The organism is Microbacterium sp. NPDC055903 (genome assembly GCF_053615555.1).
On the sequence record NZ_JBSHCA010000003.1, the window covers coordinates 57168 to 114838 of the forward strand.

Genomic DNA, 57671 nt, shown 5'->3' on the forward strand with positions numbered 1-57671 from the left:
TGTCGGCGACGAACGCGCCCTTCTCCCCCGTCACGACGGTGAGGCGCTCCTTCATCGGGCTAAGCCAGTTCACGATGTTGTTGACGATGACGCCCGAGGCGGTGCGTCCGGTGATCGTGATCATGTCCTCGTGCTCGCGCCCGCTCTTGAACGCGGTCTGCGCGAACACGCGCTCGTAGTCGCTCTGCACGACCCACGCGGTGAGGTCGACATCGTGGGACGCGAGGTCCTTGGCGACGCCCACGTCAGCGATCCGCGACGGGAACGGCCCCTGGCGGCGCGTGGCGACCTGGTACACGGCGCCGAGCTCGCCCGCCTCGATCCGGCGGCGCAGCTCCTGCAGGGCAGGGTTGAAGCGCTCGATGTGACCGACGGCCCCGACGAGGCCCGCGCCTTCGAAGGCGTCGACCATGCGCTGGCCTGCCTCGATGCTGTGCGCGATCGGCTTCTCGACCAAGGTGTGCACCCCGGCCGCGGCGAGCTTGAGCGCGGCGTCCTCGTGGAATCGGGTGGGGACGGCGACCACGGCGATGTCGATGCCCTCGGCGATCAGCGCCTCGATGTCGGGAAGCACCTGGAGCTCGCCCGCGACTCCGTGAGGGTCACCCCCTGGGTCAGCGATGGCGACGAGGTCGACGCCGTCGAGCTCACGAAGAACCCGAGCGTGGTGCCGGCCCATCATGCCGACGCCGAGAAGGCCCGCGCGCAGCGCCATCAGGCGCCCGCCCCCGCCACCGCGTTCACCGCGGCGACGATACGGTCGAGATCGCCCTGGCTGAGCGAGGGATGCACGGGCAGCGAGACGACCTCGCGCGCAGCGCGCTCGGTCTCCGGGAGATCCAGCCCTGGCGCGTATGGCGCGAGCGAAGGAAGGCGGTGGTTCGGGATCGGGTAGTAGACCCCGGCGCCGACGTTGTGCTCCTCCTTGAGCGCCTTCACGAAGCCGTCGCGGTCGTCCGTGACGCGCACCGTGTACTGGTGGTACACGTGCACGGCGCCATCTGCGACCGGCGGCACGATGACGCCGCGGAGGTTGGCGTCCAGGAAGGCGGCGTTCTGCTGGCGCGTCTGCGTCCAGGCATCCACCTTGGTCAGCTGGACGCGTCCGATCGCCGCGTGGATGTCGGTCATACGCGCGTTGAAGCCGACGATCTCGTTCTCGTACTGACGCTCCATGCCCTGGTTGCGCAGGAGCTTGACGCGCCGGGCGATCTCGTCCGTCGCGGTGGTGACCATGCCGCCTTCGCCGCTGGTCATGTTCTTCGTCGGGTACAGGCTGAACATCGCGAACTCGCCGAAGGACCCGACCGGTCGCCCGTCGAGCGCGGCTCCGTGCGCCTGAGCAGCATCCTCGTAGAGGGCGACGCCGCGGTCGGCGGCGATCTTCTCGAGCTCGCGCATGCGCGCAGGGTGTCCGTAGAGGTGGACGGGCAGGATGCCCTTGGTCTTCGGGGTGATCGCCGCGGCGACCGCAGCGGGGTCGAGCGTGAACGTCTCCGGCTCGATGTCGACGAACACGGGCGTGCCACCGGTCAGCGCGACCGAGTTCCCCGTCGCGGCGAAGGTGAACGAGGGCACGATGACCTCGTCACCGGCGCCGACGCCCGCGGCGAGGAGTCCGAGGTGGAGACCTGCGGTGCCGGAGTTGACGGCGACCGAGGGACGACCAGGTACGAAGTGCTCCGAGAACTCCTGCTCGAAAGCGGCGACCTCAGGGCCCTGCGCGACCATGCCGCTGCGGAGGACCCGGTCGACCGCCTCGCGCTCCTCGTCGCCGATGATCGGCTTCGCCGGGGGAATGAACTCGCTCACACTTTCTCCTTGCTCAGAGTGCCGTCGTTCTCGATGTAGCGTGCGCCCGTGGACGGGCACACCCAGACGCCGTCGGCGTCCGCCGGGGTCAGCGGTACGCCTGCCTCCCCCACCCAGCCCAGGCGCCGGGCAGGAACGCCTGCCACCAGCGCATAGGCGGGAACGTCCTTGACGACGACGGCTCCCGCAGCGACCGTCGCCCACTCGCCGATCGTCACCGGTGCGACGCACGTCGCGCGAGCGCCGATGGCCGCGCCCCGACCGATCGTGACGCCAACGGGCTCCCAGTCGTGCGCGCTCTTCTGCGAGCCGTCCGGGTTGATCGCGCGCGGGTACGTGTCGTTGGTGAGCACGACGGCCGGGCCGATGAAGACACCGTCGCCCAGCTTCGCCGGCTCGTAGACGAGTGCGTAGTTCTGGACCTTGCAGTTGTCGCCCATGACGACGCCGGTGCCGATGTATGCGCCGCGTCCGACGATGCAGTTCTCGCCCATCCGGACGTCTTCGCGGACCTGCGCGAGATGCCAGATCGAGGATCCGTCTCCGATCACGGCGCCCGGTGAGACGTCGGCGGAATCGACGATCCGCACAGAAGGGGATGAAGTCACAAAATGCTCCTTGCGCCGGCTGCTCTGGTCCGCTGCACGACGGTGTGCAAGTCTACCGGCCCGTTTCCGAGAGCCTGCTCGACAACGGACCAGTGGGCTGCATGCCTGACGCCCTCCCGCCTCCGACCGCTATCGTTCATCCCCGCCGCACGTCTCATGCACGACATCAGCGACCCGCCCGGCGACCGCATCGAGTGACACGTGCTCACGCGCCCACGTCGAGCGAACGCGACGCAGCTCGTCTGTCGTGCCATCATCCGCGGCAGCCAACAACGCACGCATGGCGTCCGCAACCGCATCCACCGTGAACGCCGCGCTCAGCCCCAGGCCCGCATCATTCACCAGAGCGGCGCCCGTGCTCGGTCCGGCGAACAGGACGGGTGTCCCCGTCGCGGCCGCAGCGTAGGTCTTCGTCGGACGAGCGAAGTCATACCCGATGCCGGGCACGATGCTCACGAGTGCACCTACCGCGCCGCGGATCCACGACGCCGACTCCGCGGGGCTCACGACACCCCCGAAGTCGACACGCCCCGGAGCGAGCTGAGCCGCCAGTTCCTTGAGTGTCGCCTCAACGCTGCCCTGCCCGAAGAACTTCAAACGAAGATCGGGGAACTCTGCGGCGATCTCAGCGAACGCTCGCACGAAGATGTCCGGCTGCTGCCACTCGGACATCGTCCCCGTGTAGACGAAGTATGGGACCGACGCATCGGCAGGAGCGACATCCGGAGAGAACACACTCGTATCGATGCCGTTGCCGACCGTGACGATTCGCGAAGCATCCGCTCCGAGGAGCACAAGCCGTTCGGTGACCTCATCGGAGACCGAGATGATGCGACGCGCACGACGGAGAACGCTTCGCTCCATCATCCGCATCACTGCGATGACGGGCTTCGGCGCCCCCATCGAGATGACGCCGTCCGTCCACACATCGGCCGCATAGTAGACCAGGGGTTTCCGACGCAACCAGGCCACGAGCGCAGCGACGAGCCCGGTCGTCGGCGGGGACTCCGCGACCACGACATCGAATCGCGAGAACAACAGGCGCGGTAACAGCGGTACGTCGTAGCTCATGTACTGCACGTAGCCGCGCACGTTTCCGCCCGCGTCACGAAGGACAGGCCAGCGACGGATGTCGACCTGAGCGGGATCCGGGGTCCGAGGTGCGTGCCCCGGAGGCCTCGTCGTCAACACGAGGACGTCGGTGCCACGTCCGACCAGCGATCGCGCCAGCGCTCCGAGCCGGAAGGCGCCGGCGCTGACCTCCGGGGGGAAGAGCCGCGAGGCGATGACGACGCGAGAATCCCGGATCACGTGTTTTCCCCGTGACCGTCGTCCGTTACGACATCGAGTCGCCGTTCCAACTCCTCGATGCGATGCTCATGGAACGCCGCGCGCTCGGCGAGTGCGCGCATCTTCGCCTCGATGCGTGTCAGTTCTGCACCGTACTGGAGGCTCACGAGGAACAGCAGGCCGATCGCGATGAAGAACACGAGATTGGCGGGAACGCTGACGCCGAGCGTCTGCGCGGCCCAGGTCAATGTCTGCGGAAAGACCGCGATCACCAGCGCCAGGACGCCGCCGACGAACCACCACAGTGCGTGCCGCTCGCGCAGTGTTCCGCGGCGCATGAGCTCGATGATGGCGATCAGCGCCAGCACTGCGGCAGCGATACCGAAGGCGTAGGTGACAGGGTTCAACGGCTTTCCTTCACTCTCGCCTGCGGCCGCATCATGGCGAGTCCGAAGGCAGCACCCGCCCTGATGAGGTAGACGGCGGCCTTGATCGGATGGTGCGAGGGCGTTCCGGCTTGTCGCTCGCGCATCGCGACGGGCACCTGACGGATCACGAGGCCGGCTCGGGCGGCGATGACGAGCGCTTCGATGGTGTCGCCGAGGTACTCCGCCGGGAAGTTGTCGGCGAAGAGGCTCACCGCCCTGGGGCCGGCGGCCTTGAATCCGCTCGTGACGTCGGTGAGACGCGTCCGCGCGACCCTGCTCATGACCGTGGCGAGGGCCCGCATCGCCCACCGCCGCAAGCCGCGTGCTTCGTAGTCGCCCACCCCGGCGAACCGCGCGCCGATCATGAGGTCGGCGTCGGAGAGTCCCTCGATGAGTGTTCTGAGGGCTCTGGCGTCGTGCTGCCCGTCGGCGTCTACCTGGACGACGATCCCCAGGTTGTTGTCGCGGGCGAATCGGAAGCCCGCACGCATCGCGCCGCCGACGCCCAGGTTGTACGGCAGGCTCAGCACTTCTGCCCCGGCGATCCGTGCCACCTCGACGGTACGGTCGGTCGACCCGTCGTCGACGACGACGATCCGCGCCTCGGGAAGCGCGCTGCGCACGTCGCCGATCACGTCCGCAACGGAGCCTTCTTCGTTCAGCGCCGGGATCACGACGAGAACGGGCAGATCAAGGGGACGCATCGACAGCGATCTTACCGACAGCTTTGTGACTTCTACTGATCGCATGCCGTGATGCGCCAGAGAGAAGCCTCACCCCGCTCTGCGACGAGCTCGAATCCCTGGTGGCCTTGGAAGCCGGTCATGCCGGGCATCTGATACCTGCCGGCGCCGGTCTCTCCGAGACCGAAGTCCACGACGAACTCCGGGTCGTGGTAGACCTCGAGCGCAGCGCACACACTCGGGTCCGTCGCTGCATCCCTGAGCCTGTCCGCGATGACGTCCCAGGCTTCGGTCTTCGGTGGCGACCAGGTGCGCGGATAGACGTCGACACCACTCAGGAAGTACCCGAATCCGCTTCCCGTGCTGGGATTGCCGATGACGCGTTCGCCGGGCTGCACATACTCGTCCAACGACTCGAGCAGCGCGCGCTCATCAGGGTTCAGATACGTGTCCGCGAGCAGCACGTACCGCGAATCCCGGTCGAAGCTTCCCTCCGTGACAGCCGGCATCGCGACGCCACGAGTCGCGACGAGCACGACCATGAAGAGTGCGGTGGCGATGAGAGCCGCGACGACCATCGTTCCCTGGCGAGCGGCGTCCGATCCCATCCGCTTCATGCGGGCGGTGATCGCCCTGACGATGGCATCTATTCCGATCGCCGCGAGCGGGATGACGACGATCGGGGCGAGCGCGGCGATGCGATAGGGATCGGCATACCACGCCCCGAGGATTCCGACACGGAAGATGTCGCGTCCGGCGCAGGCGGCCAGCAGATAGAGCCCGGCGATGCCGGCCCATGCGACGACGAACCAACGCAACTGCCCGTGGCGCACTGCGACGATCAGGCCCAGGATCATGAGGCCGCTCACGCCCCATGCATACGGGATCATGACGTGACCGTTGAGCAGGACGTCCAACAGCCCCGCGGGCCAGCTGCGGAACGGACGCCAGTGCGATCCGGACGTCCCCTGCGCGAGATAGAGCCAGATGACCGCGAGCATGATCCACGCGGCGATGACGACGGTCACGCCCGCGCGCCGGTTCAGCCGCTGCGGCGACCAGATCAGCCGGTAGGACAACCACACCATGCTGATCGCCGCCCAGGGCAGGAACGCCGCCGGCTGCGACAGCAGCAGCGCGCCAGCCACCACCATGACCAGCAGCCCGCCTCGCACCCCGCTTCGCCAGGGCTCACCCGCGCGACTCCATCGCGGGATCGACATCACGACCGCGACACCGGCCGGCACCAGTGCGGTCGACAGTGCGTTCGGGAACAGCACGCCCCATTGGAACATCAGCAACGGGAACGCCTGCAGAGCGCTGGAGAGGACAGCCGCGTATCCGGCGACGGCACGCGAGTCTGTGATGCGCAGAGTCAGCCACGCCACACCGAGGGTCCAGATCAACGCGCCGATCACGAGCGTGAGCATGTTGGCCGCGATCGGGATGGACGTTCCCGTCACCATCACGATCAGAGAGACGATGCCGTGCCATGCCGCGGGGTAGAAGCTGCGGCCTCCGATCACGGAGTTGACGTGCAGCGAAGAGGCGTCGGCCGTCTCGATCGCATACCGCACGGCATTCATGTGGAAGACCGCGTCGTTGGTCTGCGAGATCCCTGAAGGATCCGAGATGTACGCGGTCAGCCGCCAGAGACCGAAGAGCACCCCGATGACGAGGGCGACGACGAGGATCCAACGGCGTCCGGATGCTTCGTGTGCGTCGAGTCGCCTGCCGAGCACGAGTCCGAGAACCCAGGCGAGCACGATCAGGACGAATGCTGCGACTGCCCAGCTGACCGGGGACCAGGCGATGCCGAGGATGCCGAGGAGGAGGGCGCTCACGCCGACGACGGCGACGCCGAACACGGGAGCGAGGCCGATGAGGGCCAACCCGCGGATCCCGACCCCCCACAGCGCCAGAACACCCGGCACGAAGACGACCGCGATCGCGACGATCAGAACCGGCGCCTGCGCGAGCCAGTCGAGGATCATGCATCCACCAGCGCGATGGCGCCCTCGATCTCGCCGTCGTAGACGACCTCGCCCTTGTTGATCACCACGCCGCGGGTGCAGAGCTCCCGCACCATCTCCATGTCGTGGCTCACGACGACGAGGGTCTTGCCCTTCGCGATGAGTTCTTCGAACTTCAACCGGCACTTCTCGCGGAACGGAGCATCTCCGACCGAGAGGATCTCGTCGACGAGCAGCACGTCGAGCTCCACGTGGATGGCGACGGAGAACGCCAGGCGCATGAACATGCCCGACGAGTAGTGCTTGACCTCTTGATCGATGAACTGCTCGATCTCGCTGAACGCGACGATCTCGTCATAGCGCGCCTCGATCTCGTGCTGCTTCATGCCGAGGATGGCTGCATTGAGGAAGACGTTCTCCCGTCCTGAGAGCTCGGGATGGAATCCCGCGCCGACCTCGATGAGCCCTGCGACGCGTCCGCGCGTCAGCACCTCGCCCTCGTCCGGCTCCATGACGCCCGAGACGAGCTTGAGGAGGGTGGACTTTCCAGAGCCGTTGAAACCGAGGATGGCGACGGACTCCCCCTCGCCGATCACGAGGTCCAGCCCCTTGAGCGCCTCGAACTCGCTCGTGAGCTTGCGGCGTTTGATCCAGGCGACGACGGTGTCCTTCAACGAGAAGGCATGGTTCAGCGTGAAGCGCTTGCGCACGCCATCGATGATGATGCTCGGTCGAGCAGTGCTCTGCGTGCTCATAGGTCCTGGGCGAACTTTCCTTCGAGGCGGCGGAAGACGAACTGGCCAAACAGCAGCGTCGCCACGGCGATGAGGAACGTCCACAGGGTGTTCCATGCCAATCCCGGCGGAATCTCGAAGGCGGCCGACGTCACCGGACGCCAGAAGGCGTAGTGGAAGAGCTCGACGCCCTGCGTGATGGGATTGAGCATGTAGACCTCGAGGATCCACTGCGGCCAGCCGAGCTTGCCGACGATCGCATCCTGCACCTGCGTCCAGGCATAGAGCACGGGAGAGGCCCAGGTGGCGAGCAGGAGGAGCAGCTCGACGATGTTCTCCGCGTCCCGGAACCGGACGTTGATGGCGCCGAACAGGAGCCCGAGCCCGAGCGCGAAGATCATCACGATCGCCATGCCTGCGAAGATCGCGAGCACGGACAGGACTGAGATGTTCACCGCCCAGCCCAGGATCAGGCAGACGAGCAGGAGGAGGCCGACCTGCGGCAGAAAGTGCACGAAGGCGACGATCACGGCGGAGACGGCGAAGAGCTGCCTCGGCAGGAAGACCTTCCGCACGAGCGGCGCGTTGCCCACGATCGAGGTCGTCGCGTTCTTGTAGGCCTCCGAGAAGAGATTGATCATCACGATGCCGGAGAACAGGTAGATCGCGTAGTTCGGGATGCCGCGGTCGAGGTTCATGAAGAGACCGAGGACGACCCAGAACACGATGAACTGCGCGGCGGGCCGGACATACGACCAGGTCCAGCCGAGCACGGAGTTGCGGTAGCGCGTCGTGACGCCCGTGCGCACCAGGAGGCGCAGCAGATAGCGCCAGCGCACCACATCGATCAGCCCGTGGCTCTTGCCAGGGGTGTCGAACTCGGAGCGCGGGACGACGGCGAACAGATCTCGGGATTCAGTCACAGGCCCACTCACTCGACACGCGACGACGGGAGCCGTCGCGAAACTTCCACAAGTCTAGGTCAGAGCCCGCTGAATCCGCGGTGAATGGCGCGACTCATTCGCGGCGCGACAGCCGTGTGTGCAGCCACCGTTGATAGTTGGACACAGCATTTGGAGCCCAGATCTGCGGGTCGGTTGATGCATCCACACCGTTGCCGGTCTCGAGCCCGCGAAGACGGGCGACGGTTTCCGTGACGCTCGTGACGCGATCCCCGAATGCAGCACCGATCACGTTCTCCGCAAAAGCACTGTCCCGCGCGATCACGTGGCACCCGAATGCACGTGCCTCGAAGAGGACAGTGCTTGCGACGCCGATGACGACAGCGGAGCTCTTGAGAGTCTCGTACACGTCGTTCACGCGATCGACCGTCACCCCAGGCTCGCCTGAGAGACGTGGGTAGCGTCGCTCGGTCTCGGCCAGCTCCCCTGGGTGGGGACGAAAAACGACGCGCCACTCCTTCCCGACGGCAGCGCGGAGATCCACCACGAACGCATCGGTACCCTCTGGATCCGCACGAGACGACACCACGAGGATCTGTTTCGGCCTCGTCGACGGCGCCAGCGCAGCCTGTCGCTCCAGGTGCGGCTTGCCGAGCGCCGTCACCTCGCCTGGGTACCTGATCGAGTCGGACCAATAGCTTCCGAACGTGAGTAGTTCGTCCGGCAGCGCACGTGCGAGGCGGGGCTCGGACCAGGCGTCTCCGAAGTTGTACGCGACGTGAGAAGGCCCGATCCAACCGTGTTGAGGCTCGACGACTCGCACACCGAGGTCCTTGAGGAGACCAATGGTCTCGCCGTTGTACGTGTACGAGCCGTTGTCATAGAAGACGAGCTCGGGTCGGATCCGCTCGAACATGCGCTTCACCTCATCCTGCAGGTGCGGGCGCAAGACCTCAGGCCGCAACCGTGAGCGCCCGATCGCAGCGAACGAATCCGACGGCACGCCGAGCCGGCGGGCGCACTCTGCAAGAATCTCCCGAATCCGGCTCTCGGTACCGGCAGGCAGCGGCTTGCCCCTGGCCCGCCATCGCGCCCTGGCCGTCGCGGCCTCCAGGCTCAGCGTCGGTTCGAAGACAGGCCGTCCGAGTGCAGCCGGAAGCGGCCTCGCCTGCACGACCACGGCGTCTTCGGATGCCTCGGCGTAATCGTCGACCAACCAGTTACGTGCTCTGTCGCCCTCCGCCGCCAGTGTGACACCCGATACGTAGAAACACACCGGATGCGGTCGGGCTCGCCGCACCGCATCCCAGCGACTCGGCAGGTATCCACGGGCGACACGCTTCAGTTCGCCCCACCTGCTCCACGAACTGGTGGTTTCGACGTCCACACTCCCGTTCTGCTGTGCCGACAGTGCCCAGCCGACCTGCACGCGGACCTGCGCCCAGAACGGCACGGTCGCGCCCGGAAGCGCGTCGAACAAGACATCCGGACCGTCGTTCTCGAGGTCGAGGATCTTGCGCACCGCATCAGAAGTCCGCTCGCCCAGCGCGTCCCCTGCGCTCACAGATCAGTCCTCTGCTGCATCAGCCACTCGACCACACGGAAGTCGAACTCGCTGTCGACATCGATGGATCGATCCGAAGGCATCTCGAAGAGGATCGTGGACGGGAAGAACACCACCTGATCCTCCAGCAGAGACTCGCGGCGCCAGACGTAGATGGACCCGTTCATGTCGAAGCACCGTGGCGCATCCTGGCGGCGCAGCACAGCGTCGTCGGGAGTCTTGCTGACCACGACCGTGCCGTCTGGCTGCTCCTCCACGAGGTTGAAGTACGGATTGCGACGCGCCTCAGCACCCGTGATGAGCGACTCGGGGCGCGCGGCCTCGAACATCGCGACGGCGTCGCGGATGTCGTCGATCGTGCGGAGCGGACTCGTCGCATCCAGATCCACGCAGACGTCGTACCGGTCCCCTGTGCGCTCCTCGGTCGCCCGAACCGCATGAGCGATAGCCGGGACCTTGCCAGCCGTGTCCGTCGCCATCTCGGCGGGTCTGCGAACGACGCCCGTCGCGCCGAAACGCGGCGCCAGTTCGAGGATCTCCTCGGAGTCGCTCGACACGACGACCTCATCGAAGAGACCGGTCGCGACGGCCTGTGCGACGGAGTGACCGAAGAGGGGTTTGCCCGCGACGATCCTGAGATTCTTGCCCGGCACGCCCTTGGAGCCCGCCCGTACGGTGATGGTGCAGATCCTCATCGTGTTCTCCGTTCCCACGCCTGGCGGGCGCGTTCAAGATCCTCCGGCCGGCCCACGTCGATCCACTCCTCACGGATCTCAAAGGCGCCGACGGATCGGTCGTCCTCCATGAGACGCGCCAAGAGGGTCGGCATGTCGCAGTACTCGTCCTGCTCGAGCATCCGCAGTGCTGTCGGCTCGAGCACATAGATCCCCGCGCTCACGAGCTCGCTGTGGTACGGCTTCTCGGCCAACGCCGTCACCCGGTCACCGTCCCGGCGGATGACGCCGTACGGGATCTCGAACCCGTACTCGCGTGCGCCGATCGTGGCGCTCGCGCCGCTGTCGCTGTGGAAGGCCAGCATGCGTCGGAGATCGACCTGCGTGAGCAGGTCGGAGTTCATCACGACGAACGGCACATCGACGGCATCCCGCAACTGTCCCAGCGCCCCGGCAGTCCCGAGCGGTGCCGGCTCGTACAGATAGGTGATCTCCAGACCGTGGTTCGAACCATCCCCGAGGTGCTCTTCGATGAGGTGTCCGAGATGATTGACGGAGACGTGCACGCGGCGAAAGCCCTGCTCGTGGAGCCGTCCGAGAATGATGTCGATCATGGGGACGTCCCCCAGCGGGACCAGCGGCTTGGGGATGTCCTTGGTGATCGGATACAGGCGCTGGCCTCGCCCCCCGGCCATCAGCACCACGGGCGTCGCCAGCGGTGTGGCGATCCGTTCGCCCTCCGCGACCACGTCGACCATCCGGCCATCGTCGTCGACCACCGCGATCACCCGGATCCCTCTCGTCGAACGCAAGCGATCGACGTCCTCCTGGCTGGCGGTGGGGGCGACCGTAGCAGGGGCGGGATTCATCACCGTATCCACCGTGTCGTCGAGCCCGGCACCCGCCAACAGCCCGCGGCGCACGTCGCCGTCGCTCACCGCGCCGACGAGTCGACCTTCGCTGTCCTCGACGAAGACGACCTGAAGGCGACTGCGATCGAGATGCATCAACGTCACACGGATGCTGTCATCCGGCGCGACGATCAGATCTGCCCTGTCTGTCATGCGCGCTCTTCCTCACCACTCTGTATCTCCCGCGCCGGCACACCGACGACGGTGGTACCCGATGGCACGTCCCTGATCACGACGGCGCCAGCCCCGACGATGCTCCCCGACCCTATCGCGAGCCCCTGCAGAACCCGGGCGCCGAGGCCGACATGCGCTCCAGAACCCACGGTGACTCCCCCGGCGAGCACAGCGCCCGGAGAGATGTGCGCATGGGCGCCGACCGTCGCATCGTGTTCCACGACGGCAGCGCTGTTCACGATGGCGCCTTCCTCGATCACGGCGCCGACATTGACGACGGCACCGGCGAGCACCTGCGCCGAGACGGCGACCGCAGCGCCTGAGTCGACGATCGCACGCGGGTGGACGGCGCCTGCGATCTCGAAGCCACGCGCGACGGCGTCCTCGTGCACGCGTCGACGTAACACTGTCGATCCGACGGAGCCGAGGCCGTTGACGAGCTGCACCTCCTCCGGATTCAGCGAGTCGAGCACCTCGTCGGTGCCGAGGTACGGCAGATCCCAGTCGCCAGACGGCTTCGGTGCGACGTAACCGCGCACATCACGTCCCGCCGCTGCGAGCGCCGCGTGCACGGAGCGCGCGTGCCCTCCTCCGCCGAGCAGAACGAGATCAGCCATCGATCAGATCGCCCCGGCGATAGTCGCGGGTCGCGGGGGCGCCCACGACCTCCCAGTAGTCGAACGTGCTGCGCCCCGAAGCCGGTCGGAAGCACGCGACGTCACCCTCGGCGATGGTGGCCCCTGCCACGATGTCGGTCGTGGCCACAAGGCTCCTGCGCACGACGGCGCGGTTGCCCTCCTCGACAGGTTGACAGCGCTTCTCCTCGGAGCCGAGCATGACGGGCACCCGACGGAGATCGGCGACGTAGGCGTGCAGACCATCCGGGTCCAGAGAAGCGGCGTGGTCAGGGCCGTCGGCATCGACGTCGAAGGTGAAGTGCTTCTCGACCACGGCGGCGCCGAGGCCGACCGCGAGGACGGAGGCCAGCGAGCCGAGCGAGTGATCCGAGTAGCCGACCCTGTGCCCGAACGTCGAAGCGATCGTCTGCATGGCGCGCAGATTGAGGTGCTCGTCCGCTGCCGGGTACTCGGTCGTGCAGTGCAGGATCGTCACGTGCTCGGAGAAGTCGACGGCGTCGTCCCGACGCTCCCAGGCGACCTCGAGTGCGTCGCTCGTGATCCGCGCCCCGGCGGGCAGCACGCCGTGGGCCTGAGCGACGCCGGCGGCGATGAAGCGCAGCGCGCGCGCGATCTCGGGGATATCGGCCATCCCGGTCGACACGATCACGGGGAGGCCGGTGCGGCCGGCAGCGACCAGCAAGGGGGCGAACGTCAGATCTCCTGAAGCGATCTTCACGATCGGGATGCCGAGCTCGCCGACGAGGAAGTCCAGACCTGCCGTGTCGAACGCCGTCGACAAGAACCGGATGCCGCGCGCGTCGCAATGGTCGCGGAGGGAGCGGAACTCGTCGTGGGACAGCTCCAGCTGACGCAGCAGATCGTGCTGCGTCCGGCCGTCATCGTCGGAGAGGCGCTGGTAGTCGGCCAGCGCGGCGGATTCGAGCGCCAGCGCATCGGCGGAGAAGGTCTGGAACTTCACCGCATCGGCACCTGCCGAGGCCGCCAGATCGACGAGCTCCTTCGCCGTCGCGAGAGAACCGTTGTGGTTGACTCCCGCTTCAGCGATCACGAAGACCTGTTCAGTCATGGGCTGAGCCTCCTTCGAGGTCGTGGAAGGATTTCCTGGGCGGCCTGGGGATCTCTGCGTCTCGCAGTGCGGCGGCCGTCTGTGCGGCGAATCCAGGGATGCCGAAGATCGTCGTGCCGTCCCCCGCCGGCCGCGCGATGGCTGCCCGGATGGCGGAGGCGATCTCGCCGCGAACCGGGTTCGGCACAGTGACGGAATCCGCCAGCGGCCGTCCTTTCTGACGGTCGCCGATGAGCACGGACGGCACCCCGAGCACCGGCGCCTCGAGCACAGTGCTCGAGGAGTTGCCGACGACCACCGCCGCCGCCGACATCGCGCTCAAGTAGCCGAGCTGCCCGAACGACTCGACGAAGTCGGCCCGGTCGGGATACGCGGCGATGAACGCGGCGATGCGCGAGCGCACGTCCTTCGTGCCGATGTCCGAGTTCGAACCCGTGATGACGATGTGCAGGTCGTCGACAGCGAGGAGGCCTGCGAGCATCTCGTCGACGAGCTCCTCGGGGTCGGCGGCGTCCATGACCGCGGGATGGAACGTGACCAGTGCCGTCGGCGAAGCGAGCCGCACGCCGAATCTCTCCTCGACCGCGTGGCCGGACAGAAGCTCGAGCTGGTCGAGCGCGTCGACGATCGGAGCGCCGTACGCGAAAACCCGCTCGGGGGCCTCGCCGAGCTGGATCACGCGGCGGCGATGATCCTCGGTCGAGGGGAAGTGCAGGTAGGCCATCTTGGTGATCGAATGCCGGAGGGCATCATCCATCGCTCCCTCGGTGACCTCACCGCCGTGGATGTGTGCGATCGGCACCGAGAGGATCGTCGCGGCCGTCGCGGCCGCGAACGCCTCAAGGCGGTCACCCAGGACGACGAGGATGTCAGGATCGATCTCGGCGAGTGCCTGGGAGTACCGGGGAATGGCGGCGCCGACGTCGGCGGCGACCGCCTGACGGTCGTCGTCCGACGACCAGATCGGCACCGCAACAGCGACATCGAATCCGTCCGCTTCGATCTCAGCACTCGTCCGGCCGAACTCGTCGAGGAGGTGGCTTCCCGTGGCGATCAGGCGCAGCGTAAGCCCTGGCTCGTCGTCGATCGCGCGAAGCAGCCCGCGCAACAGTCCATAATCCGCGCGTGTCCCGGTGAGGACGGCGACGGTTCTCACGCGCCCACCAGGGCGGGAGTGCTGGGGATGCACACCGTGCTCCCGTGCAGCGCCTCTGCCACAGGCGTCTGCGCCCGCGGCAGATCACGGTACGGCGCCTGTGTGTGGAGCAGGTTCCAGAACGGCCGGCACTGCAGGCCCGCGTCGTTCGTCGCGGTGAGGACAGCGTCCCGCTCAGCGAGCGTGCCGTCGATCCGGATCGCACACAACCAGTAGTTGCTCGATGTGCCGGTGGGCTCCGTCAAGAAGCTCACCCCTGGCACGTCCGCGAAGACGGCTTCGTACTTCGCTGCGAGCCGGCGCTTCGCATCGAGGAACTCGGGCAATCGCTCCAGTTGCGCGACCCCGAGGGCCGCGTTCAGATTCGGCATCCGATAGTTGTACGCTACCTCGTCGTGCTCGAACTCCCATCGATGCGGGAGCTTCGCCGTCGTGGTGAGGTGCTTGGCCCGAAGGGCGAGCTCGTCGTCATCGGTGAGGATCATCCCTCCCCCGCCGGTAGTGATGATCTTGTTCCCGTTGAAGCTCAGGATCCCCAGTCGGCCGATCGTCCCGGTGTAAACACCGTCGGTGCGACTGCCCAGCGACTCCGCCGCGTCCTCGACGACAGGGACGCCGAACTCGTCGGCGAGCGCGACGAGCTCTGCGATGCGCATCGGGTGGCCCAGAGTATGCATAGGGACGATCGCGGCGATGCGTCGTCCCGTCGTGCCGTTGACAGGTCCCCGCTCGCCTGACCGCGCGGCCCGGAGCACACGCTCGACCGCCTCCACGGACATTCCGAGAGTCTCCTCGTCGCTGTCCACGAAGTACGGGACCGCGCCGGTGTGGGAAACGGCGTTGGCCGTCGCGACGAAGGAGAGCGTCGGGACGATGACCTCATCACCGGGGCCGACGCCTGCGAGCTCCAGCGCGACCTGAAGCGCCGACGTCCCGTTCGAGACGGCGACCGCATGTGCTGCGCCGGTGAATGCGGCTATCCCGGACTCGAAATCCGTGACGAACGTTCCCACACTCGAGACGAACGTCGAATCCAGGCACTCCATGACTCTGGCCTTCTCGTGCTCGGCGATGCTCGGAACATGCAGGCCGACGAACGGCGCATCACCGACGACGCCGCGGACGGAACGGACGATGTCTGCGGCGACGTTCATACGACGTAGGTGTCGGTCCGATACCGCGCGAGGTTCGCCGGATCCGTGAACCACTCGGCCGTCGCTCGCAAGCCTTCGCGGAAACCGTCATCCCCGTCGAACTGCGGCGTCCACCCGAGGACCTCACGTGCCTTGGTGTTGTCGGAGAACAGCCGCTCAACCTCCGAGTTCGCGGGCCGGAGGCGCGCGGGGTCCTCCGTCGCGGTGGCGTCGATGCCCATGGCCTCTGCGATCAGTTCGAAGGTGCGCCCGATCGAGACCTCGAATCCGACGCCGAGATTGATGACCTCTCCCACACCCGCGGTGCTGCTGAGCGCTGTGGTGAACCCCGACACGGTGTCGGGTACGTAGGTGAAGTCGCGGGTCGGCGTGAGTGCGCCGAGCTGGATCTCACGCTTGCCCGCTGCGAGCTGGCTGATGATCGTCGGGATCACCGCGCGCGCCGACTGCCTGGGCCCGAAGGTGTTGAAAGGTCGGATGGTGACGGTGGGCAGACCGAACGACGCATGATACGCGTTGACCATCTGGTCGGCGGCGATCTTAGAAGCGGAGTACGGCGACTGCCCCTGGAGCGGGTGGCCCTCATCCATCGGTACATAGCGGGCCGTGCCGTAGACCTCACTGGTCGAGGTGTGCACGAAACGACTCACATCTGCTGCGCGCGCCGCGTTCAACAGGTTCAGCGTGCCCTGGATGTTGGTCTGGACGTAAAGGTCCGGCGCGGCATACGAATAAGGGATGGCGATGAGAGCCGCGAGATGGAGGACGGCGTCGCGATCTCGGACGGCAGACATCATCAGTGCGGGATCGCGGATGTCGCCGGGGAGGAACTCGATCTGCGCCGCGACATCGGGAGCGATCCCGTCGAGCCAGCCGCGCGTATCGAACGAGTTGTACAGCACCAGCGCACGAACGTCATGGCCATCCCTGACCAGCTGCTCCGCGAGATGCGATCCGATGAATCCGTCAGCTCCAGTGAGCAGTACCTTCATACGTTCTACTGTAGCCGCCGGACCTGCCGATCACTTGAGCGTCGCGGTGGCCGCACCACCGGGTGCGTAGGAGATCGTCCCGCCCTGGAAGGTCTGCGTGCACAGGGTGGCCGTGCAGGCCTCCGACCCCGTGGGCCAGCCGAGCTTGCCGCGCACCCATCCCGTCGCACTGTAGGCCGTCATCACCGTCGCCGAAGACGCGAACGTGCCGTTCTTCGACGAGTGAACCCAGCCGCCTGCGAACTTCTGCGCCAGACCGGAACCGCTGACATCCGCGACCAGCTGCGAGGCTCCGTCCGAGGATCCGAGAGCCGCCTTCTTCGCAGCGGCGGTGACGGCGGCGTCCGTGACGCCGAGGGCGACCGAAGCCTGCTTCCCCTTCACGTAGCTGATCACACCGCCTTCGAAGGCCTGCACGCACGCTGTCCCCGTGCACGTCTCGGCGCTGATCGGCCAGCCCAGCTTGCCTCGCACCCAGCCGGCACCGCTGTAGGCGGTCATCACCGCCGTGGACGATGCGAAGGTGCCGTGCTCCGAGGAATGCACCCAGCCGTTCGTGAACTTCTGGGCGAGCCCTGCGCCGTTGATGTCTGCGACGACCTGGAGGGTGGCCAGGGACTTGCCCAGCGAGGCTGCGGACGCCGCCGAGGTGACGGCCTTCGCCGTCGCCCCGGGGATCGCGGCCGCCGCCTTGCCCTTGACGTAGCCGATGAGCCCGCCGCCGAACGACTGCACGCATCCGTTGCCCGTGCAGAATTCCGCACCGGCCGGCCACCCGAGCGTCCCTCGCACCCAGCCCGCGGCACTGTATGCCGTCATCACCGTGGACGACGAGGAGAACGCACCTGCCGACGATGAGTGGATCCAGCCGCCATCGAACTGCTGCGCGAGCCCGTTGCCGTTCGGGTCTGTGACGGTCTGCTGCGCAGCGATCGGCCACCCGAGGCTGCCGCGCAACCAGCCGGCCTTGCTATACGCCGTCATCAGCGCGGTCGCCGTCGTGAAGGTCCCGCTCTCGGACGCATGGATCCAGCCGCCCGCATACTTGCGGGCCAGCCCGTTGCCGTTCGGATCGGTGACCAGCTGCACGGGTGCGGCAGCCGCGCCGATCCCCGTCTGGCTCGCGGCGAGGACGGTCTTGACGTTCGCCGTCGATACACCGGGCAACGCCACCGCAGCCTTGCCGGAGGAGTATGCGATGACCCCGTCCTCGAACGGCTGCGAGCACAGACCGTTGCTGCAGGTCTCGGCGCCAGTGGGCCATCCGAGTGAGCCTCGCACCCAGCCCGCAGCGCTGTACGCGGTCATGATCGCGGTCGACGACGCGAAGGTGCCGGCCTCCGAGGAGTGGATCCAGCCGCCGGCATACTTCCGTGCAAGGCCGTTGCCCTGGGGATCGGAGATGATCTGCACTGCCGCGAGGGCGGCGCCCAGGCTGCCCTTGGCCCCGCCGCGCGCCGTGTGCTCCGCGGTGATGGCGTCCGGCGAGATGCCCAACGTGGTCGTGGCCTTGCCCCCGGTCGGATACGCGATGATCCCGCCCTGGAACGGCTGCGTGCAGATGCCCGATGTGCACACCTGGTTGGAGACAGGCCAGCCGAGGTCTCCCCTCAGCCACCCCGCAGCGCTGTACTCCGTCATGATCGCGGTCCACGACGTGAACGTTCCGGTGCTCGATGAGTGGATCCAACCGCCCTGGAACTTCTGCGCCAGGCCGTTGCCGTTCGGATCGGTCACCACCTGCGCTGCCGCGAGCGGGTTGCCGAGGTTTCCGGTCGCCCCGCCCCTCGCCTTCCACTCCGTCGCGATCGCCCCCGCAACCGTGTACGCCGGCGCCGGAGCCGATTGCGTCGATCCGAACCAGTCGGTGAAGTAGTTGTAGAAGTTGCGGTTGCCGTAGCTCGAGCAGGAGTTGCCGGTGCCGTAGCCGGCCGCGAGCGAGGCGGCGTTCGGCTGGTACGGCGTGTAGTAGTACAGGGCCGAGGTCGCCTTGTTCGCGATCTTCACGGCGCCGCGACCGCACGAGGCGTTCGGGTGGTACAGCACGTTCCAGGTCTTGCCCGGGGCGTACCAGGTGAAGTAGACGCCGTCCATGTAGATCTGCATCTGGCGCGCGGCGCCGTACACCTGGGCGAAGAACCCCGCGAAGGCGACGTTGCAGGGTGCGGTGTCGGGGCACGCCTGCCCCATCGCGGCGTTGTACCGCCAGTCGCTCGGCCAGGTGTGCGTCACGAGGCCCTGCTCCTTCTGGAGCATGACGATGAGCACCTGCGGGTTGATGCCGCAGGCCTGCGCGACCTTATAGATGATCCGTGCAGCGCTCTCGCTCTTCGCTCCCGCGTACGCCGAGCAGTACTTGTCCGCAGCTTTCGACTGAGTAGCCGTCTTGAGGTCCTTGAGGCAGGTGTATCCCGAACGGCAGGTCTTGACCTTGCTGTTGAGGAACGTCTGGATCTGCGCCTCGGTCATCGTGCTCTTCTTCGTGAACACGGCATCGCTGATGATGTTCCCGGCGTTGAAGCCGACGAGCGTCGTCTTCGCCAGCCCCGACGCGGCGATATCGCCGACGGCGCGTGCGGGCTGCACGGCTCCCACCCCCGCCGTCACGGTCGTCGCGGATGCTGCGGAGAGCGGCGTCACCGTGCTGACGGACACCGCGAGAACGGCGGCGAACACGGCGAGGATGCGGGCGATCCGAAGCACGTTTCGAGAGCGTGGGGCACGTCGAGACATGTGACTAGTGTGACTCAAGTGGCCAGATGATGCCACTGTGATCAGAAATTCGCCGCTTTGACCCCGGGCGTGTCGCACCCTTCCAGCAAGATCTCAGCCTCGGATGACGCCCGTCAGAGATCCGCGTGCAGCGCCCAGACCCGCTCCGCCGCACTGGCCCATGAGAAGGCCCGCGAGCGGTCCCCGGCGAGCACCCGCAGGCGGGCGGCGCCCTCCCCCACGGCATCCGTCACGGCATCGACCAGCTCCGAGGCATCGACGAGTCGCGCGCCGTCGGCGAGGACGTCCCGGTGCACATCCCCATCGACGGCGACGACGGGGATGCTCAGCGCCATCGCCTCCACCGCGCGCCACGGCCACGCCGAACGCGCCGAGACGTCGATGAGGACGAGAGCGTCAGCCAGGACGGCCGCCCTGTCCTGGGCGTCCAGACGGCCGCGCACGTGCACGCGGCGCTCGGGCAGACCCGCAGCCGAGGCGATCTCGACGATGTCCGGCTCCACCCCCTCCGGCGCATCCAGCACCACGGCATCCACGTCCGCGGCACTCGCCGCGGCGAATCCCTCCTGCAGAGCGTCCGTGGGCCCCGTCAGGACGACGTAGCGGTCGGGCATGTCGAGCGTGCGCCGTCGCCCGACGGCATCCGTCGGCGCCGTGAAAGACGTCGGCTGCGCGCCGGCGATGACCCGCACGCGATCTCCGAAGCGCGCGATCCCGCCCAGCCGCTCCGCGAAGGCGTGCGTGGGCACGACGACGGCGTCGGCGTGCTTGGCCGCGCGGCGGAGCATCCCCCGCTGCCACGCCACCGCCGCTTTGGGGAGCGAGGACGGCGCCTCCCAGGCATCGAGGTCCCACAGCGTCACGACGACCTGATTCGAGTCGTTGACACGGTCGTGCCGGACGAGGGGCGCCATGAGGCTCGGTGCGTGCACGAGACCGCCGCCGACGCCAGGGGCGATCCCCAGCTGCCACGACGCGGCCAGCTCACGGCGCGCGAGCGAGAGCGTGCGCACCTCGCTGAGCCCGCGCACCTGCGGGGTTCCACCGGCGGGAACGATGGCCTCCACCTCGCATCCTGAGGGCGCCGTCGCGATCAGCCCGGCGGTGAGGTCGAGGGATGCCGAGGCGATGTCGTCGTGCACGACCCGATCGACCTGATCGAGAATCACACGCAGTTGAGCACCCATAGGTGAAGCGTAATCCTGGCGACGGTGCGCACCCTGGATTCGCGCCAGGAGGCCAGCACACCCGTTCGCGACGGTTCGTGCTTGAATGCTCTCGTGAGCGATGGGCGGCTTCCTGTGAGACGGCGATGGCTGGGCTGGGTCATCGGCACCCTGCTGGTGCTGCTCCTGCTCGCGATCGGCTGGGTGGTCGTCCGGGGCATCGGCGCGGCGAGCGCACTGCAGCAGATCTCCCACTCCGCGACCCGCGTGAAGGCGGCCATCGCCGAAGGCGACATCGATCGCGCCCGCAACGCCGCGGACAGCATCGCGACGCAGGCCTCCACAGCACGCGATCTGACCGGAGATCCGATCTGGCGCGGCTTCGAGTTCACGCCCTGGCTCGGAGCCAACTTCACCGCGGTGCGGGAGGTCGCCGAGATCGCCGACAGCGTCGCGGCCGACGCGCTCTCCCCCGTGCTGGATGCCGCAGAGGGGCTGGATCTCGCGGGCCTCGGATTCACAGGGACCGCGATCGATCTCGCGCCCTTCGCCGCAGTCGAGGCACCGCTGGCTGATGCGAGCACGGTGCTCGCCGATGCGGATGCGAAGGCGAGGGCGATCGACGCCGACGCCACGATCCCCGCGCTGGCAGACGCCGTCCGCGAGCTGCGCTCCGTCGTCTCGGAGGCCACCGGCGTCGTCGGTGCGCTGCACGGCGCATCCGTCCTGCTGCCGAGCATGCTCGGCACGGACGGCCCGCGCTCGTACGTCGTGGCGATGCAGAACAACGCCGAGCTGCGCTCATCGGGGGGCATCGTCGGCGCCCTTGCTCTCGTCACGGCGGACAAGGGTCAGATCCGCATCGTGCGCAATGCCTCGACGAGGGATTTCCCTCCGCTTGCCGAGCCGCTGGAGATGAGCGAGACCACGGTCGCGCTGTTCGACGACCAGCCGGGAACGCACATCCAGAACCTCACCAGCGTCATCGAGTTCCCTGAGGCAGCCCAGGCGATCTCGACACGGTGGACCGACAGGTTCGGCGGCACGATCGACGGCGTGATCGCCGTCGACGCGGTCGTGGCCGAGCATCTCGTCGCGGCGACGGGTGACATCGCCTTCGGTCCGTTCACCGTGAACGCCGACGACATCCTCGACGTCCTGCTCTCCGAGATCTACAGCGCGCTCCCCGACCCCGCGCAGCAGGATGCCGTGTTCGCGAACGCTTCCGGGGCGCTGCTGGCAGCCGCCATGCGCGGCGCCGAGCCTCAGGCCCTCCTCGGAGCCCTCGTCGACAGCGCCGACGAGGGCCGCGTCCGCATCTGGAGCGCGCACGAGCCAGAGCAGGAGATCCTCGCCCGCTCCACGCTGGGAGGGACGCTCGCTCAGGACGACGATGATGCGACCTGGGTCGGCGTGCTCGTCAACGACACGACCGGCGGCAAGATGGACTTCTACGCCGACGCGACGATCAGCACAGCCGTGGGCGTGTGCTCCGGAGAACCGACGACGCAGGTCACGGTCACCTGGACGAACGGCGCCCCCGCCGATGCCGCGAGCAGCCTGCCCGGCTATGTCACCGGCGACGGGGCGTACGATGTGCCGCCAGGGAGCACGCGGACCCTCATCGCCGTCTACGGCCCGCAGGGCGCGCTCCCCTCGCACATCGACAGGGACGGCTCGGAGGAGCCGGTTCAGACGGCGACAGTGGACGACCGCACGGTCATCCAGCATTCCGTCGAGCTCGCGCCCGGCGAGTCGACCACGATAACGGTCCGATTCACCGGCGAGGGCGCCGGCGAACGCCTCACGGAGACGGCGATCACCCCGATGGTGCGGGCTCCTGAGACGACACGGGCAGAACTTCGCTGCGGATCGTGACATTGACCCCGCGGTGATGTAGTGTCGAACCACTGGGGAATTCGGGCTCTGCCATACCTGCCGTGGGGGCAGGGAGAGTCCACATGACGTGATCGCAGGGGTGTGATGACGTCATGATTCCGCGTGTATCTCTCTGGGGGAGAAATCATGCTGAAGAAATTGGCTGCGATCAGCCTCACCGCTGGCGCGCTCGTGCTTGCCGCACCTGCCGTCGCCACCGCCGCTCCGAGCGGTCTCGCTCATGTCTCGGCGTCCGATCCGTATGCGAACGATCCGCGCGCTTGGGTCGATGACCCGATCATCGATGTCTGCGACGTATCGACCGTGACGTTCGGTGCCGGGTACTTCCTGCCCGGCGAGCGCCTCGGCGTCTCCGTCTCGGGTCTGGATGCCGCGAACGCGACGTACTCCGGCAGCACCGCCGCCGCGGACGGAGGGCTCGTCCTGACGTTCCGTCCTCCGTCCGGCGGTTCCGGATCCTACGCGATCACGTTCACGGGTGCGGAGCGCTCCTACACGGCGACCATCACGGTGTCGAGCAGCCACGACGATGCGTCGAGCTGCGACCACGACCCCGGCGTCGCCGCTGCGGGGACCGAGCTTCCGCTCTCGGGTTCCAGCTCGAACATGGAGCTCGCGCTCACCGGAGCCTCGGTGTCGCCGTGGGTGCTCGGAGGCGGCGCCATCGCCGCAGCCGGTGGAGGAATCCTGATCGCCACCGCCGCGGTTCGCCGCCGGCGGGCCTGAGTCCGGGCGCCGCATCGCGGCGACCGCGACTGGCCGGACGGCGGCGGTTCCTCCCCCTCCGACCGCCGCCGTCTCGGGCCTGAGTGGGCCCGGAGAGCGTGGGGCTCTCCGGGCCCACTGTCGTCCCCTCCGACCGGCGAGTCCCCACGGGTCTCGCGTCGACGGGACTATCGCCGATCCAGTCGAAGCGCCTTCTCGGTGTAGTAGCGCACTTCGCCATCGGCGCTCTCGACGCCGAAGACGAACCGGCCGGCAGGAGTGGCCCGCACATCGAGGACCGAGCCTGGGCCGTGGATCGTCTGCACGGCGGCGCCTGGAGTGAAGATCGTCTCGCTCATGCTCCGATGATCCCCCGTGTCCACGATCGCCCGCATCCCCCTCACGGTGGACGGGGCAAGCCCCCTGGGACGGCTCAGGACGACGGCGTCGGAGTCGGTGTCGGTGGGTGGAGCTTCTCCTGGATCAGCTCGCGGATGTACTCGTAGTTCGGGTTCTCGAAGTCGATGCCGCCGTCAGGCGTGAGCTCGATGGCCGTCACCGGTTGGTCCTTCGCCTTCAGGATCAGGTCGAAGAACTCGGGCAGCTTGTCCTGTGGGAGATCCGTGGCCACGAGCGCGGTTCCGGCGGACGCGATCTCGTTGAAGCGCGTGAGCACGGTCTGCGGGGTGAACTGGGCGAGGATCGCGGTCTGCAGCTCGCGCTGCCGCTTCATCCGGTCCCAGTCGCTGGTGGTGTAACGCGACCGCGCGTACCACTGCGCTGTGTCGCCGTTCATGTGCTGTGCCCCGACCTCGATCCAGCCGATCGCCCAGTCTTCGGCGGGCTGTCCCTTGTATGCCGGTCCGCCGCCCTTCGGCAGTCGCTCCGTGACCGTGATGTCCACGCCGCCGAGGGCGTCGATGAGGGCGGCGAAGCCGTCCATGTCGATGAAGACGTAGTACGGGATCTCGATCCCGAGGATCCCCTCCGCGGCATCCTTGGTCGCCTCGATGCCCGGCTCCGACCCGTTGGCCTCGGCATCCGGATAGAGGTTCTCATCGGCCCGGCAGAGCTCGACCTCCGTACGGAGCTGGTTGATCCCGCTCCCCCAGCCACAGGTCTTGTCACTGTGACTGGCGTGCCCGTCGGGGTAGAGATCCTGCATCGGCCCTTCGGCGAACGGGAAGCCGGGCATATCGCGCGGTATCCCGGTGATCGTCACGGCGCCGGAGTCCGCATTCACGGAGACGACGGAGATGCTGTCGTAGCGCATCGAATCCCGGCCCTCACCGCTGTCCGCGCCGAGCAGGAGGATGTTGTAGTAGCCGTCGCTCGGCGGGAGGCTCGGCCCGCTCTGGCCGAAGATCGTGCCTAGCGCGTCACGCGCCGAGCCGACCGATGTGGCCGCATAGCCCGCACCCCCGCCGAGGAGGCCGAGGATCACCAGTGCCACGACGGGTAGCGCCAACCGCGAGAAGGACGGCACCTTGACCAGGCGCATGAGACGGAGCGCGTCGAACGTCAGCACCGCCCACAGCACCACGTACCCGACCAGCAGCACCTGGACGAGGGTGAGGACGAGACCGGAGAACCATCCGGCGCTCACCGTCAGCCAGAGGAACGCCGGCCTCGCAAACAGCGCCATCGCCGCCGCGGCGACGACGAGGAGCCATCCCGTCAGCGTTGCGCCGAGCCCGAAGCGTCCGAGCCTCCGATTGCCGGCGAGCACCTGCGCCGAGCCTGGCACGAAGACGTTGAGGACGAGCAGCCACCAGCCGCGGCGGCCCATCATGGCCGCGTCAGCCGCGTCCGGATTGCGCAGCGGCCGTGTCTCGATCATCGGCCTGGGCGCGACACGCGCCCCGGCAAGCGTCACAGCGAGTCCTTCAGGCGCTGATTCTTCTCCGCCACCTGCCCCTCCAGGGTGCGGGCGTACTCTTCGATGCGGTCGGCGACCGCTGCATCGGATGCCCCGAGGATGCGCGCCGCCAGGATGCCCGCGTTGCGCGCGCCACCGATGGATACCGTGGCGACGGGGATGCCGGCCGGCATCTGCACGATCGAGAGCAGGGAGTCCATGCCGTCCAGATAGGCCAGTGGCACAGGGACGCCGACCACGGGCAGCGGCGTCATCGAGGCGAGCATCCCCGGCAGGTGAGCTGCGCCCCCTGCGCCGGCGATGATCACGCGGATGCCCCGAGCCCTCGCCTCCCTGGCGTAGCTCATCAGCTTGTCCGGGGTGCGGTGCGCCGAGACGACCTCCACCTCGTGGGCGATCCCGAAGTCGGTGAGCGCCTGCGAGGCGTCGCTCATCACCCGCCAGTCGGAGTCGGAGCCCATCACGACACCGACGAGGGGCTGGGCAGAGGAGTGCAGCGGCTCAGTCACTCACCCAGGGTAGGGCGCGGCACCTTCGGTTGCCCTGAACGGCACGCGGCGGGGGCCCCCTTCGACAGGCTCAGGGAGCGGAAAAGGCGGCTCAGGGAGCGGAAAACAGCGCCGACCAGCTCGCTGAGCCTGTCGAAGCGCCCCCGCTCAGTGGAAGTGGTCGGCCGCCGCTCGGGCGATGAACACGACGTCGTCGAGGTCGTCCCCTGCGGCGTTCACGTGCCCGACCTTGCGACCGGGCCGCGGCGATTTCCCGTAGGTGTGCACCTTGGCGGCGGGGTGCGCGGCCAGAGCATCCGCGAACCGCTCATCGAGCGTGCCCTCGGCGGGCCCGCCGAGGATGTTGACCATCACCGACCACGGTGCGCGGGGCGTGGTCTCCCCCAGGGGCAGGTCGGCGACAGCGCGAAGATGCTGCTCGAACTGCGAGGTCACCGCACCGTCCTGGCTCCAGTGCCCGCTGTTGTGCGGCCTCATCGCCAGTTCGTTGACGAGGATGCGCTCGTCGTCGGTCTCGAACAGCTCGACCGCGAGCATCCCGGTCACACCGAGGCCCTCTGCGATCTGACGGCCGATGCCTTCGGCCACCTCCGCCAGCCGGGCCGTCGCGTTCGGCGCGGGAGCGAGCACCTCCGCGCACACCCCGTCGCGCTGCACGGTCTCGACGACCGGGTACGCGATGATGTCGCCGCTCGGGCGGCGCGCGACCTGCTGAGCGAGCTCTCTGACGAATCCGACCAGCTCCTCGACGAGCAGGGCCGAGCCGTCGGAGAGCGCATCCAGCCAATCGGCGGCATCCGCCGCGGTCGAGACGACGCGGACGCCCTTGCCGTCGTAGCCGCCGCGCGGCGTCTTCACGACCCCACGGCCGCCGTGATCGTCGAGGAACGCCTGCAGCTCGTCCTGCGACCGGACCGCCGCCCAGTCCGGCTGCGGAACGCCGAGCTCGGCGAGCCTGGCCCGCATGTCGAGCTTGTCCTGCGCGAAGCGCAGCGCATCGGGTCCGGGGTGGACGGCCACGCCATCCGCCACGAGAGCGCGCAGCACGTCCTGCGGAACGTGCTCGTGGTCGAAGGTGACGACGTCGACATCACGGACGAACGCGCGCACGGCGTCGAGGTCCCGATAGTCGCCCACTGCGGTCGCCGCGAGCTGCGCCGACATGCCTTCCGCCTCGGCGAGCACTCGGATCTCGATCCCCAGCTCGACCGCCGGAGCGATCATCATCCTGGCCAGCTGCCCGCCGCCGATCACACCTACACGCAACGCCATCCGCGCACTCCGTTCGTCACGACCATTCTTCCGCATCGCCGCCTCGTCGGACGCCGCTCAGGCGACAGGCGCGGAATCGCCGGCAGCCTGGGCATCCCGGTGCGCGAGGATCTGATTCACCTCGATCTGGTCGGCGAGCGTCTCATGCACGAGCGACACGCTGGGCACGTTCGTCAGCCGAAGCGGAGCGTCGACGCCGTTGGACAGCGAGATCGTCCCCGTGCCCCACAGACGCTGAAGGATGCCGCGGCGGACGGTGATCGTGTAACCCCGGACATGCGACATCTCTCTGCGACGGCGAGACCCGATGCCGTCCTTGACGATGATCCGCCTCGTCGTGATCACGTAGGTGCGAGACAACCAGACGAGGAAGGGGACGACGACGCCGACGAGCACGAGCACGGCGGCTGCCGCGAGGAGCATCCAGTTCTCGAAGCCGCCAGGAAGGTTGTCGTAGAAGTACGCAGTCGCACCGAAGATGGCGATGAGCAGCAGCGCGGACCAGGTGAGCCTGCGCGCGTGCGCCCGGAAGCGCGCGATGAGCAGCTCCTCCGCTGGCGTGCCTGGCGGCGGCATCATCGGCCGTCCCCCGAGCGTCACTGGCTGCGTCACTCCTCCATTGTGGCCGAGGTCGCCGACAACGCCGTTCAGGAGACGGCGTGTCAGCTCTCAGCGGTCGCCGAGTCTGGCGTGCACGACGTCACCGGCGGAGATGACATGATCCGCTCCTCCGGCGCGGAGGATGAGCCGCCCGTCGGCCGCGATCCCGGTCGCCCGCCCCCGTATCGTCACCGCATCGGGCAGGATCACCTCGACGTCGCGTCCAAGGGTCAGCAGGCGGTCGGCGACCCGCGCCCGGATGCCGGATGCGTCAGCGCCGTGCCGCGCCACATCCGCCACGAGGCGATCGAGTCCGGCGACGAAATCCGCCGCCAGCCGGTCGACATCCGCCTGCGCACCGAGGACCGCGAACGAGGTGGCCGTGGGCACCGGCAGCTGCGCGGCGGTCATGAGGGTGTTCACGCCCGCGCCGACGATCACGGCGTCCGACGTTCCCTCGGCGAGGATGCCGCAGATCTTACGCCCGTCGACGAGCACGTCGTTGGGCCACTTCACGCCCACCTCATGGCCCGGCAGCTGCGCGGCGACCGCCTCGCACATCGCCAGCCCCGCAGCGAGCGGGATCCAGCCGCGATCCTCCGCAGCGGGGAGCGCCCGCAGCAGCACGGACACGGCGAGCGCGGATCCGGCCGGCGCGGTCCACACACGATCGAGCCGGCCGCGCCCTGCGGTCTGGTCGGTCGTGAGAAGCACGCTGAGGTGCGGCGCGCGCTCGGCGTCCTCGCGCAGCTGGGCGTTCGTCGACGGGGACTGGCCGACCGCCTCGAACCGGGCGGCCGACGCCGCCGTGAGCGGAAAGTCGCCGCTCAATCGTCGCCGTCCTTGGCTTCCTCGTCGTCGTCGTCCTCGCCCGTCTGCGACTCGCCGATCTCGCGCGCGCGCCATTCATCCCACTCGCCCATGAGGCGTTCGATCGCCGCATGGAACTTGGCCGTCGCCACACCAGGAGTGGTGTCGCCGAAGTAGTGGTGCACCCACATGCGCAGTTTCTTGACGGCGTCCTCATCCGCCCTCACGCGCTCGATCTCGGCGACGATGTCGGCCGCGCCGTCGACGGTCAGCCATTCGCAGTCCGAGAGATAGCCCTTGGTGTCGATCGAGGCGCGCTCATCGAGGGGGCGGGTGATCATGAGCGGCTTCCCCGCCGCGAGGCGGTCGTAGACCATCGCCGAGATGTCGACGATCGCCACGTCGGCGGCGGCCAGCTGCCAGCCCAGCTCCGGTCCGTCGTCGTAGATGTGGGTTGCGGCGGGGTCGGCCGCGTTCGCGGCCTCGATCGCCGCGATGATCCTGCGGTGCGCCGCGCCGTAGGCGTGATCGACGACACCGCTGCGCGGATGCGGCCGGTAGAGCACCCTGTGGCGGCCGGTGGCGAGGAGTTCCTTGACCAGGGTCTCGCCGTGGCTCGCGATCGAGCCGTAGTAGGCGCTGGGGCGATCGCCCTCCCACGTCGGGGCGTAGAGCACGACTGTTCGATCGTCCGGCGTGTACAGCAGCGACCCGGAGTAGTGATCGGCCTGGGGCCTGCCGATCTCGATCGTCCTGCGCTCGATGTCGTAGTCCCACAGCGTGCGGGAGAGCCTGTCGCGCGCGGCTTGCCCTGCCACCAGGGCGTAGTCGTACGCCTTGTACTGGTTGGTGGTCATGTACATCTTGTCGGACTCGCCGTGGTTGATGAAGACGTGCCAGCGCCTGCCGTAGCGGAACATCTGGAAGTTGCGGGTGTTCTGATTGACGTAGAGGACGACACGGATGTCCTGCTTCGCGATGAACCGCTCGAGGTCGCGCACCTTCGGCACGAACGCGACGGGAGGGGCGTCCTCGTCGAGGAGCTTCTCGGCGCCCGTCGCGCTGCGGGAGAGCACGACGACGGGCCAGAGCTTCGCCAGTTCGGCCAGCGGCCGGTACCACTGCCGCATCTGGTACATGTTCACCGCACCGTCGGCGAAGTAGACCGCCACCTTGTAATGCTGCTGCGGATGCGGTTCCGAAGCCGCCAGTCTGCGGCGTACCCGCTGCACCGCCGTCCTCGACGCGAGCGCGCGCCGGAGCAGTCGATACGCCTTCTTCCCATCGGATACGACACCCACGTCTCCAGGGTACCCAGCCCGCGGGCACGACCCCATGACATGATCGGGGGGTGCATGACAACGAAACGACAACACCTTCTCGCGGTGTCACCTTCGTCATGCCCGTGCTCAACGAGGTCGCGTACCTCGAACACGCCGTGGAATCGGTGCTCGCCCAGGATGTGCCAGGCGAATCCGAGCTCGTCCTCGCCCTCGGCCCGTCCACCGACGGCACGACCGCGCTCGCGCAGGAGCTCGCCGCGCGCGATCCGCGCATCCGACTGGTCGACAATCCGGCAGCGCACATCCCGGTGGGGCTGAACGCGGCGATCCGGGCGGGACGGTTCGACACGATCGTGCGCGTGGACGCGCACTCCGAGCTCTCCGCAGGCTACGCCGTCAGGGCGCTGGAGACGCTCGATCGCACCGCGTCGGCCAACGTCGGCGGAGTGATGCACGCCGAGGGTCGCACGCCGTTCCAGAAGGCGGTCGCCTGGGCGTACAACTCCCCCATCGGTCTCGGCGGCGGTGCCTATCACGGCGGAGCACGCGAGGGCGAGGCGGAGTCGGCGTACCTCGGCGTGATGCGCCGCGACGTGCTCGACGAGGTCGGACTCTTCGACGAGTCCATCCGCCGCGGCGAGGACTGGGAGCTGAACCTGCGGATCAGGCAGGCCGGCCACCGCGTGTGGTTCGACCCCGACCTCGCGGTGACCTACTGGCCGAGGGAGAGCTGGCTGCGCCTGGCGCGGCAGTTCAGGGCGACCGGTGCCTGGCGCGGCGAGCTGGTCCGCCGGTACGGGCGGCGCAACGGCCTGCGCTTCTTCGCCCCGCCCGCGCTCGTGCTCAACCTGATCGTCGCCGTCATCGTCGCCGTCCTCCAGCTCACCGGCGTCATCGGCGGCCTCGCCGCCGTCATCGCATCGGCCGCCTACCTGCCGCTGATCGCCTACGTGCTGCTGGTCGCCGCCATGGCTCTCACCCCGGGGCGCAGCATGAGGGAGCGCCTCTGGACGCTCGTCGTACTGCCCACCATGCACGTCTCGTGGGGCGTCGGCTTCCTCGGCGGTGTCCTGCGCGGCGCGCGGGACACCGTTGACGCCTCGCGCCTGGGCACGAGGAACACCCCGCTTCCCTGAGGCTCGGCGCCTCTCAACGGGCGATGAGGTACCCGAGGTCGAGGATGCGCGAGACCACGCGCTCTGCTGCCGCGCCGTCGTCGCGCGCGTTGAACTGACGCCGCCATGCCGCGTAGCGCTGCGCGTAGCGCGGGGTGACATCCGGATCGGCGAGCGCTGCGGTGAGCTCTTCCTGCGTCTTCAGCAACGGCCCTGGGGCCCGCTCCGCAAGGTCGAAGTAGAAGCCTCTGAGCCGGCCGCGGTAGTGCTCGAGGTCCGGCACGAGGAAGTACATGGGCTTGCCCGTGACGCTGAAATCGAACATGACGGAGGAGTAGTCCGTGATGAGAGCGTCTGACGCGAGCAGGAGCTCTGCGGTCTGCGGGTAGCCGGTCACGTCGATGACGCGAGCGCCGGAGCGATCGCGGCCCGGCCGGAAGGTCCGGGAGTGCCCGCGCACGAGCACCACGGCATCCGCATCCTCCGCCAGACGCTCGAGGTCGATGAAGTCCACCATCTCGTCACGATCGTCGCGCCAGGTCGGGGCGTACAGCAGGACCTTCTCCCCCGCGCCGATGCCGAGCGCGGCCCGCACGGTCGCACCGTCCCCCGTCGTGAGGACGTCGTTGCGGGGATAGCCGTCCAGCCAGATCGGCTTGCCGAAGAACGCGTAGGCCTTGCGAAGGATGCGCTCCGAGTAGGGGTTCTGGGCGAGCAGCACGTCCCAGCGCCTGGACTCCTTGACGACGGCAGCCATCCGCCTCGGGTCGAAACCGGGCCGGTGCAGTGCCAGACGCTTCAGCGGTGTTCCATGCCACGTCTGCAGCACCTTCTGACCCGGCTTGCGGGCGAAGCGCCGGCGCAGCCAGTCGTTCACGACGAGCAACCGCGCCCCCGCCCGCGCGCGCCACCACTCCGGAGTGCCATCGACCACCGCGATCGCGCCCTCCGGTACCACCACGGAGAGATCCGCCACGCTCCAGTACCGGATGACGCCCGGTGCGCGTCGGGCGAGCTCCCGGTCGATGGCGCCGGGGTTGCATCCTGCGCTGTGACCGTAGAAGCTCTCGAAGAACACCGCGTTCTCCGTCCCGCCCGGTGCTGTCGCATAGCGTTCCTCGAGCACCGAGCGCCCCTCCGGCGTTCGGTGGGCGTCGTCGAGCGGCGGGTCGATCGTGACCGATGCACCGTCGACAGCGATGCCGAGGCCCGCCGTCACAGTCCTGTCGATCCGGAGCGCCGAGAGGTCCGCTCCATCGATGCGCAATGCGTACTCCCCGGACGGCAGGGGCAGCGCAGGTCCGCCGAAGCGCGAGAGATGCAGCTCGAACGAGGCCTTCCAGGTCTTGCCTCCGCCCGTCATCCTCGCGTCGACGCCGGCACGCGGTCCTTCGAGCACGGCACCGGCGGGCCTCGGGCCTGTCCCGGAGACGACGAGGCGCGCCCCGTCGATGACGACGGTGGTCATGCTGCTCCTTTCGGCGCGGGGATGCCCCGCGAGCGGATCGCCTGATAGACACGATGCGCGGCCCGCCCGTCGCGGAAGGCGTGCATCCGCGCACTGAGTTCCGCGGATCGGGCGCGGAACCTCGTCCGCACCTCGTCATCGTCGAGGATGCCGGAGAGGAGCTCGACCGCTCCGCCCCAGTCGTCGACGTGCTCGCCGCCGGTGACCTCGTCGAGCGTCCCGTAGAACCCTCTGGTGCGTGCATACTCCTCGGCGTCGGGGACGAGGTGCACGACCGGCATGTCGATGAGGCCGACGTCGTACGCCAGCGAGGAGTAGTCGGTCACGAGCACGTCCATCGCGGCGAGCGCCGGCGTGACGTCCCTGAGGATGCCGCTGCCGAGCATCCGCACCCTGCTCGTGGGGATGGGCGACGCGTATCCCCCCTCGCCGAGCGGATGCGAGCGGATGTAGAGCACCGCGTCGTGTCGCTCGAGGGCGGTGATGATGCGCACCCACTCGGCGGCATCGGGGATGGCGGGATCCGGGGCGCCGTCGCGCCAGGTGGGAGCGTACAGCACCCGCTTTGCACCCTCCGGCACAGCACCGGCCGCGCGGTCGAGCATGGCCACGGCCGCGTCTCGGCGGCTCTGCGCGGATCCGGCGGAGAGCACGTCCACACGCGGTTCGCCGGTGACGATCACGCGCTCACCGCTGAGGCCGAAGGCCGACTCCAGCCGTCCCCGTGCACGCTCGGAGGCGGCGGGGAGCACGCGGATGCGGCGGGCCGTCGAACGAAAGAGCGCGGCGACGACGCGCCGCAGCACCGCGGCACCGGGCACGGACGGCACCTGCGTCGTGGCCGGCGAGTCCAGGCCGATGCGCTTGAGCGGGATGCCGTGCCAGAGCTGGACGGTGAATCCGCCGGATCCTCCGTAGCGATTGACGTCGCCGAAGCCATGAGTGACGACCAGCACTCCCGCACGGGCGGTCGCCCACCATCCGCGCAGGCCGTCCTTGCGGATCGTGGGGATGCCGAGCGCCGCCGCGTCCTCCTCGTCCCGGACCGACGAGGTCAGCCAGACGGCGTCGTGACCGGCCGCCGTCGCCACGCGCCAGAGGGCGAGCGCGCCGTCGCCGATCCCCGCGCCGCAGCCGAACACCCAGCGCGACCCGCGCCGCACGAACAGGGCGGCTGCGCGTCCGGCGACGTACACCGGGATGCGGATCAGCTTGGCCGCGTTGCCGGTGCCGAAAGAGAAGGACGCCACCCCGCGAGCCTATCGCGCGGGGTGGCGTCCTCCGTCTGGCCTGTACGGCGTGGGGGCCGGTCGACGGTCAGAGAACGAGCTCGCCGAGCTCGACCTCCATCTCGTAGGTCTTGCCCTCTCTGACGTAGGTGACGGTCGCGCTGCTGCCGGCGGCGGCGGCGCGCACCTGGGCGGTGAGATCGCTCGCGCTGGTGATCGGCGCCCCGTTGAACTCGGTGACGATGTCGTCGGCCTCGAGCCCGGCCGCCTCGGCCGCGCCGCCAGGGGTGACCTCGGCGATGTAGGCGCCGGCGATCGAGGCATCCGCGTCGCTCGCCGCGTCCCGCACCGATGCGCCGAGCAGGCCATGGGTGGCGGATCCCGTCTCGATGATCTCGTTCGCGACGCGCTCGGCGACGTTGGAGGGGATGGCGAAGCCGACGCCGATGGATCCCGACTCCTCCGAGCTCGACGCCGTCGCGATCGCGACGTTGATGCCGATCAGCTCGCCGTCCGCGTTCACGAGCGCACCGCCGGAGTTACCTGGGTTGATCGCCGCATCGGTCTGGATCACGGCGATCGAGATGCTCTCGCCGCTGGTCTGCTGCTGCGACTGACCGGGGATGTCGAACTGGTACGGTCCGCCGTCCTCGGAATCTCCCTCGCCCTGATCGGAGTCCTGCTGAGCGGAATCGGGCAGGGCGGAGGACGCGATCTGAATCGAGCGGTTGAGGGACGAGATGATCCCCGTGGTGACCGAGTTCGCGAGCCCCAGCGGCGCGCCGACCGCGACCGCGGTCGCGCCGACGTTGAGCTCGGACGAGTCCGCGATCTCGATGGGGGTGAGCCCCGAGGCGTCGGTGAGCTTGATGACGGCGAGGTCGTAGATCGGGTCGGTGCCGACGATCGTCGCCGAATAGATGTGCCCGTCCGAGGTCGTGACGCGGATCGTCGGGTCGGCGACCGCGCCGCCGAGCGTCACGACGTGGGTGTTGGTCAGGACGTAGCCGTCGTCGCTGAGGATGACACCGGAGCCGCTGCCCGACTCGCTGGAGCCGACGACCTCGATCGTGACGACGGAGGGCAGCGTCTTCGCGGCGACAGCGGTGGTCGCGTTGACGTCATCCGGGTTGTTCACCGTCACGGTGCTCGGCCCTTCTGCGGAGCTCGAGAAGGGCTGGGGCCACAGGGTCGAGCCGAGGTAGCTGCCGCCGAATCCGGCGATGCCGCCGACAAGGGCTGCCGCGACGATGATGGCCGCCACCTTGCTGGCGCCGACGCCCTTGCGATCCTTTGTCTCGGTGGCGGCGAGGGGGACGACCGGGGCGATCGGAGCCGTCGCTCCGAGCGGGAGCGTCGGCTGATCGGCCGGCGCGTGCCCTGCGGCAGGGCCGAAGGCGGCGCCGTGCACGGCGGGGGCCGTCTGCGGCCCTGGCTGCGGCTGCGCGACGGGCGCGACCGGCGGCGTGAACGCCGGTGCCGCGTTGTGCACGGGCACGGGCGGGACGGCGGAATCGGCCTGCGGCTGCGACGCCGCAGGAGCGGGTGTCGAGGCGAAGGTCTGCGGAACGTCGTGTCCGCTCAGCGGCGCGGCGGTGGCGGACTGCTCTGCGGGGGTCTCCCCGGTGGCGGGGATGTTGTCTTCGTTCATGGTGTGCTCCTTCAACAACGCCCCTTCAGACTGCCTGTGCTCCCTGTGTGTTTGTTATGGCTGAGGTGAGCGTCGGTTATGGCCTTAGCCTGTTCTGCATGAGAGACATCCCCGGCGCGTGGCGCCGCACGGCATCCGGAGCGGGGCTGCTCTCCGCCGACGGCGAAGTGGCTCCGACGATCTTCGCAGAGATGTCGGCCGCCGCGGCTCGGACCGGCTCGATCAACCTGGGGCAGGGGTTCCCGGACGAGGACGGCCCCGCCGGGGTGCTGGACGCTGCCAGGAGGGCCATCGCCGACGGCGTCAACCAGTACCCGCCCGGCCGCGGCATGCCCGTGCTCCTGGACGCGATCGGCGAGCATCAGCGGCGCTTCTACGGGCTGGCCGTGGACCCGGCGACCGAGGTCATCGTGACGGCAGGCGCGACGGAGGCTCTGACGGCGACGCTGCTGGCGCTCATCGACTCGCCCGATGACGAGGTCGTCGTCTTCGAGCCGTACTACGACTCCTACGCCGCCGCGGTCGCGCTGGCGGGTGCGCGCCTGCGGACCGTCCCGCTGCGCCTTCCGGACTTCCAGCCCGATCTCGAGGTGCTCGCGGATGCCGTCACCGACCGCACGCGGATCATCCTCGTGAACGACCCTCACAATCCGACGGGGGCGGTGTTCTCCGCCGACGTGCAGACGGAGATCGTGCGTCTCGCCGAACGGCACGACGCCGTCATCGTCACCGACGAGGTCTACGAGCATCTCGTCTTCGACGGCGTCCACCGGCCGATCGCCACCCTGCCCGGGGCGGCGGAGCGGACCCTGACGATCTCCTCGGCCGGCAAGACGTTCTCGGTCACGGGATGGAAGATCGGCTGGATCCACGGACCGTCCGCGCTCATCACCGCGGTGCTGACCGTCAAGCAGTACCTCACCTATGTGAACGGCTCACCGTTCCAGCCCGCCGTCGCGGTCGGCCTCGGGTTGCCGGATGCGTTCTTCGAGGAGTCCGCGCGGACGCTGCAGCGCAAGCACGAGGTGCTGGGTCGCGGGCTGCGGGCGGCGGGCTTCGAGGTGTTCTCGCCACAGGGCGGGTACTTCACGGTCGCCGACGCCGCTTCCAGAGGCGGTGCGGACTCCGCCGCCTTCTGCCGTGCCCTGCCGGAGCGAGCGGGCGTCGTGGCGATCCCTCTCAGCGCCTTCGTCAGCGCCGATCACACCGCCGACTACGCCGGATTGGTGAGGTTCGCCGCCTGCAAGCGCGTCGAGGTGATCGAGGAAGCGGCGCAGCGGCTGGCCGCCGCGTTCTGAGCGCTCGTCGATGTCAGACGGTCAGGCCTGCACGACGCGGTAGCGGCGCAGCCGAAGGGCGGGATTGACCTCCCTGACGCGAGCGATCTCCGCGACGTCCAGTTCTGCGAGCGCGATCCCCTCATGGCTCGCGAGCCCGGCCAACACGATGCCCTGCGGGTCGATGATCTGTGAGCGCCCGACGCCCACCGGAGCCGGATGATCCGCAGCGATGACGTAGGCCGTGCTCTCGATGGCGCGAGCGGCGAGCAGGGTCGTCCAGTGGTGCTCCTTGAGCGGGCCCCTCACCCACTCCGCGGGCACGACGATCGCGTCGACGCCGGCATCGACGAGGGTGCGCGCCACCTCGGGGAAGCGCAGGTCGTAGCAGGTCATCATGCCCAGACGCAGCCCGCCGATCTCGAAGGTCTCCGCCGCTCCGAGGGAGCCGGGTTCGATCCAATCCGATTCGGTCTGCCCGAAGGCGTCATAGAGGTGCTGCTTGCGATAGACGGCGCGGATGCCGTCGGCATCGACCGCCACCAGCGTGTTGCGCACCCGCTCCCCCGCCGATTCCACCATGCCCGCGACGATCGTGACGCCATGCGCAGTCGCCGTCTGCCGGAGGGCGTGGACGAACGCGCCGGCGAGATCCTCGGCGTTCGCTGCCAAAGAGGCATCCATCGGATCGACGAAGTAGCTGGAGTACTCCGGAAAGACGACGAGCCGTGCGCCTCGTGCGGCGGCCTCCGCCGTGATCTCCGCGATGCGAGCACGGTTGTCCTCGCGGGAGGATGTCGGGGCGAACTGGCACACGGCGACGACGAGGGACATGCCCTCATCTTCGCGCATCCTGCCCCGATGTGACACGACTCAGAATCCGTGCTAAGCTAACTTCTTGTGCCGCGGGGTGGAGCAGTTCGGTAGCTCGCCGGGCTCATAACCCGGAGGTCGCAGGTTCAAATCCTGTCCCCGCAACAGAAAACGAGGAAATCCCGGTCCGAAAGGGCCGGGATTTCCTCGTTTGTGCTGCCGTGATGTGGTGCGAGCAACTCGGGCCCCGAGTCGCCGGAGGCTCCGTGCGCTGCGCAGCAGCGGCCGGAGGGGCGCCTTGGGCTTCAAATCCTGTCCCCGCAACAAAAAACGAGGAAATCCCGGTCCGAAAGGGCCGGGATTTCTTCGTTTGTGCTGCCGTGATGTGGTGCGAGCAACTCGGGCCCGAGGCGCCGGAACGCAAGAGCGGGCGGGTCCTGTCCGGACCCGCCCGCTCTTGCGTTGCTGCCGTGATCTACTCGGCCGCAGCCTCGTCCTCCAGCGCCAGGAGCGCCTCGACGGCGGCGGTGAGACGCTCGTCGGCCTCCGCGAAGGCGGCGAGGTCGCCCTCCTTCAGAGCGGCTTCACGGTCGAGCATCGCCTGACGCGCGTCGGCGAGAGCAGCCGCTGCGGCATCCGTCTCGGGGGCCTCAGGGGTCTCCCCCGTGTCAGGATCCGTCGGCTCCTCGGTGCCCGGTTCGGAGGGCACTTCCTCGTCGCCGCCGTCCGCACCGGCATCGCCGCCGAAGAGCGCATCGAGCGCTTCCGTCAGCGTGTCCTCGAAGGCGACGCTGTCGCCGAAGGCCACGAGGACCTTCCGCAGCAGCGGCAGCTGCGTTCCGCTGGACGACTGCACGTACACCGGCTGGACGTAGAGCAGACCGCCGCCCACGGGCAGCGTGAGCAGGTTTCCGTACTGGACCTCGGACTCACCCTGCTGCAGCAGGTTCAGCTGCTGCACGACACCGGCATCCGAGTTGAAGGTGTTCTGGATCTGCCCCGGTCCCGGGACGGTCTCATCCGTGTCGATCTCGAGCAGCCTCAGCTTCCCGTAGCCCTCGGCCTTCTCCCCCTCGGTCGATCCGGCGTCCGAATCGACCGCGAGGTAGCCGGTGAGGACGTTCCGCTCGTTCGTGCCCTGGGATGCGGGGATGAATGTCGAGAACATCGAGTAGGCCGTGTCGTCCTGGCCAGGCATCTTCATCGTCAGGTAGTACGGCGGCTGAAGCTGGTTGGCGTTACGCGGATCGTTCGGCGTCTGCCAGCGGTTGTCCTGCTGGGCGAAGGAGTTCGCGTCGTCCACGTGGTAGACCCCGAGGATCGATCGCTGCACCTTGAACAGGTCGGTGGGATACCGCACGTGGCTCATCAGCTCGGCCGACATCTCGCTGATCGGCTCGACGGACGTCGGGTAGATCTTCTGCCATGCCTCGAGGATCGGATCCTCCTCATCCCAGGCGTACAGGGTCACCGAGCCGTCATAGGCGTCGACGGTGGCCTTCACCGAGTTGCGGATGTAGTTGATGTCGTCCAGCGCGAGGCTCGGCGGCGCGGTGTTCGAGTCGGCGATCGCGCTCGCCAGGCTCACGCTCGTCGAGTACGGGTAGCTGTTGCTCGTCGTGTAGCCGTCCACGATCCAGACGATGCGACCGTCGACCACGCTGGGATACGGGTCGCTGTCGATGGTCAGGTACGGAGCGACCTTCTGCACGCGATCCGCCGGGTTGCGGTCGTAGAGGATCTGCGAGTCGGAGTTCACGAGGTCGGAGAAGAGGATCTCAGCCTCCTGGAACTTCAGCGCGTACAGCAGCTTGTTGAACAGGTTGCCGACGCTTGGTCCGCCGTCGCCGTCGAAGGTGGTCTTCGTCTCGTTGGCGCCGTCCTCACCGCGCGGGTAGTCGATCTCCACCGGATCGTCGCCCTCGGGCGCTCCGACGATCGAGTACTCCGGGGAGTACTCGCCGAAGTAGACGCGCGGCTGGAAGTTCTCGCTGGCGGTGAGGAAGCCGGACGATGGGATGCCGCTCTCCAGGAAGACCGGCTCGCCGTCGGCGGTGCGCTGGTTGCCTGCTGCGGCGACGAGGCCGTAGCCGTGCGTGTACACCGCCGTGCGGTTGTTCCAGCTGTTGCCCTCGCCGAGCTGCTGCATGTTCAGCTCGCGGACCGCGACCACGGTGTCCTGGGACTCCCCGTCGATCTCGTAGCGGTCGACGTCCAGGGTGTCGGTGAACTGGTAGTAGCCGCGGTACTGCTGCAACTGCTGAACGGTCGGGCTGATGATGGCGGGGTCCACGACACGGATGGATGCGGTGGTCTCGGCATCCTCGCGGAGCTGGCCGGCCTCGGCATCCGTCTCTGCCTCGAAGGGCGTCACCTCGAGGTCGGCGACATCGTAGGCGGCCTTCGTGCCGTCGATGTTGCGCTGGTAGTACTCCGCCTGGAAGCTGTTCTGGTTCGGGCGCACCTGGAAGGTCTCGACGACCCACGGGTAGCCGACGCCCACGACGAGCGAGGCGACCACGAGCAGCGCGGTCGCGGCCAGCGGGAAGCGCCAGCGGCCGATGATCGCCGTCACGATGAAGAGGATCGCGACGACCGCGGCGAGGATCGAGAGGATCGCGAGACCGGGGATGGTGGCGTTCACGCTCGTGTAGGCCGCACCGGTGATGCGGTCCTCCTCGGTGATCAGCGTCTTGTAGCGGTCCAGCCACAGGCTGACCGCCTGGACGATGAGGTAGAGCCCGGCCAGCACGGCGAGCTGGATGCGCGCCGGCTTCGAGATGCGCAGCTCACGCTGCCCGATCTGCACCGAGCCGTACAGGTACGACACGAGCGCCGTCACGATGAGGCACAGCAGTACCACGGCGGACACGAACGCGAGCAGGATCGAGTAGAACGGCATCGCGAAGAGGTAGAAGCCGGTGTCGAGACCGAACTCGGGATCCGTCGTGCCGGTCGCCGTGCCGTTCATCCACAGCAGCACGGTCTGCCAGTTGCCCGCAGCAGCGAAGCCGGCGAACAGCCCGAAGAAGATCGGCATGCCCCACATCGCCAGCCGGCGCAGCGGCTCGATGACCTCCTGGTAGCGGTCCAGCTGCGAGCTGAGGCGCACATAGACAGGACGCAGCCGGTACGCCAGCTGGATCGTCAGGAACAGCGGGATCGCCATACCGAGGAACCCGACGACGAACATCACCGCCGCGGCGATCCACTGCGTCGTCAGCACGTTCGCGAACGTGAGCTGGTCGTACCAGAGGAACTCGGTGTACAGCGAGGAGAAGACGAAGAACGCCGCGACGAGCGCGGCGAGGATCACCAGCGTGATCGTGAGGATGCGTCGGGATGTTCGGGGCGTGGCCGGTGTCGGCGCTGAGGTCGTGGTCACCATGCCATCCTAGGCATGATGGCTGGACGAGGGCTGGGCTGTTCGCTGTGAGCGGCGAGCGCGGGACGGCTGATCAGCCCGCGTCGGCCGCCGCGCTCGTGCACGTCGGCAGAGCATCCAGGTCGCCGTCGGAGGCGATGGCGTCGAGGATGCCCAGCGAGTCCTCCAGTGTCGCGGTCGAGAAGACCTGCAGACCGTCCGGCACGTGACCGACGACCTCGTCGCAGTTCGCGGCCGGCGCGAGGAAGTAGTCCGCGCCGGCGTCTCTGGCGCCGTAGAGCTTCTGCCGGATCCCGCCGATGGGGCCGACCGTTCCGTCGGACTCGATCGTCCCCGTGCCTGCGATGTCCTCGCCGCCCGTCAGCTCGCCCTCGGTGAGCTGATCGATGATGCCGAGCGCGAACATCATGCCTGCGCTCGGCCCTCCGACGTTGTCCAGCTGGATGGTGATGTCGATCGGGAAGTCGTACTCGGTGGTGAGCGTGATGCCGATGAGCCAGGTCGTCGTTCCGTCGTCCGCCGTGGCCTTCTCCGGCTCGAGACCGACGAGCATGTCCTCCCCCGCGCGCTGGACACCCAGCTCGACCTCGGCGCCCTCCGCGTCCTGGATGGCCTGGCGGAGCTGCTTGCCCGAGACGACCGCCGCGCCGTCGATCGTGGTGATCACGTCGCCCGCCTGCAGCACGCCCTCCGCCGGGCTGTCCTCCACGATCTGCACGACCTCGACGCTCGCGCCGGTGTCGTAGCCCAGCTCCTGAAGGGCCGCCGCCGTCGCCTCGTGCTGGGAGTCGACCATGAGCACCGCGTTGCGCTCGTCGCGCTCCTCGGTGGTCACTCCCTCGGGGAACACCTGCTCGATCGGCACGACCGCGCGCGAGCGATCCGTCCACGCCAGCGCGAGCTCGAACCAGCTCGGCGTGCGCTGACGGTTGCCGACCACCTGCACGGTGGTGAGATTGAGCGAGCCGGCCGTCTCGAACGTCTCCGCTCCCTCGATCTCGATGAGCGGCACCTGCTCGTCATCGGCGCCGGCCGCCGTCCCGAGCGTGTCGTACACCGGCCCCGGCTGCTGGATCACGTACGGGGTGGGGAGGAACGTCAGCACGACGAGAGCGATCAGCGCCACCACGAGCGCCCAGACGCCCACTCCGAGACGCGCGCGCACGCGGTGCTGACTCACAGGATCTCCTCCGTCGTTCGCGAGTGGCGTACAGCGATCTGCTCGCCGCCGCGTCCTCCGCGGGATGCTGTGACTAGCGTAGACGGAGACGGCTATCGGCGTGCTGAGAGGGCGATCGACATGGCAGACAACGACCCCACACCGGAGGACTTCCAGGAGTTCATCCGCAAGATGATGTCGGGCGCGGGCGCCGGCGACTTCGACCTCGGCGCGCTCCAGAACGCCCTCGGCGGCGCGGACGGCATGCAGCTCGACCCGGCGATGCTGCAGGCGATGATGTCCCAGCTCCAGGGGGCCTTCGGCTCCGATCCCTGGCAGAACACACTCCGTCAGGCGCAGCACATCGCCAACCGTGACGGTCAGGGCATCACGGAGACGTCGAGAGCATCGCTGTCGGATGCCTTCGGCCTGGCGAACCTGTGGCTGGGAGAGGCCACCACCATCTCGGAGCTCTCGGAGGCCCCGCGCGCGATGACCAGGGGCGAATGGGTCGAGCAGACGCTCCCGGTGTGGAAGGAGATCGCCGAACCCGTCTCGACGAGCATCGCCGACGCGCTGATGACGGCGCTGGACAGCCAGGTCCCCGACGACATGCGCGGCGTGGTCCAGGGCGCCGGCAGACTCATGCGGGGCCTGGGCAGCTCCGTGTTCGCCGCGCAGTTCGGACAGGTGCTGGGCAATCTGTCGCTGGAGGTCGTCTCCGGCGGCGATGTCGGCATCCCGGTTCTTCCCGCGGGGGCCGCCGCCGTGATCCCGCAGAACCTGTCGGCGTTCGGGGAGGGTCTCGAGATCCCGGCCGATCAGATCGCGCTGTATCTCGCGACGCGGGAGCTGGCGTACGCACGGCTGTATCGGCACGCCAAGTGGCTGCATCTGCAGGTGATGAGTCAGATCACCGACTTCGCGCGGGGCGTCACGGTGGACGTCGAGGCGCTCGAGGACGTGGCCAGCCGACTGGATCCCTCCAACCCCGAGGAGCTGCGCGCCGCGATCGAGGGCGGCGCGCTCCTGCCGGCACAGACCGAGGCTCAACGCGAGGCGCTGGGACGTCTCGAGCACGTCATCGCCCTCGTCGACGGGTGGGTGGATGTCGTGACCTCCGAGGCGACGTCGCGCCTCCCCGACGGCGTGCGCCTGGCCGAGGCCGCTCGTCGCCGCCGGGCGGTGGGCGGACCGGCCGAGGACGCCCTGGGCGCCCTCGTCGGTCTGAAGCTTCGTCCGCGCAGGCTCCGCGAGGCGGCCGCCATGTGGCGCAGCGTCACGGATGCCGTCGGCGTCGCCGCGAGGGATGCGCTCTGGGACTACCCCGACCTCATGCCCGCGGCGGCCGACATCGACGACCCGGCCGCGCTCATCGCCCGCCTGCAGGCGACCGCCAGGGGCGAGGAGCCCGCGGCGGACGAGTTCGACGAGGCACTGGCACGGCTGTTGAACGGTGACGACTTCGGCGGCACTCAGGGCGGGGGCACCGAGGAGAGCAGCGACGACGATCCGCGGGGCGGCGAGACGCCGGTCTGACCCGGCCTGCACAGGGAACCCGCCGAGCAGAGTTGTTCACGGATAGCGCGGATCTCCCCCGCGCCGCGCCCTCCCCGAGCAGAATCGGGGCATGCCCCGCTCTTCTCCTCCGCTCACCAGGATCGACACCATCCACACGCCGCTCTGGCGCGACGCCGACACCATTCAGCTGGGGCTTCGCGGTTCGCTCCGTGTGAGAGCCGTCGAGCCATGGGTGGAGCCGCTCATCGCTCGGCTCGCGCGCGGCATCCCGATCGCCTCGTTCGACCTCATCGCGCACGGTCTCGGAGCACCGCGGGATGCCGCGCGCGCCCTGCTGGATGAGGTGCGCCCGCTGCTGCGCACCGATGGCCCCGCCCCGGCGGCCGCGTGGGTGGAGACGGCCCACTTCGCCGATTCGCGCGTGAGCGGCTGGATGCGCGACGACCTCGCCGATCTCCTCGTCCCCGCCGCCCCGCATGGCGACGCATCATCGGTCTGCGTGCTGCTGGTGCACGGTGCGGTGGCGGCTGTGCAGGTCCAGTCGCTCGTCTCGGCCGACATCGCCCACCTACCCGTCGCTTTCGAACCGGGAAGAATCGTGGCCGGCCCGCTCGTCCTGCCGGGTACGACGCCGTGTCTGGCCTGTTTCGAAGCCCACGAGCGCGACAAGGACACCGACTGGCCCCTGCTGCACAGCCAGCTGATCGCGCGCACGGCGACCGCCGTCACCCGGCTCGATGTCGGCGATGCCGCCCGACTCGTCGAGCGTCTGCTGCGCGACCCGGAACCGGGAGGCCGGATGGGATGGGTCAGCGGCGGCGAGCGCCCTGCGTGGCGCCAGGTGAGGTTTCACGCAGAATGCCGGTGCCGCGGGTGGTCGTCCCGATCTCGGCCAGAAAACGCGACGGTGCGCGCTCGCCCCGTCCCGCGGCCCGAGACCAGGACAGCGTGAGCGTGCGACCGGCCCTGGTGACGCCGACGTAGGCGAGCCGCCGTTCCTCGTCGATGGCTTCGAAGCCGGTGGCGTAGGAGATGGGGAGCGACCCCTCCGCCCATCCCGCCAAGTGGACATGCGGCCATTCGAGGCCCTTCGCCGCGTGCAGCGTCGACAGCGTGACGGTGCGCATGGTGGGCTCGTGCTGATCCTTGGCGCGGGCCATGAGGGCATCGCTGAAGGAGCGCAGGGTTGTCCCCGGCGCTGCTTCCTCGGCCAACCGGAGCAGAGTGCTCCTCGCCTCCCATCCGTCGCGCTGCGCGCCGCCGGCGGCAGGCGGCTCGTCGCTCAGGCCGAGCTCGCGCAGCACCTTGCGCACGTTCGAGAGGAAGTCGCGTTCGGTCGGCGCCACAGCGGCCCCGCGGAGGGCGAGCACGGCCTGACGGACCTCTGGCATGTCGAAGAACCGGGTCCCGCCGAGCACGGTCGCCGGGATCCCCTCCGCGGCGAGCGCCTGCAGGATCGCCGCGGACTGCGCGTGCGAGCGGTACAGCACGGCGATATCGGATGCCGGCACGCCGTCGGCGATCTTCGCGGCGATCCCCCGTGCGATCCCCGCCGCCTCCTCGGTCTCCGAGTCGTAGGCCGTCACCGTCGGCGACTCCGCCTGGAGCGCCTCTCTCGCGGGGACGAGCTCGAGCGCCCCCGCACGCCCCTTCATCAGGGCGTTCGCCGCGCTGAGGATCGGCGCCTGCGAGCGGTAGTTGGTCTCCAGCCGCACGAGGGTGGCATCCGGATGCCGTCGCTCGAACTCGAGCAGATACCGCTGATCGGCGCCCGCGAAGGAGTAGATGGTCTGACTCGCGTCACCGACCACGCAGATGTCCCGGCGGTCGCCCAGCCACAGCTCGAGGAGTCTGTTCTGCAACGGCGACACGTCCTGGTACTCATCGACGGTGAAGTGCCGGTACTGCTCATGCACGGATGCCGCGACGCGGGGCTCGGCCTCGAGCATCCCCGCGCACGCCAGCAGGACGTCCTCGAAATCCAGCTGATGCCGCTCATCCTTGAGCGCCTCGTAGCCGCGCTGCAGCGCGATGAACTGCTCCGCGCTCACACCGCTGACCTGGCGCCCGAGATCGGCGTGCTTCTCGATGCTCAGCATCGAGACCTTGCGCCATTCGATCTCGGATGCGATGTCCCGCAGGGTCGCTCGATCCGGTCGGAGCCGCAGCGCATCCGCCGCCTGCCCGAGCAGACGCACTTTGTTGTCCACGATGCTCGGCGCCGGCGAACCGGCGATCGTCGGCCAGAAGAAGTTCAGCTGCGCCAGCGCCGCGGCATGGAACGTCCGTGCCGCGACGCCCTCGACACCGAGTGCGCGCAACCGTCCGCGGAGCTCCCCGGCGGCTTTGGCGGTGAAGGTCACGGCCATCACCCGCGACGGCGAGTACGCGCCGGTGTCGACTCCGTGGGCGATGCGATGGGTGATCACCCTGGTCTTGCCCGTGCCTGCTCCGGCGAGCACGACGACGGGGCCTCGCAGGATCGACGCCGCCTCGCGCTGACGTTCATCGAGCGCGTCGAGTGCGCTCACGTCGTCCCGCTGGGCTCGGTCTCGTACCAGTCGATGATGAGCGACCTGGCGATCGAGGCGGGGCCGGGAAGCCCGACCGGCCCCTCTCCCGCGAGCGCCGTGGCGATCTCGTCGCGCGTGAACCACCGCACGTCGATGATCTCCTCACCATCAGGGCGCGCCTGACGATCCTCCGCAGCGGTCGCGCGGAATCCGACCATCAGCGATCGGGGGTACGGCCACGCCTGCGAGGAGACGTACCGCAGCGACGACACCGAGACGCCGGACTCCTCCTTCAGCTCGCGATGCACCGTGGCCTCGAGGGACTCGCCCGCCTCGACGAACCCCGCGAAACAGGAGTACATCCGCCCTCGCCACTGCGCGTTCGCGCCGAGGAGCAGTCGCTCCCCGTCCTCGGACTCCACCGCGACGATGACGGCCGGGTCCGTGCGCGGGAAGTGCTCCCGATCGCATTCGAGGCAGCGACGCGACCATCCGCACTGGCGCAGCTCGGTACGGCCTCCGCACGTCGGGCAGAAGCGGGCGTCCCGCAGCCAGCCGGCCAGCGCGATCGATTCCACGAGGATCTCGGTGTGCAGCGGATCCAGTGCAGCGCTGTCGCGCACACCGGCCCAGGTCTCATCGGGCGCGGCATCGATCGACTCGTCGATGTCGGGGATCACCGCGACGAGCAGGGGTGTACCGTCTGCGAGACGCCCGAGCAGTGCCCACTCGGCATCATCTCCGGCCTCGGCGGGGCTGACGAGCACGAGCCGGTCGTCCTCGATCTGGGCCCGGCCGTCACGGACCACGACCACGCGGACGTCTTCGGAGGCGCGCAGCGCCTCGAGCATCCCTGGCTGATCGCGGAGGTGCCCTGCACGGTCGAGCAATGCGCGACGGACGGTCATCGGATCCCTCTCTGCGTGACTGGCGTTGGCCATACGGGGCGTGGCGTAGGCGGCCCGAAGGCGCCCGCGACCTACCCTGGGGGCATGGCACGCTCTCCTTTCACTCTAGCGGCGGCTGTGACAGCCGCTCTGCCCGGGGCGGAGGTCACCGGGGTCCGCTCGCTCAGCGCGGACGGCGAAGGCCGCTTCGATTCGGCCGTGGCGACGCTCGCCGATGGGAGGGAGCTCGCCATCCGGGTGGCAGACGATGACGAGGCCGCCAGAGAGCTCGCCGCCGAGGCGATCGCGCTGCGTGCGCTCACCGCAGGCGCACGAGCCATGCTCGGCTTCCGTGCCCCCGAGTACATCGGGGAGACCAGGCTCGGTCAGGCGCATGCCCTCGTGACGGAGCTCCTCCCCGGGTTCCAGGTGGAGGCGGCTCATCTGCCGGCCGGCCGCGGGGCAGCGGTCTCCGTAGGGGCGGCGATCGCTGCGATCCACGCCCTTCCCCCGTCCGTGGTGCGCGGCGCCGGCCTCGCTGAGCGCTCCGCCGAGCAGACGCGCGATGACGTGCGGCGGCTCATCGACCGTTCGGCGGCCACCGGGCGAGTCCCTGCGCGCCTCACGGTGAGGTGGCGCGAAGCCGTCGAGGATGACGCGCTGTGGCGATTCGAGGCGGCCGTCACCCTCGGAGGCGCGCAGGGCGAGAGCTTCCTCTTCGCCGATGACAGCGACGAAGGACCTCGTGTCATCGGCGCCATCGGCTGGCACGGGCTCTCCCTCGGCGACCCGGCGATGGACCTCGCCTGGCTCTCCTCCGCGCCGGATGCCGCGGATGATGTGCGCGCGGCGTACACGGCGGCGTCGACACGGTCGATCGATGCGGCCATCGAGGTCCGCGCGCGCCTGGGCGCCGAGCTGGAGTTCGCCCGCTGGCTGGTGCACGGCGACGAGCTTCGGCGACCGGACATCGTGGATGATGCGGCCGCGCTGCTGAATGCACTGGCGGATGGCCTGCGCAGCGACGACCTCGCGGTGATCTCGGCCAGGGACGGGGTCGATTCGGCCCTCGAGGCACTGGAGAACGTGCCGAGGACGACCCCTGCCGTCGACACCTCGATGCAGACGGACGCCTACAACCCGGAGGAGCTCTGGCTCGATCCGGGCCAGGACCCGGTCGGCGACCCCGACGCGACGGCCGATCTCACCGATGTGAGCACCGCTGGGCTGCTCCCCGTCGATGTGCCGGAGACGGCAGCGACCCCGGAGGACGAGGCTCAGCGGGCCGCGCGCGCGGCCCTCCAGCGCTGGACGAGCTCCTCCTCCGAGTAGACGCGATCGCCGCGGATGACGTGATCGTCCGCCACGTAGTAGAGCGCGACGTCGATGTCCTCGAGCGGGACGTTGAATCGACGGTGATACGCCAGTCGGTACAGCGCGAGCTGAAGCATGCGCTCTTCCTTCTCCGCCGCCGTACGCGGAGCCCTGCCGGTCTTCCAGTCGACGATCTCGATGCGATCGCCCCGATCCGCGCGCCGATAGACCGCATCGAGCTTGCAGATCACGATGTGCGCATCGCCCCCTTCGGCACGGTTCGCGTCCGTGGAGCCGCCGAGCGCGAAGTCGATCTCGATCTCGACGGCGATCGGCTGGAGGTGCGCCCATTCGCTGCGCTCGAACGTCTCCTGAAGCCGTGCCATGTCGATCTGGTCGGCGGCGGAGACCTCATGCGTCGACGATTCTTCTTCCTCATCGACCTCCCACAGGCCCGCGTCCACGGCGGCGCCCGAACCGACGAGACCGGAGCGGTGCTCGACCCAGGCGTGGAAGAGCGTGCCGAGCCTGGTCTGCCGGTACGGGCGCTCAGGAACGGGACGGGTGAGCGAGCGGACCGTGCCGGAGTAATCGGTGACGTAGTCCTTGAAGCGTGACGCCGGCACCCTGGTGGGCGCTGCGAGGTCCGCCCCGCGCTGGCGTGCCGCGCGTTCGGCGAGCAGGCGCTGCACCTCCGGCGAGGCGGCCGGCGGGTCGTTCCTCGCCAGGACCTCGTTCACGGCAGCAGCCGCGGCGCTCACGACGCCACGCCGCGCCCCCAACGGGTCCATCGGCCAATGGCTCGTCTTGCCTGGCCCCTCGTACGGGTTCTCCTCGCCCGGCTCGGTGCCGATGCCCGTGCCGAGTTCCTCGACGGCCTCGATCAGATAGTCGGACGGTCGCCGAGAGCTCTTCTGCCCCGCCCAATGCGCACCGGTGAGCAGGAGATGGGTGCGCGCACGTGTCACGGCCACGTAGCCGAGGCGGCGCTCCTCCTGCTGTTGGTATTCGCGGTAGGCATCCTTGAACACGGTCAGTGCTCCCGGCGTCTTGCCGCGACTGGTGAGGGAGGCGATGCCCGCCTTCACCTGCTTGACCGGATCGAGTTCTTCCTCGACCGGGGGGATCCAGCTGAAGGAGGGCAGCGCCGCACCGTCTCCTCGGAGCGCGAACGGCAGCACGCCGAACCCGAACCAGCCGGACGTGTCCGTCGGGCGCGCGGGAAGCTCGCCGTCGACGAGGCGCACCACCGCGACGGCATCCCACTCCAGTCCCTTCGAGCCGTGGATCGTCAGCAGCTGCACCACGCCCGGCTCTGGCGGCTCTGGCCGCGGCATGAGCTCGTCCGTGCTCTCCGCCTTGTCGAGCCAGGCGAGCAGACTCCCGATCGTGCCGCGTTCGTCGGCCTCGAGGAAGGCGCGGACCTCATCGGCGAAGGCGCGCAGCTGCGTGGCCGCGATCCGAGCCGGCCCCCGCGTCTCATTGGCCGCCAGTTCGATGTCCAGGCGCAGCTCGGTCTCGATCTGCCGGATGAGATCCGGGATCGGCTGTCCAGAGGCGCGTCGGAGCCTGTCGAGCATGTCTCCGGCCGCGCGGATGCGGGCACGCCCTTCCGCGGTGATCGGCTCGAGCAGGCGGTAGTCGTCGCGCAGACCGCGGAGCACGTCGACGGCGTCGATGATCGACACCGCCTCGTCGGCACCGCGCGATGCCCGGATGCGCTGGCGCAGCTCCTCCGGAAGCGGAAGCAGACCGCTGTCACGGCGGGACAGCTCGGCGGCCAGGCCGTGCAGTGCGGCCATATCCGCGACGCCGACCGAGAACCGCGGGCCGACGAGCAGACGGATGAGAGCTGATCCGGCGTTCGGATCATGCAGGACCCGCAGCGTCGAGACGACATCGACCACCTCCGGCGTCGCGAGCAGTCCGCCGAGTCCGAGGATGCGATGCGGGATGCCGCGGGCGGCGAGCGCCCCCGCGAAGGTCTGCATGTGCCGTTTCGAGCGGAACAGGATCGCCCCCGTATGCGGCCGGCTGCCTCCTTCGTGCTCCGCCCGGCGCACGGAGAACCAATCTGCGACCTCTGCGGCCTCGTCGTCGACGGTGAGGGGGAAGCGCACGTCGACCGCCCCCTCCCCCGACCCCGGCCGAGCCTCCAGGGGCGGGACATCGAGCTCTGGGCGTCGCAGCGGCCCCAGCACACGGTTCGCGATGTCGAGAATGGCCCTGTCGTTGCGCCAGCTGGTCATCAGGCTGTAGGAGCCGGGCTCCGCCTCGTCGGCGAAGGCGCCGGCGAACGCGTACAGGTTGTCGGCGCTGGCTCCGCGCCAGCCGTAGATCGACTGGTGCGGATCTCCGACAGCCATCACCGCGGTGTCGCGGAACACCGCGGCCAGGAAGCGGGTCTGGATGACGGAGGTGTCCTGGTACTCGTCGAGGAGGACGACACGGTGCTGCTCGCGGAGCTGGTCGCGCACATCGGGAGACGATTCGACGATGTCGTAGGCGCCGCCGACCTGGTCGGCGAAGTCGAGCACGCCCCGGCGGCGCTTCTCGGCGATGTACTCCCGCACGAGCGCCGTGAGAGTCGGCATGGCGAGCAGATTCGACGCCGCCTTGTCGACATCGGCGTTGCTGCGGTACGGCTCGAACGCCTCCGCCTGCCTGAGCGCGATGCGCTCGGCCCTGTCGAGATCCGCTCTGTGGTCGAGCGCATCGCCGGCGAGGCGCTGGACGGCGTCCACGACACCGGGGACGGCGCGGTCGATGTCCTCGAGGCCGGGGAGGTCCGCACGCAGCACGACCTCGCGCGCGAGCATCCACGACGCGGCCTGACTCAGCATCGCCGCATCGGGATCGCGTCCGATGCGCGCCGCATGCTCGCGCACGATCGCATCGGCGAAGGCGTTGTAGGTGGACACCCGTGGCCGGATCAGCAGGTCTTCAGCGGGGACGGCGGATGCCGGGGCCCACCCTGTTCCGAGGCGCACGGCGAGGTCGTCGAGCACCTGCCGGCGCACGGTGTCGCGCTGTCGGCCAGGCTCGGCGACGTCGACCCTCGCCAGCTCGCCGCCGTCCACGATCGCGGCCAGGTGAGGGAGCAGACCACGTCTGCCGTACTCGTCGATGAGGGCGAGCCTGGCCCCGATGCGCTCGGCCAGCTCCCCCGCGGCCTTCCTCGTGAAGGTGAGGCCGAGGATCTCGTCTCTGCGGACGTGCCCGTTGGCGACCAGCCAGACGACACGACCCGACATCGTCTCCGTCTTGCCGCTGCCCGCGCCGGCGACGACGAGGGCAGGAGCGGGAGGGGCCTCGATGACGCGCTGCTGCGCCGGCGTCGGCGAGGGGAGCCCGAGCGCCGCGGCGACCTGGACGGCGGAGATCCCGTTCCCCGGCCCCGTCCAGCCGGTCATGCGCTCACCGCCGGGACCGTGTGGATGCGGCATGGCTGAACACGCCATTGCGTGTCGGCGCAGTGCGCCTCGACCTGGGCCGTGAAGCTCGATGCCGACATTCCGCGCGCGGCATCCGCGATCCGGCGCAGGAACACGGTGCGCGCCTCACCCGCGAGCGTGTGCTGGTGCGCGACCCGGTAGTCGCTGCCCGCCAGCGTCTTCGCGACGAGCACGAGCCGTGCGCCCGCCAGGGCGGCTGGATCGGCGCCCTGAACGAGCCCCTCCTGCACAGCCACCTGATACGCGGCCAGCTGCGCGTGATCGACCACCTTCTGCTCGTTCTCCGGTTCGTACTTCCCCGTCTTCAGATCGACGACGACCACCCGCTCACCGCCCTCCACCTGTGCCATCCGCTCCCATCGCTGCCCTCTGGCCTCGGCGTGCTCGCCCCCGCTCGCGGGGTAGACCTCCACCCTGTCGATGAAGCCGTGCACGATCGCATGACCTGCCTCTGGGCCCGGCTCCGCAGTCGTCGGATGCACCTGCGGCTCGGCGTCCTCGCTCTGCGGGATCTCCACCGCGAACCGGAACTCGACCTCGCCGGCGAGCGCTCTGCCGCCCTCCGCCGCCACCTGAGTGAGATAGCTGTGCAAGCGATCGACGTACTGCTCCGCGCGACGGCGCTCCTTGCGCCCGATCCACGCGGTCTCGAAATCGAGCTCCGGCCAGTGCTCGGCGAGCACCGCACGAAGGCGGTCCAGCTGCCCCTCGGGCACCTTCTCCATGGCCTCGTGGATGATCGTGCCGATGCCCGCCGACGGCGGCATGACGGTGTCACCGCCGAGGGCGGCGACCGCCCAGTTCAGCTCGCACTCCTCGAAGGACTCCATGCGCGAGGGCGAGACCCTCGCCGCCTCGACGGCCAGATCATGCAGAGGGGCCGCGGTGCTCGGTGCGGCCAGCCCGTACCACTGCGCGGGGTCCGCGCCCGGAACGCCCTGCATCGCCAGCACGGCGAGCTGTTCGGCCGCCTCGCGTCGGTGGGGCTCGGAGGACGAGGTGGTGAGCGTCCTGCGGTACCGCGCGACGAGACCGCGGAGCGTGAGCGGATGCTCGGAGGAGCGATGCTCGCGAACGGGCTCGGGCAGGAATGCGAAGAAGCCGCTCGGAGTCATGTCGTCGTCGTCCACCGCGGTGACCAGGAGCAGGTCCGCCGCGCGGGAGACCGCCCGCACGAAGAGCCGGAGCTCATCGTGCAGGGCAGCGCGACGGCGATCCAGCGCGTCCTGCGGAACCGCATCGATCCCCGTCCGTCGGGCCGTCACCGCATCCGCCAGCTGCCAGGTGCGCAGCATCCCTCCGCGCAGACGGACGTTGGGCCAGACACCGTCCTGAAGGCCGGCGACCACGACCGCCTCGAACTGCGTGCCGAGGGCCGTGGCCGGCGTGAGCAGGGTCACCAGCCCCGGCCGGTCGGGGGTGGAGAGCGTATCCTCCGGCACCTCGCTGTCGAGGATGTCGTGGATGAAGGCCTGCGGCCGTTCGAGGGGCGAACGCTCCACGAACCGCTTGGCCGCGTCGAAGAGCGATACGAGACTGTCGAGAGCCCGCGCGGTCTCGCCGCCGCCCGGCTGCTCCGCCGCCTCTCGCCACGCCCGCTCCAGCCGCGAGCCGTCCGGTGTCCGCGCGCGGTCCCATACGCGCCAGAGCAGCTCGTGGATCGTCTCGCCGCGCTCCGCCGCCTCCGCAACCTCCGCCAACGTCGCGGCGAAGCGATCCGCTCTGCGTGCCTCTGGTGCGTCGATCCTGTCGAGGGTGGCCGGCGCGGCCATCGCCAGCCGCAGCAGCTCCCCCGCCGGCGTCGATCCGGCATCGGCCAGCTCGAGGTGTCGCAGGCGCGCACGGAGCCGCCGGAGCCCCACCGCGTCCATTCCGCCGAACGGTGTGCACAACGACTCCATCAGTGCCGCGGCCGTCCGCTCCTCGACGGGTGTGAGGGCCAACCGGGCCACCCCGAGGATGTCCCGCACGGCGCCCTCGCTGCCGAGCGGACGCTGCACGCCGGCCGCCCTCGTCGGCACCTCGCGGGCGGCGAGCTCGGTCTCGAGCGCGGCGACCTGTCGGGTGTCGTGCGCGATCACGGCCATATCGCTCCAGGCCGTGCCGCCCTCCAGATGCCATTCGCGCAGCACCCCCGCGATGCGGTCGTACTCCTCGTGCGGCGAGCCGGCGAGGAAGGCGGTCACCGCGCCGTCCGCGCCCCCGACGCTTTCGGGGGCGCGGCGATGCTCCACGCGGCCGGCCGCACCGATCGCCTGGGTGAGGGTACGCGTCAACGCGGTCAGCGCAGGAGCCTGGCGATGCGGGATCTCGAGGACGTAGACAGCCTCCAGCGACGAGGCCAGCTCGTGGAAGAGCTGCGCAGAGGCGCCGCGGAAGGCTCCGGACGAGATGTCTGGGTCTCCGAAGGCGAGGACGGCGACGCCGCGTGCCCGCAGCGCCGCGACGAGTTCCACGCCGCCTCTGGTGAGCTCCTGCGCATCGTCGATGAGCACGACCCGCAGCGCTGCGAGCGGGCCGAGCGCTGCAGCATCAGCCCCGCGCAGCAGCGCGGATGCCTCGGCGATGAGGTCGGGGATGTCACGATGCGCCGTGCGCATCCCCGCGAGCACCTGGCGGTACTCCTCGGCGAAGCCCGAGACGGCCGTCCAGACCTCGTCGCCGAGAGCGGCGAGCTCGCCGGGCTGGACACCCAGCTCCGTGCACTCGGCCAAGAACGTGCGCAACTCGGATCGGAAGCCCTTCGACGCGCGCACGGACGGGCTGAGCGCCTCGGGCCAGCGGCTGTGCTCTCCGTCCGCCTCGTCCTCGGCATGTCCTGCGAGCAGGTCGGCGACGATGCGGTCCTGATCGGCGCCGGTGAGCAGCGCCGGTGGCTCCTGCCCCTCGCGGACCATCGCCCCTCGCACGATCTGGAAGGCGAAGGACGCCAGAGATCTCGCCAGAGGCCCGGGCGTCGCCTGCGCGATCCGGACACCGATGGCGTCGCGCAGACTCGTCGCCGCCTGCCGACTGGGCGTCAGCACGAGCACCTCCGTCGGCGCGAGCCCGAGTTCGCCCAGCAAGGCGGCGACTCGTGCCACCAGCGTGCGCGTCTTTCCCGTTCCCGGCGCCCCGATGACGACGCCGGATGCCTCGACGGCGGCCAAGACGACGGCCGCCTGGCCTGCGTCCTCGGCGTGCGCGGCGCGGGCATCGGATGTCATGGCATCCACGCTAGCGGGGGTCCCGGACACCGCTCGGCGCCCTCCGTGTGCGCCGTGGGCGAACGGGGCTCCCCGCGCGGACCCGGCCTCTCACCGCGCGGTAGAGTCGTGGACACGACCTCGACCATCCAAGGAGCACTCGTGGAAATCCGCATCGGCATCGTCAACACCGGCCGTGAGCTGAACTTCGAGACCGCGGCGAACGCCGAACAGGTGCGCGCCGACGTCACCGCCGCGCTCGAGCAGAGCACGGCGCACGTGAGCTTCACCGATGTGAAGGGCAACGCCTTCATCGTCCCGACGGCGAACCTGGCGTACGTCGAGCTCGGCACGGAGGAATCGCGCCGCGTCGGGTTCGTCGCCTGAGATGTACATCCTCCTCGCCCTCATCGCGGCCTGTGCGCTCGGCGTCGGCCTGCACTATCTGCTCGCGCATCGGGATCTCCGAGGCGCCGCGCTGACCCCTGGCGTGGCCACGGCCGTGGCGGGCGTCGTCTACGCGATCCTGCAGTGGGCCGGCGTGGGTGAGGACAGCGTCTGGCTCTGGCTCGCCAGCATCGGCGGGGGCCTCCTGGTCTCGCTCGCAGCGACGCTGGCGGTCTCCGCCGCGCGCCTGCGATCGGATGCCGCGGCCAAGGCCGCACTCGGGATCTGAGGCGGCGGGCTCAGCCTGCCGGGGCTGCCGTCCTAGGCCGCGAGCCCCATCGCATCCATGCGGCGCGCATGCGCACCCATGAGCTCGGTGTACACCGGCTCGATCCGGTCGTCGTCGACGACGAGGCGCTCAGGACGCAGCGCCTGGCGCGCGACGAGCAGCGTGTCGCCGACCAGACGGCGTGCCCACATCGACAGCAGCGAGCGCCATTCGGCGTCCTCGTCGATGGTCGCCCTGAGGATCGCCACGATCTCCTCGGTGTGATCGTCCTGCTGGAGGATCTGCGCGACCCTCTCCCCCGTCGCGTCGTACGAGGAGGCCAGCGCGAGGTAGAAGTCGTCCAGGATCGCCGCCGTGATGTACACGGCGAGCAGCGTCTCGCGCGGCCGGACGCCGATCGTCTTGCGGCGGAAGGCATCGAGGTGCTCACGGAACGGGAGCATCACCTCGGTGGGATCGTCGCCGCGCGCGGCGATGACCTCCACGATGGCCCTGTGCTTCTCCAGCGCAGCGCCAGCCGCTCGGGAGAGCGCCTCCTTCTCGGAGAGCTCCGGCGTCGCCCTGATGAGGCGGGTGAGCGTCTCGAAGTAACCCAGCTGCAGGTACGCGGCCTGGCCGAGGAAGCGATCGAGCTCCGGCGCGAGCTCGGCGAAGTCGATGCGGGTCGCCCCGTCCCCCTCGCCCCTGCCGCGCAGGGTCAGGACACGGCGCGGCGACCTGCGCTGCCAGAACCACTGGACCATGTCGCAAGCCTACCGACCCAGGCGGGTGCACGCCGCTGCGGGCCGATCGGACGGGCTCGGGTATCCTGGGGGCACGTCCTGCCGTCGGAGCAGGACCCCGCGCCTGTGGCACATGAGACGGCGTGGATCCGTTTACGAGGCGCGCTCGCACGCTCGGGCCGCCGGACAGGCATCATCACATCGTGACAACGTTCGCCGAACTCGGCATCGATCAGGACATCGTCGACGCCCTCGCGGCCAAGGGGATCCTGGATGCGTTCCCCATCCAGGAGCAGACCATCCCGCTCGGTCTCCCCGGCCAGGACATCATCGGCCAGGCCAAGACCGGAACAGGCAAGACCTTCGGCTTCGGCATCCCCGTCGTGCAGCGTCTGGGCCTGAACCCCGAGCCGGGCGTCAAGGCCCTCATCGTCGTGCCGACGCGTGAGCTCGCGGTGCAGGTCTACGAGGACATCGATCTGCTCACCTCCGGTCGTTCCACGAGCGTCGTGGCCATCTACGGCGGAAAGGCCTACGAGGGCCAGATCGAGCAGCTCAAGGCCGGCGCCCAGATCGTCGTCGGAACCCCTGGCCGCCTCATCGACCTGGCCGGCCAGCGTCTGCTCGACCTGTCGAACGCGACCGAGGTCGTGCTCGACGAGGCAGACAAGATGCTCGACCTCGGCTTCCTCGCCGACATCGAGAAGATCTTCCAGAAGGTCCCCGAGAAGCGTCACACGCAGCTGTTCTCCGCGACCATGCCCGGTCCGATCGTCGCCCTGGCCAGGCGCTTCATGACCAACCCCATTCACATCCGCGCGAACGACCCGGACGAGGGCCTCACCCAGGCGAACATCAAGCACCTCGTCTACCGCGCGCACTCGCTGGACAAGGATGAGGTCATCGCCCGCATCCTGCAGGCCGAGGGCCGGGGCAAGACCGTCATCTTCACGCGCACCAAGCGCGCGGCGCAGCGCCTCGTCGATGAGCTGAACGACCGCGGATTCAACGTCGGCGGCGTGCACGGCGACATGGGCCAGGAGCAGCGCGAGCGCTCCATGGCCGCCTTCAAGGCGGGCAAGAAGGACGTCCTGGTCGCCACGGACGTCGCCGCCCGAGGCATCGACGTGGACGACGTCACCCACGTGATCAACCACACGATCCCCGACGAGGAGAAGACCTACCTGCACCGCGCGGGGCGCACGGGGCGTGCGGGCAAGACCGGCATCGCGGTCACCTTCGTCGACTGGGAGGACCTGCACAAGTGGGCCCTCATCAACCGGGCGCTCGAGTTCGGCCAGCCGGAGCCGCTGGAGACCTACTCGTCCAGCCCGCACCTCTACACCGACCTCGACATCCCCGAGGGCACGAAGGGCCGTCTCGTGTCCGCGCCGAAGACGCAGGCCGTGAAGACGCAGCGCCAGCGCCCTGAGCGCGCAGCGGACGCCGCAGCCGAGGGCACATCCGAATCCGGCACGCGCCGTCGCCGCCGTCGTCGCCGTGCAGAGGAGCCCGTCGGCTCGACCTTCGTCGAAGGGGCCGAGGCCTCCTCGACAGCAGAGGGCTCCGCCCCCGCCTCCTCCACAGACAGGTCCGCGGAGGGCGCAGGAACCCACGACGGATCGGGCAAGGAGCATCACGACGGCAAGCCGGCCCCGGCGCGTCGTCGCCGTCGCCGGCGCG

The 57671-nt window shown here is 69.1% G+C and carries 46 protein-coding genes and 1 tRNA gene (2 of these 47 cut by a window edge); 10 read left to right on the plus strand and 37 right to left on the minus strand.

Going from position 1 to position 57671, the window contains the following annotated elements; all coding sequences use genetic code 11:
• The 19 genes from ACWGJP_RS14105 to ACWGJP_RS14195 all read right to left on the minus strand — a co-directional run.
• On the minus strand, nucleotides 1-718 hold the 5' portion of the coding sequence (locus tag ACWGJP_RS14105) for a Gfo/Idh/MocA family oxidoreductase (RefSeq protein WP_452330840.1). Its footprint begins 269 nt before the window's first position; 718 of the gene's 987 nt are visible here — the first part of the coding sequence; it begins with the start codon at nucleotides 716-718; its stop codon lies off the left edge, out of view.
• Complete coding sequence (locus ACWGJP_RS14110) at nucleotides 715-1812, minus strand: DegT/DnrJ/EryC1/StrS family aminotransferase (protein WP_452330436.1); 1098 nt, start codon at nucleotides 1810-1812, stop codon at nucleotides 715-717. Before ACWGJP_RS14110 ends, ACWGJP_RS14105 begins: the two co-directional genes overlap by 4 nt.
• Complete coding sequence (locus ACWGJP_RS14115) at nucleotides 1809-2420, minus strand: DapH/DapD/GlmU-related protein (RefSeq protein WP_452330437.1); 612 nt, start codon at nucleotides 2418-2420, stop codon at nucleotides 1809-1811. Before ACWGJP_RS14115 ends, ACWGJP_RS14110 begins: the two co-directional genes overlap by 4 nt.
• A 129-nt stretch (nucleotides 2421-2549) precedes the next feature.
• On the minus strand, nucleotides 2550-3731 hold the full coding sequence (locus ACWGJP_RS14120; protein ID WP_452330438.1) for a glycosyltransferase family 4 protein: 1182 nt from the start codon (nucleotides 3729-3731) through the stop codon (nucleotides 2550-2552).
• Nucleotides 3728-4117 (minus strand): DUF2304 family protein, encoded by a 390-nt coding sequence (locus ACWGJP_RS14125; RefSeq protein ID WP_452330439.1) that lies wholly within the window; start codon nucleotides 4115-4117, stop codon nucleotides 3728-3730. Before ACWGJP_RS14125 ends, ACWGJP_RS14120 begins: the two co-directional genes overlap by 4 nt.
• Entirely contained in the window at nucleotides 4114-4842 is a 729-nt protein-coding gene (locus ACWGJP_RS14130) for a glycosyltransferase family 2 protein (RefSeq protein WP_452330440.1), read from the minus strand. Before ACWGJP_RS14130 ends, ACWGJP_RS14125 begins: the two co-directional genes overlap by 4 nt.
• A gap of 32 nt (nucleotides 4843-4874) precedes the next feature.
• The gene (locus tag ACWGJP_RS14135) at nucleotides 4875-6815 is read right to left on the minus strand and encodes a DUF6541 family protein (RefSeq protein ID WP_452330441.1); all 1941 of its coding nucleotides are present in this window, start codon (nucleotides 6813-6815) and stop codon (nucleotides 4875-4877) included.
• Nucleotides 6812-7549 carry an ABC transporter ATP-binding protein gene (locus tag ACWGJP_RS14140; RefSeq protein ID WP_452330442.1) on the minus strand — a complete coding sequence of 246 codons (738 nt, stop codon included), beginning with the start codon at nucleotides 7547-7549 and terminating at the stop codon, nucleotides 6812-6814. Before ACWGJP_RS14140 ends, ACWGJP_RS14135 begins: the two co-directional genes overlap by 4 nt.
• Nucleotides 7546-8451, minus strand: a complete 906-nt coding sequence (locus ACWGJP_RS14145) for an ABC transporter permease (RefSeq protein WP_452330443.1) — start codon at nucleotides 8449-8451, stop codon at nucleotides 7546-7548. The genes ACWGJP_RS14140 and ACWGJP_RS14145 overlap by 4 nt, the downstream gene beginning before the upstream one ends.
• Nucleotides 8452-8545: 94 nt before the next feature.
• Nucleotides 8546-9994: a hypothetical protein gene (locus ACWGJP_RS14150; protein WP_452330444.1), complete on the minus strand. Its 1449-nt coding sequence runs from the start codon at nucleotides 9992-9994 to the stop codon at nucleotides 8546-8548.
• Entirely contained in the window at nucleotides 9991-10689 is a 699-nt protein-coding gene (locus tag ACWGJP_RS14155) for an acylneuraminate cytidylyltransferase family protein (RefSeq protein ID WP_452330445.1), read from the minus strand. Before ACWGJP_RS14155 ends, ACWGJP_RS14150 begins: the two co-directional genes overlap by 4 nt.
• Nucleotides 10686-11732 (minus strand): nucleotidyltransferase family protein, encoded by a 1047-nt coding sequence (locus tag ACWGJP_RS14160; protein ID WP_452330446.1) that lies wholly within the window; start codon nucleotides 11730-11732, stop codon nucleotides 10686-10688. Before ACWGJP_RS14160 ends, ACWGJP_RS14155 begins: the two co-directional genes overlap by 4 nt.
• On the minus strand, nucleotides 11729-12370 hold the full coding sequence (locus tag ACWGJP_RS14165) for an acetyltransferase (RefSeq protein WP_452330447.1): 642 nt from the start codon (nucleotides 12368-12370) through the stop codon (nucleotides 11729-11731). The genes ACWGJP_RS14160 and ACWGJP_RS14165 overlap by 4 nt, the downstream gene beginning before the upstream one ends.
• Nucleotides 12363-13460: an N-acetylneuraminate synthase family protein gene (locus ACWGJP_RS14170; protein ID WP_452330448.1), complete on the minus strand. Its 1098-nt coding sequence runs from the start codon at nucleotides 13458-13460 to the stop codon at nucleotides 12363-12365. The genes ACWGJP_RS14165 and ACWGJP_RS14170 overlap by 8 nt, the downstream gene beginning before the upstream one ends.
• On the minus strand, nucleotides 13453-14649 hold the full coding sequence (neuC, locus tag ACWGJP_RS14175) for a UDP-N-acetylglucosamine 2-epimerase (RefSeq protein WP_452330449.1): 1197 nt from the start codon (nucleotides 14647-14649) through the stop codon (nucleotides 13453-13455). The genes ACWGJP_RS14170 and neuC overlap by 8 nt, the downstream gene beginning before the upstream one ends.
• Nucleotides 14613-15770, minus strand: a complete 1158-nt coding sequence (locus ACWGJP_RS14180; RefSeq protein ID WP_452330450.1) for a LegC family aminotransferase — start codon at nucleotides 15768-15770, stop codon at nucleotides 14613-14615. The genes neuC and ACWGJP_RS14180 overlap by 37 nt, the downstream gene beginning before the upstream one ends.
• A complete protein-coding gene (locus ACWGJP_RS14185) occupies nucleotides 15767-16762 on the minus strand; it encodes a GDP-mannose 4,6-dehydratase (protein WP_452330451.1) in 996 nt (331 codons plus the stop codon). Before ACWGJP_RS14185 ends, ACWGJP_RS14180 begins: the two co-directional genes overlap by 4 nt.
• Before the next feature lie 30 nt (nucleotides 16763-16792).
• Nucleotides 16793-19465, minus strand: a complete 2673-nt coding sequence (locus ACWGJP_RS14190) for an LGFP repeat-containing protein (RefSeq protein WP_452330452.1) — start codon at nucleotides 19463-19465, stop codon at nucleotides 16793-16795.
• A 143-nt stretch (nucleotides 19466-19608) separates the two neighbouring features.
• Nucleotides 19609-20682, minus strand: a complete 1074-nt coding sequence (locus ACWGJP_RS14195; protein WP_452330453.1) for a glycosyltransferase — start codon at nucleotides 20680-20682, stop codon at nucleotides 19609-19611.
• Between the two features lie 93 nt (nucleotides 20683-20775).
• Here ACWGJP_RS14195 and ACWGJP_RS14200 point away from each other — a divergent pair, with 93 nt between their 5' ends.
• Together ACWGJP_RS14200 and ACWGJP_RS14205 are read left to right on the plus strand one after the other, a co-directional pair.
• The gene (locus ACWGJP_RS14200; RefSeq protein WP_452330454.1) at nucleotides 20776-22539 is read left to right on the plus strand and encodes a DUF4012 domain-containing protein; all 1764 of its coding nucleotides are present in this window, start codon (nucleotides 20776-20778) and stop codon (nucleotides 22537-22539) included.
• Between the two features lie 147 nt (nucleotides 22540-22686).
• Entirely contained in the window at nucleotides 22687-23286 is a 600-nt protein-coding gene (locus ACWGJP_RS14205) for a hypothetical protein (protein WP_452330455.1), read from the plus strand.
• 167 nt (nucleotides 23287-23453) lie between these two features.
• On the opposite strand, the gene ACWGJP_RS14210 is transcribed toward ACWGJP_RS14205, so the two are convergent.
• The 7 genes from ACWGJP_RS14210 to ACWGJP_RS14240 form a co-directional block, all read right to left on the minus strand.
• Nucleotides 23454-23624, minus strand: a complete 171-nt coding sequence (locus ACWGJP_RS14210; RefSeq protein WP_452330456.1) for a hypothetical protein — start codon at nucleotides 23622-23624, stop codon at nucleotides 23454-23456.
• Nucleotides 23625-23698: 74 nt separating this feature from the next.
• Complete coding sequence (locus ACWGJP_RS14215) at nucleotides 23699-25141, minus strand: LCP family protein (protein ID WP_452330457.1); 1443 nt, start codon at nucleotides 25139-25141, stop codon at nucleotides 23699-23701.
• Nucleotides 25138-25605, minus strand: a complete 468-nt coding sequence (gene purE, locus ACWGJP_RS14220; RefSeq protein ID WP_452330841.1) for a 5-(carboxyamino)imidazole ribonucleotide mutase — start codon at nucleotides 25603-25605, stop codon at nucleotides 25138-25140. Before purE ends, ACWGJP_RS14215 begins: the two co-directional genes overlap by 4 nt.
• Nucleotides 25606-25800: 195 nt before the next feature.
• On the minus strand, nucleotides 25801-26961 hold the full coding sequence (locus ACWGJP_RS14225; RefSeq protein ID WP_452330458.1) for a 5-(carboxyamino)imidazole ribonucleotide synthase: 1161 nt from the start codon (nucleotides 26959-26961) through the stop codon (nucleotides 25801-25803).
• Nucleotides 26962-26982: 21 nt separating this feature from the next.
• A complete protein-coding gene (locus ACWGJP_RS14230; protein ID WP_452330459.1) occupies nucleotides 26983-27537 on the minus strand; it encodes a PH domain-containing protein in 555 nt (184 codons plus the stop codon).
• A 57-nt stretch (nucleotides 27538-27594) separates the two neighbouring features.
• Nucleotides 27595-28356 carry a biotin--[acetyl-CoA-carboxylase] ligase gene (locus tag ACWGJP_RS14235; protein ID WP_452330460.1) on the minus strand — a complete coding sequence of 254 codons (762 nt, stop codon included), beginning with the start codon at nucleotides 28354-28356 and terminating at the stop codon, nucleotides 27595-27597.
• Entirely contained in the window at nucleotides 28353-29636 is a 1284-nt protein-coding gene (locus ACWGJP_RS14240; protein WP_452330461.1) for a CDP-glycerol glycerophosphotransferase family protein, read from the minus strand. Before ACWGJP_RS14240 ends, ACWGJP_RS14235 begins: the two co-directional genes overlap by 4 nt.
• 98 nt (nucleotides 29637-29734) lie before the next feature.
• Here ACWGJP_RS14240 and ACWGJP_RS14245 point away from each other — a divergent pair, with 98 nt between their 5' ends.
• Entirely contained in the window at nucleotides 29735-30754 is a 1020-nt protein-coding gene (locus ACWGJP_RS14245; RefSeq protein ID WP_452330842.1) for a glycosyltransferase family 2 protein, read from the plus strand.
• Between the two features lie 13 nt (nucleotides 30755-30767).
• Here ACWGJP_RS14245 and ACWGJP_RS14250 read toward each other — a convergent pair whose 3' ends face one another.
• The 3 genes from ACWGJP_RS14250 to ACWGJP_RS14260 form a co-directional block, all read right to left on the minus strand.
• The gene (locus ACWGJP_RS14250; protein WP_452330462.1) at nucleotides 30768-32201 is read right to left on the minus strand and encodes a CDP-glycerol glycerophosphotransferase family protein; all 1434 of its coding nucleotides are present in this window, start codon (nucleotides 32199-32201) and stop codon (nucleotides 30768-30770) included.
• Nucleotides 32198-33451 (minus strand): CDP-glycerol glycerophosphotransferase family protein, encoded by a 1254-nt coding sequence (locus ACWGJP_RS14255; RefSeq protein ID WP_452330463.1) that lies wholly within the window; start codon nucleotides 33449-33451, stop codon nucleotides 32198-32200. Before ACWGJP_RS14255 ends, ACWGJP_RS14250 begins: the two co-directional genes overlap by 4 nt.
• A 67-nt stretch (nucleotides 33452-33518) precedes the next feature.
• Nucleotides 33519-35081 (minus strand): trypsin-like peptidase domain-containing protein, encoded by a 1563-nt coding sequence (locus ACWGJP_RS14260; RefSeq protein WP_452330464.1) that lies wholly within the window; start codon nucleotides 35079-35081, stop codon nucleotides 33519-33521.
• Between the two features lie 98 nt (nucleotides 35082-35179).
• Here ACWGJP_RS14260 and ACWGJP_RS14265 point away from each other — a divergent pair, with 98 nt between their 5' ends.
• Nucleotides 35180-36379, plus strand: coding sequence for an aminotransferase class I/II-fold pyridoxal phosphate-dependent enzyme (locus tag ACWGJP_RS14265; protein ID WP_452330465.1), 1200 nt, complete (start codon nucleotides 35180-35182; stop codon nucleotides 36377-36379).
• 21 nt (nucleotides 36380-36400) lie between these two features.
• On the opposite strand, the gene ACWGJP_RS14270 is transcribed toward ACWGJP_RS14265, so the two are convergent.
• Nucleotides 36401-37192 carry a carbon-nitrogen hydrolase family protein gene (locus ACWGJP_RS14270; protein WP_452330466.1) on the minus strand — a complete coding sequence of 264 codons (792 nt, stop codon included), beginning with the start codon at nucleotides 37190-37192 and terminating at the stop codon, nucleotides 36401-36403.
• 70 nt (nucleotides 37193-37262) lie between these two features.
• Here ACWGJP_RS14270 and ACWGJP_RS14275 point away from each other — a divergent pair.
• Nucleotides 37263-37336, plus strand: a tRNA-Met gene (locus ACWGJP_RS14275).
• Nucleotides 37337-37646: 310 nt separating this feature from the next.
• On the opposite strand, the gene ACWGJP_RS14280 is transcribed toward ACWGJP_RS14275, so the two are convergent.
• Nucleotides 37647-40559 carry a UPF0182 family membrane protein gene (locus ACWGJP_RS14280; protein WP_452330467.1) on the minus strand — a complete coding sequence of 971 codons (2913 nt, stop codon included), beginning with the start codon at nucleotides 40557-40559 and terminating at the stop codon, nucleotides 37647-37649.
• Nucleotides 40560-40629: 70 nt separating this feature from the next.
• Entirely contained in the window at nucleotides 40630-41736 is a 1107-nt protein-coding gene (locus tag ACWGJP_RS14285; RefSeq protein WP_452330468.1) for a YlbL family protein, read from the minus strand.
• A 120-nt stretch (nucleotides 41737-41856) separates the two neighbouring features.
• Here ACWGJP_RS14285 and ACWGJP_RS14290 point away from each other — a divergent pair, with 120 nt between their 5' ends.
• Nucleotides 41857-43254, plus strand: coding sequence for a zinc-dependent metalloprotease (locus tag ACWGJP_RS14290; protein ID WP_452330469.1), 1398 nt, complete (start codon nucleotides 41857-41859; stop codon nucleotides 43252-43254).
• A gap of 791 nt (nucleotides 43255-44045) precedes the next feature.
• Here ACWGJP_RS14290 and ACWGJP_RS14295 read toward each other — a convergent pair.
• Nucleotides 44046-45767, minus strand: a complete 1722-nt coding sequence (locus ACWGJP_RS14295; RefSeq protein ID WP_452330470.1) for an ATP-dependent helicase — start codon at nucleotides 45765-45767, stop codon at nucleotides 44046-44048.
• On the minus strand, nucleotides 45764-46657 hold the full coding sequence (gene nudC, locus ACWGJP_RS14300; RefSeq protein WP_452330471.1) for an NAD(+) diphosphatase: 894 nt from the start codon (nucleotides 46655-46657) through the stop codon (nucleotides 45764-45766). Before nudC ends, ACWGJP_RS14295 begins: the two co-directional genes overlap by 4 nt.
• A gap of 84 nt (nucleotides 46658-46741) precedes the next feature.
• Between nudC and ACWGJP_RS14305 the strand changes: the two genes are divergently transcribed.
• Entirely contained in the window at nucleotides 46742-47968 is a 1227-nt protein-coding gene (locus ACWGJP_RS14305; protein WP_452330472.1) for a phosphotransferase, read from the plus strand.
• Here the strand turns inward: ACWGJP_RS14305 and ACWGJP_RS14310 are convergent.
• Nucleotides 47914-51363: an ATP-dependent DNA helicase gene (locus tag ACWGJP_RS14310; RefSeq protein ID WP_452330473.1), complete on the minus strand. Its 3450-nt coding sequence runs from the start codon at nucleotides 51361-51363 to the stop codon at nucleotides 47914-47916. The two genes, ACWGJP_RS14305 and ACWGJP_RS14310, sit on opposite strands and share 55 nt — an antisense overlap.
• Nucleotides 51360-54611: an ATP-dependent helicase gene (locus tag ACWGJP_RS14315; protein WP_452330474.1), complete on the minus strand. Its 3252-nt coding sequence runs from the start codon at nucleotides 54609-54611 to the stop codon at nucleotides 51360-51362. The genes ACWGJP_RS14310 and ACWGJP_RS14315 overlap by 4 nt, the downstream gene beginning before the upstream one ends.
• A 141-nt stretch (nucleotides 54612-54752) precedes the next feature.
• On the opposite strand from ACWGJP_RS14315, the gene ACWGJP_RS14320 reads away from it, so the two are divergent.
• Nucleotides 54753-54977 (plus strand): DUF3107 domain-containing protein, encoded by a 225-nt coding sequence (locus ACWGJP_RS14320; RefSeq protein WP_452330475.1) that lies wholly within the window; start codon nucleotides 54753-54755, stop codon nucleotides 54975-54977.
• Nucleotide 54978: 1 nt separating this feature from the next.
• Nucleotides 54979-55266 (plus strand): hypothetical protein, encoded by a 288-nt coding sequence (locus ACWGJP_RS14325; RefSeq protein WP_452330476.1) that lies wholly within the window; start codon nucleotides 54979-54981, stop codon nucleotides 55264-55266.
• Nucleotides 55267-55298: 32 nt separating this feature from the next.
• On the opposite strand, the gene ACWGJP_RS14330 is transcribed toward ACWGJP_RS14325, so the two are convergent.
• A complete protein-coding gene (locus ACWGJP_RS14330) occupies nucleotides 55299-56009 on the minus strand; it encodes a ferritin-like fold-containing protein (RefSeq protein WP_452330477.1) in 711 nt (236 codons plus the stop codon).
• Nucleotides 56010-56191: 182 nt separating this feature from the next.
• On the opposite strand from ACWGJP_RS14330, the gene ACWGJP_RS14335 reads away from it, so the two are divergent.
• Nucleotides 56192-57671 carry the 5' portion of a DEAD/DEAH box helicase gene (locus tag ACWGJP_RS14335; RefSeq protein WP_452330478.1) on the plus strand. Its footprint extends 47 nt past the window's final position, so the window shows 1480 of its 1527 coding nt (coding positions 1-1480); its start codon is at nucleotides 56192-56194; its stop codon lies off the right edge, out of view.

Bases quoted from the DNA above. Each gene is read 5' to 3' on its own strand.
- ACWGJP_RS14155 (WP_452330445.1), bottom strand. From the start codon at position 10,689: ATGAGGATCTGCACCATCACCGTACGGGCGGGCTCCAAGGGCGTGCCG.
- ACWGJP_RS14245 (WP_452330842.1), top strand. From the start codon at position 29,735: ATGCCCGTGCTCAACGAGGTCGCGTACCTCGAACACGCCGTGGAATCG.
- ACWGJP_RS14225 (WP_452330458.1), bottom strand. From the start codon at position 26,961: ATGCGGAAGAATGGTCGTGACGAACGGAGTGCGCGGATGGCGTTGCGT.
- ACWGJP_RS14180 (WP_452330450.1), bottom strand. From the start codon at position 15,770: ATGAACGTCGCCGCAGACATCGTCCGTTCCGTCCGCGGCGTCGTCGGT.
- ACWGJP_RS14265 (WP_452330465.1), top strand. From the start codon at position 35,180: ATGAGAGACATCCCCGGCGCGTGGCGCCGCACGGCATCCGGAGCGGGG.
- ACWGJP_RS14165 (WP_452330447.1), bottom strand. From the start codon at position 12,370: ATGGCTGATCTCGTTCTGCTCGGCGGAGGAGGGCACGCGCGCTCCGTG.
- ACWGJP_RS14305 (WP_452330472.1), top strand. From the start codon at position 46,742: ATGGCACGCTCTCCTTTCACTCTAGCGGCGGCTGTGACAGCCGCTCTG.
- ACWGJP_RS14170 (WP_452330448.1), bottom strand. From the start codon at position 13,460: ATGACTGAACAGGTCTTCGTGATCGCTGAAGCGGGAGTCAACCACAAC.
- ACWGJP_RS14205 (WP_452330455.1), top strand. From the start codon at position 22,687: ATGCTGAAGAAATTGGCTGCGATCAGCCTCACCGCTGGCGCGCTCGTG.
- ACWGJP_RS14160 (WP_452330446.1), bottom strand. From the start codon at position 11,732: ATGACAGACAGGGCAGATCTGATCGTCGCGCCGGATGACAGCATCCGT.
- ACWGJP_RS14315 (WP_452330474.1), bottom strand. From the start codon at position 54,611: ATGACATCCGATGCCCGCGCCGCGCACGCCGAGGACGCAGGCCAGGCG.
- ACWGJP_RS14270 (WP_452330466.1), bottom strand. From the start codon at position 37,192: ATGTCCCTCGTCGTCGCCGTGTGCCAGTTCGCCCCGACATCCTCCCGC.
- ACWGJP_RS14195 (WP_452330453.1), bottom strand. From the start codon at position 20,682: ATGGGTGCTCAACTGCGTGTGATTCTCGATCAGGTCGATCGGGTCGTG.
- ACWGJP_RS14290 (WP_452330469.1), top strand. From the start codon at position 41,857: ATGGCAGACAACGACCCCACACCGGAGGACTTCCAGGAGTTCATCCGC.
- purE (WP_452330841.1), bottom strand. From the start codon at position 25,605: ATGGGCTCCGACTCCGACTGGCGGGTGATGAGCGACGCCTCGCAGGCG.
- ACWGJP_RS14130 (WP_452330440.1), bottom strand. From the start codon at position 4,842: ATGCGTCCCCTTGATCTGCCCGTTCTCGTCGTGATCCCGGCGCTGAAC.
- ACWGJP_RS14330 (WP_452330477.1), bottom strand. From the start codon at position 56,009: ATGGTCCAGTGGTTCTGGCAGCGCAGGTCGCCGCGCCGTGTCCTGACC.
- ACWGJP_RS14210 (WP_452330456.1), bottom strand. From the start codon at position 23,624: ATGAGCGAGACGATCTTCACTCCAGGCGCCGCCGTGCAGACGATCCAC.
- ACWGJP_RS14260 (WP_452330464.1), bottom strand. From the start codon at position 35,081: ATGAACGAAGACAACATCCCCGCCACCGGGGAGACCCCCGCAGAGCAG.
- ACWGJP_RS14250 (WP_452330462.1), bottom strand. From the start codon at position 32,201: ATGACCACCGTCGTCATCGACGGGGCGCGCCTCGTCGTCTCCGGGACA.
- nudC (WP_452330471.1), bottom strand. From the start codon at position 46,657: ATGACCGTCCGTCGCGCATTGCTCGACCGTGCAGGGCACCTCCGCGAT.
- ACWGJP_RS14135 (WP_452330441.1), bottom strand. From the start codon at position 6,815: ATGATCCTCGACTGGCTCGCGCAGGCGCCGGTTCTGATCGTCGCGATC.
- ACWGJP_RS14280 (WP_452330467.1), bottom strand. From the start codon at position 40,559: ATGGTGACCACGACCTCAGCGCCGACACCGGCCACGCCCCGAACATCC.
- ACWGJP_RS14325 (WP_452330476.1), top strand. From the start codon at position 54,979: ATGTACATCCTCCTCGCCCTCATCGCGGCCTGTGCGCTCGGCGTCGGC.
- ACWGJP_RS14310 (WP_452330473.1), bottom strand. From the start codon at position 51,363: ATGACCGGCTGGACGGGGCCGGGGAACGGGATCTCCGCCGTCCAGGTC.
- ACWGJP_RS14140 (WP_452330442.1), bottom strand. From the start codon at position 7,549: ATGAGCACGCAGAGCACTGCTCGACCGAGCATCATCATCGATGGCGTG.
- ACWGJP_RS14185 (WP_452330451.1), bottom strand. From the start codon at position 16,762: ATGAAGGTACTGCTCACTGGAGCTGACGGATTCATCGGATCGCATCTC.